This is a genomic window from Microbacterium sp. GXF7504 (genome assembly GCF_054798235.1).
The window spans coordinates 111992-168029 of the sequence record NZ_JBSJZI010000002.1 but is presented as its reverse complement, the minus strand read 5'-3'; the positions used below and the strand labels follow the sequence as shown (position 1 = coordinate 168029).

At 72.2% G+C, this 56038-nt stretch carries 53 protein-coding genes and 4 tRNA genes (2 of these 57 cut by a window edge); 22 read left to right on the top strand and 35 right to left on the bottom strand.

Annotated features, from left to right (window positions below; translation table 11 throughout):
• A protein-coding gene (locus ACWAUO_RS04895; protein ID WP_460773559.1) for an endonuclease domain-containing protein crosses the window boundary here: on the bottom strand, positions 1–360 show its beginning. Its footprint begins 483 nt before the window's first position; the window shows 360 of its 843 coding nt (coding positions 1–360); it begins with the start codon at positions 358–360; the stop codon falls past the left edge of the window.
• Positions 361–700: 340 nt separating this feature from the next.
• Here ACWAUO_RS04895 and valS point away from each other — a divergent pair, with 340 nt between their 5' ends.
• The 3 genes from valS to ACWAUO_RS04880 all read left to right on the top strand — a co-directional run bounded on the left by valS (position 701) and on the right by ACWAUO_RS04880 (position 5657).
• Positions 701–3271, top strand: coding sequence for a valine--tRNA ligase (valS, locus tag ACWAUO_RS04890; RefSeq protein WP_460773557.1), 2571 nt, complete (start codon positions 701–703; stop codon positions 3269–3271).
• Position 3272: 1 nt separating this feature from the next.
• Positions 3273–3524: a hypothetical protein gene (locus ACWAUO_RS04885; RefSeq protein WP_460773556.1), complete on the top strand. Its 252-nt coding sequence runs from the start codon at positions 3273–3275 to the stop codon at positions 3522–3524.
• 78 nt (positions 3525–3602) lie between these two features.
• Positions 3603–5657, top strand: a complete 2055-nt coding sequence (locus ACWAUO_RS04880) for a M3 family metallopeptidase (protein WP_460773553.1) — start codon at positions 3603–3605, stop codon at positions 5655–5657.
• Positions 5658–5661: 4 nt separating this feature from the next.
• Here the strand turns inward: ACWAUO_RS04880 and ACWAUO_RS04875 are convergent, their stop codons facing one another.
• The 7 genes from ACWAUO_RS04875 to ACWAUO_RS04845 form a co-directional block, all read right to left on the bottom strand.
• Positions 5662–6222, bottom strand: coding sequence for a dihydrofolate reductase family protein (locus ACWAUO_RS04875; protein WP_460773551.1), 561 nt, complete (start codon positions 6220–6222; stop codon positions 5662–5664).
• Positions 6223–6256: 34 nt separating this feature from the next.
• Positions 6257–7366 carry an epoxide hydrolase family protein gene (locus tag ACWAUO_RS04870; protein WP_460773549.1) on the bottom strand — a complete coding sequence of 370 codons (1110 nt, stop codon included), beginning with the start codon at positions 7364–7366 and terminating at the stop codon, positions 6257–6259.
• A gap of 51 nt (positions 7367–7417) precedes the next feature.
• The gene (gene clpX / locus ACWAUO_RS04865) at positions 7418–8686 is read right to left on the bottom strand and encodes an ATP-dependent Clp protease ATP-binding subunit ClpX (RefSeq protein WP_460773547.1); all 1269 of its coding nucleotides are present in this window, start codon (positions 8684–8686) and stop codon (positions 7418–7420) included.
• 147 nt (positions 8687–8833) lie between these two features.
• Positions 8834–9499: an ATP-dependent Clp protease proteolytic subunit gene (locus ACWAUO_RS04860; protein ID WP_460773545.1), complete on the bottom strand. Its 666-nt coding sequence runs from the start codon at positions 9497–9499 to the stop codon at positions 8834–8836.
• A gap of 26 nt (positions 9500–9525) precedes the next feature.
• Positions 9526–10116, bottom strand: a complete 591-nt coding sequence (locus ACWAUO_RS04855) for an ATP-dependent Clp protease proteolytic subunit (RefSeq protein ID WP_460773543.1) — start codon at positions 10114–10116, stop codon at positions 9526–9528.
• 157 nt (positions 10117–10273) lie between these two features.
• Positions 10274–11779 carry a trigger factor gene (gene tig, locus ACWAUO_RS04850; RefSeq protein ID WP_460773542.1) on the bottom strand — a complete coding sequence of 502 codons (1506 nt, stop codon included), beginning with the start codon at positions 11777–11779 and terminating at the stop codon, positions 10274–10276.
• A 430-nt stretch (positions 11780–12209) separates the two neighbouring features.
• Entirely contained in the window at positions 12210–12662 is a 453-nt protein-coding gene (locus ACWAUO_RS04845) for a hypothetical protein (RefSeq protein ID WP_460773540.1), read from the bottom strand.
• Here ACWAUO_RS04845 and ACWAUO_RS04840 point away from each other — a divergent pair.
• Positions 12652–14040 (top strand): hypothetical protein, encoded by a 1389-nt coding sequence (locus ACWAUO_RS04840; protein ID WP_460773538.1) that lies wholly within the window; start codon positions 12652–12654, stop codon positions 14038–14040. The genes ACWAUO_RS04845 and ACWAUO_RS04840 overlap by 11 nt on opposite strands.
• A 30-nt stretch (positions 14041–14070) precedes the next feature.
• On the opposite strand, the gene ACWAUO_RS04835 is transcribed toward ACWAUO_RS04840, so the two are convergent.
• A tRNA-Pro gene (locus ACWAUO_RS04835) sits at positions 14071–14144 on the bottom strand.
• 208 nt (positions 14145–14352) lie between these two features.
• Between ACWAUO_RS04835 and ACWAUO_RS04830 the strand changes: the two genes are divergently transcribed.
• Positions 14353–14426: transfer RNA gene (locus ACWAUO_RS04830), tRNA-Gly, on the top strand.
• A gap of 179 nt (positions 14427–14605) precedes the next feature.
• Here the strand turns inward: ACWAUO_RS04830 and ACWAUO_RS04825 are convergent.
• Positions 14606–15142 (bottom strand): gamma carbonic anhydrase family protein, encoded by a 537-nt coding sequence (locus ACWAUO_RS04825; protein ID WP_460773537.1) that lies wholly within the window; start codon positions 15140–15142, stop codon positions 14606–14608.
• Positions 15143–15152: 10 nt separating this feature from the next.
• Positions 15153–17288, bottom strand: a complete 2136-nt coding sequence (locus ACWAUO_RS04820; protein ID WP_460773535.1) for an acyltransferase family protein — start codon at positions 17286–17288, stop codon at positions 15153–15155.
• 183 nt (positions 17289–17471) lie between these two features.
• Here ACWAUO_RS04820 and ACWAUO_RS04815 point away from each other — a divergent pair, with 183 nt between their 5' ends.
• The gene (locus ACWAUO_RS04815) at positions 17472–17957 is read left to right on the top strand and encodes a Dps family protein (protein ID WP_460773534.1); all 486 of its coding nucleotides are present in this window, start codon (positions 17472–17474) and stop codon (positions 17955–17957) included.
• Positions 17958–18228: 271 nt separating this feature from the next.
• Here the strand turns inward: ACWAUO_RS04815 and ACWAUO_RS04810 are convergent, their stop codons facing one another.
• From ACWAUO_RS04810 to ACWAUO_RS04790, 5 genes are read right to left on the bottom strand one after another with little or no spacing between them, the layout of a single operon-like run.
• Positions 18229–19731 (bottom strand): amidohydrolase, encoded by a 1503-nt coding sequence (locus tag ACWAUO_RS04810; protein WP_460773532.1) that lies wholly within the window; start codon positions 19729–19731, stop codon positions 18229–18231.
• Positions 19728–20363, bottom strand: a complete 636-nt coding sequence (locus ACWAUO_RS04805) for an FMN-binding negative transcriptional regulator (RefSeq protein WP_460773531.1) — start codon at positions 20361–20363, stop codon at positions 19728–19730. The genes ACWAUO_RS04810 and ACWAUO_RS04805 overlap by 4 nt, the downstream gene beginning before the upstream one ends.
• A gap of 29 nt (positions 20364–20392) precedes the next feature.
• Positions 20393–21400, bottom strand: coding sequence for an Fpg/Nei family DNA glycosylase (locus ACWAUO_RS04800; protein ID WP_460773530.1), 1008 nt, complete (start codon positions 21398–21400; stop codon positions 20393–20395).
• A complete protein-coding gene (locus ACWAUO_RS04795) occupies positions 21400–21936 on the bottom strand; it encodes a ribose-5-phosphate isomerase (protein ID WP_460773528.1) in 537 nt (178 codons plus the stop codon). Before ACWAUO_RS04795 ends, ACWAUO_RS04800 begins: the two co-directional genes overlap by 1 nt.
• Positions 21937–21975: 39 nt before the next feature.
• Complete coding sequence (locus tag ACWAUO_RS04790; protein ID WP_460773527.1) at positions 21976–23184, bottom strand: ferrochelatase; 1209 nt, start codon at positions 23182–23184, stop codon at positions 21976–21978.
• 144 nt (positions 23185–23328) lie between these two features.
• Here ACWAUO_RS04790 and pepN point away from each other — a divergent pair, with 144 nt between their 5' ends.
• The 4 genes from pepN (at position 23329) to ACWAUO_RS04770 (ending at position 29252) form a co-directional block, all read left to right on the top strand.
• The gene (gene pepN / locus ACWAUO_RS04785) at positions 23329–25875 is read left to right on the top strand and encodes an aminopeptidase N (RefSeq protein WP_460773525.1); all 2547 of its coding nucleotides are present in this window, start codon (positions 23329–23331) and stop codon (positions 25873–25875) included.
• A gap of 68 nt (positions 25876–25943) precedes the next feature.
• Complete coding sequence (locus ACWAUO_RS04780) at positions 25944–27089, top strand: mechanosensitive ion channel family protein (protein WP_460773523.1); 1146 nt, start codon at positions 25944–25946, stop codon at positions 27087–27089.
• Positions 27086–27550 carry a globin gene (locus tag ACWAUO_RS04775; protein ID WP_460773521.1) on the top strand — a complete coding sequence of 155 codons (465 nt, stop codon included), beginning with the start codon at positions 27086–27088 and terminating at the stop codon, positions 27548–27550. Before ACWAUO_RS04780 ends, ACWAUO_RS04775 begins: the two co-directional genes overlap by 4 nt.
• Positions 27551–27587: 37 nt before the next feature.
• Complete coding sequence (locus ACWAUO_RS04770) at positions 27588–29252, top strand: FAD-binding dehydrogenase (protein WP_460773519.1); 1665 nt, start codon at positions 27588–27590, stop codon at positions 29250–29252.
• Between the two features lie 2 nt (positions 29253–29254).
• Here ACWAUO_RS04770 and ACWAUO_RS04765 read toward each other — a convergent pair whose 3' ends face one another.
• Positions 29255–29929, bottom strand: a complete 675-nt coding sequence (locus ACWAUO_RS04765) for a hypothetical protein (protein ID WP_460773517.1) — start codon at positions 29927–29929, stop codon at positions 29255–29257.
• 44 nt (positions 29930–29973) lie between these two features.
• Between ACWAUO_RS04765 and ACWAUO_RS04760 the strand changes: the two genes are divergently transcribed.
• A complete protein-coding gene (locus tag ACWAUO_RS04760) occupies positions 29974–30885 on the top strand; it encodes an acyl-CoA thioesterase (RefSeq protein ID WP_460773516.1) in 912 nt (303 codons plus the stop codon).
• Here the strand turns inward: ACWAUO_RS04760 and ACWAUO_RS04755 are convergent.
• The 5 genes from ACWAUO_RS04755 to yczR all read right to left on the bottom strand — a co-directional run bounded on the left by ACWAUO_RS04755 (position 30870) and on the right by yczR (position 35760).
• On the bottom strand, positions 30870–31367 hold the full coding sequence (locus ACWAUO_RS04755) for an acyl-CoA thioesterase (RefSeq protein ID WP_460773513.1): 498 nt from the start codon (positions 31365–31367) through the stop codon (positions 30870–30872). The two genes, ACWAUO_RS04760 and ACWAUO_RS04755, sit on opposite strands and share 16 nt — an antisense overlap.
• Positions 31360–33039, bottom strand: a complete 1680-nt coding sequence (gene ettA, locus ACWAUO_RS04750) for an energy-dependent translational throttle protein EttA (protein WP_460773511.1) — start codon at positions 33037–33039, stop codon at positions 31360–31362. Before ettA ends, ACWAUO_RS04755 begins: the two co-directional genes overlap by 8 nt.
• Before the next feature lie 44 nt (positions 33040–33083).
• Positions 33084–33572, bottom strand: coding sequence for a DUF6993 domain-containing protein (locus tag ACWAUO_RS04745; RefSeq protein ID WP_460773509.1), 489 nt, complete (start codon positions 33570–33572; stop codon positions 33084–33086).
• Positions 33573–33635: 63 nt separating this feature from the next.
• Entirely contained in the window at positions 33636–34178 is a 543-nt protein-coding gene (locus tag ACWAUO_RS04740) for a single-stranded DNA-binding protein (protein ID WP_460773508.1), read from the bottom strand.
• Positions 34179–34335: 157 nt separating this feature from the next.
• A complete protein-coding gene (gene yczR / locus ACWAUO_RS04735) occupies positions 34336–35760 on the bottom strand; it encodes a MocR-like transcription factor YczR (protein ID WP_460773506.1) in 1425 nt (474 codons plus the stop codon).
• Between the two features lie 61 nt (positions 35761–35821).
• Between yczR and yczE the strand changes: the two genes are divergently transcribed.
• The 7 genes from yczE (at position 35822) to ACWAUO_RS04700 (ending at position 38505) form a co-directional block, all read left to right on the top strand.
• On the top strand, positions 35822–36469 hold the full coding sequence (gene yczE / locus ACWAUO_RS04730) for a membrane protein YczE (RefSeq protein ID WP_460773505.1): 648 nt from the start codon (positions 35822–35824) through the stop codon (positions 36467–36469).
• Positions 36460–36532: transfer RNA gene (locus ACWAUO_RS04725), tRNA-Arg, on the top strand. Before yczE ends, ACWAUO_RS04725 begins: the two co-directional genes overlap by 10 nt.
• 48 nt (positions 36533–36580) lie before the next feature.
• Positions 36581–37204 carry an oligoribonuclease gene (orn, locus tag ACWAUO_RS04720; protein WP_460773503.1) on the top strand — a complete coding sequence of 208 codons (624 nt, stop codon included), beginning with the start codon at positions 36581–36583 and terminating at the stop codon, positions 37202–37204.
• Between the two features lie 32 nt (positions 37205–37236).
• A tRNA-His gene (locus tag ACWAUO_RS04715) sits at positions 37237–37312 on the top strand.
• A 58-nt stretch (positions 37313–37370) separates the two neighbouring features.
• Complete coding sequence (locus ACWAUO_RS04710; protein ID WP_460773500.1) at positions 37371–37721, top strand: metallopeptidase family protein; 351 nt, start codon at positions 37371–37373, stop codon at positions 37719–37721.
• Positions 37718–38011 carry an ATP-dependent Clp protease adapter ClpS gene (clpS, locus tag ACWAUO_RS04705; RefSeq protein ID WP_460773499.1) on the top strand — a complete coding sequence of 98 codons (294 nt, stop codon included), beginning with the start codon at positions 37718–37720 and terminating at the stop codon, positions 38009–38011. Before ACWAUO_RS04710 ends, clpS begins: the two co-directional genes overlap by 4 nt.
• The gene (locus ACWAUO_RS04700; RefSeq protein ID WP_460773496.1) at positions 38008–38505 is read left to right on the top strand and encodes a DUF2017 family protein; all 498 of its coding nucleotides are present in this window, start codon (positions 38008–38010) and stop codon (positions 38503–38505) included. Before clpS ends, ACWAUO_RS04700 begins: the two co-directional genes overlap by 4 nt.
• A gap of 16 nt (positions 38506–38521) precedes the next feature.
• On the opposite strand, the gene ACWAUO_RS04695 is transcribed toward ACWAUO_RS04700, so the two are convergent.
• The 3 genes from ACWAUO_RS04695 to ACWAUO_RS04685 form a co-directional block, all read right to left on the bottom strand.
• Positions 38522–39088 carry a nucleoside/nucleotide kinase family protein gene (locus tag ACWAUO_RS04695; RefSeq protein ID WP_460773495.1) on the bottom strand — a complete coding sequence of 189 codons (567 nt, stop codon included), beginning with the start codon at positions 39086–39088 and terminating at the stop codon, positions 38522–38524.
• Positions 39085–39405, bottom strand: a complete 321-nt coding sequence (locus ACWAUO_RS04690; RefSeq protein ID WP_460773493.1) for a hypothetical protein — start codon at positions 39403–39405, stop codon at positions 39085–39087. Before ACWAUO_RS04690 ends, ACWAUO_RS04695 begins: the two co-directional genes overlap by 4 nt.
• A 76-nt stretch (positions 39406–39481) precedes the next feature.
• Entirely contained in the window at positions 39482–39715 is a 234-nt protein-coding gene (locus tag ACWAUO_RS04685) for a hypothetical protein (protein ID WP_460773491.1), read from the bottom strand.
• A gap of 65 nt (positions 39716–39780) precedes the next feature.
• Here ACWAUO_RS04685 and ACWAUO_RS04680 point away from each other — a divergent pair, with 65 nt between their 5' ends.
• Together ACWAUO_RS04680 and ACWAUO_RS04675 are read left to right on the top strand one after the other, a co-directional pair.
• Entirely contained in the window at positions 39781–40563 is a 783-nt protein-coding gene (locus tag ACWAUO_RS04680) for an alpha/beta fold hydrolase (protein WP_460773490.1), read from the top strand.
• The gene (locus ACWAUO_RS04675; RefSeq protein ID WP_460773488.1) at positions 40560–41231 is read left to right on the top strand and encodes an alpha/beta hydrolase; all 672 of its coding nucleotides are present in this window, start codon (positions 40560–40562) and stop codon (positions 41229–41231) included. Before ACWAUO_RS04680 ends, ACWAUO_RS04675 begins: the two co-directional genes overlap by 4 nt.
• Positions 41232–41237: 6 nt before the next feature.
• Here ACWAUO_RS04675 and ACWAUO_RS04670 read toward each other — a convergent pair whose 3' ends face one another.
• The 4 genes from ACWAUO_RS04670 to gatC all read right to left on the bottom strand — a co-directional run bounded on the left by ACWAUO_RS04670 (position 41238) and on the right by gatC (position 45948).
• A complete protein-coding gene (locus tag ACWAUO_RS04670) occupies positions 41238–42497 on the bottom strand; it encodes a DNA polymerase IV (protein WP_460773487.1) in 1260 nt (419 codons plus the stop codon).
• A gap of 129 nt (positions 42498–42626) precedes the next feature.
• Complete coding sequence (gene gatB / locus ACWAUO_RS04665) at positions 42627–44141, bottom strand: Asp-tRNA(Asn)/Glu-tRNA(Gln) amidotransferase subunit GatB (RefSeq protein WP_460773485.1); 1515 nt, start codon at positions 44139–44141, stop codon at positions 42627–42629.
• Complete coding sequence (gene gatA, locus ACWAUO_RS04660; protein ID WP_460773484.1) at positions 44141–45649, bottom strand: Asp-tRNA(Asn)/Glu-tRNA(Gln) amidotransferase subunit GatA; 1509 nt, start codon at positions 45647–45649, stop codon at positions 44141–44143. The genes gatB and gatA overlap by 1 nt, the downstream gene beginning before the upstream one ends.
• The gene (gene gatC / locus ACWAUO_RS04655; RefSeq protein WP_460773482.1) at positions 45649–45948 is read right to left on the bottom strand and encodes an Asp-tRNA(Asn)/Glu-tRNA(Gln) amidotransferase subunit GatC; all 300 of its coding nucleotides are present in this window, start codon (positions 45946–45948) and stop codon (positions 45649–45651) included. Before gatC ends, gatA begins: the two co-directional genes overlap by 1 nt.
• 78 nt (positions 45949–46026) lie before the next feature.
• On the opposite strand from gatC, the gene ACWAUO_RS04650 reads away from it, so the two are divergent.
• Positions 46027–47715 carry a long-chain-fatty-acid--CoA ligase gene (locus ACWAUO_RS04650; protein WP_460773481.1) on the top strand — a complete coding sequence of 563 codons (1689 nt, stop codon included), beginning with the start codon at positions 46027–46029 and terminating at the stop codon, positions 47713–47715.
• Here the strand turns inward: ACWAUO_RS04650 and ACWAUO_RS04645 are convergent.
• Complete coding sequence (locus ACWAUO_RS04645) at positions 47685–48209, bottom strand: GNAT family N-acetyltransferase (protein ID WP_460773479.1); 525 nt, start codon at positions 48207–48209, stop codon at positions 47685–47687. The genes ACWAUO_RS04650 and ACWAUO_RS04645 overlap by 31 nt on opposite strands.
• A 213-nt stretch (positions 48210–48422) precedes the next feature.
• On the opposite strand from ACWAUO_RS04645, the gene ACWAUO_RS04640 reads away from it, so the two are divergent.
• On the top strand, positions 48423–49997 hold the full coding sequence (locus tag ACWAUO_RS04640; protein WP_460773478.1) for an HNH endonuclease signature motif containing protein: 1575 nt from the start codon (positions 48423–48425) through the stop codon (positions 49995–49997).
• 151 nt (positions 49998–50148) lie between these two features.
• Here the strand turns inward: ACWAUO_RS04640 and ligA are convergent, their stop codons facing one another.
• The 5 genes from ligA to ACWAUO_RS04615 form a co-directional block, all read right to left on the bottom strand.
• Entirely contained in the window at positions 50149–52332 is a 2184-nt protein-coding gene (gene ligA / locus ACWAUO_RS04635; RefSeq protein WP_460774353.1) for an NAD-dependent DNA ligase LigA, read from the bottom strand.
• A 201-nt stretch (positions 52333–52533) separates the two neighbouring features.
• Positions 52534–53199, bottom strand: a complete 666-nt coding sequence (locus tag ACWAUO_RS04630; RefSeq protein WP_460773476.1) for a hypothetical protein — start codon at positions 53197–53199, stop codon at positions 52534–52536.
• A gap of 196 nt (positions 53200–53395) precedes the next feature.
• The gene (gene mnmA, locus ACWAUO_RS04625) at positions 53396–54490 is read right to left on the bottom strand and encodes a tRNA 2-thiouridine(34) synthase MnmA (RefSeq protein WP_460773474.1); all 1095 of its coding nucleotides are present in this window, start codon (positions 54488–54490) and stop codon (positions 53396–53398) included.
• Between the two features lie 9 nt (positions 54491–54499).
• Entirely contained in the window at positions 54500–55669 is a 1170-nt protein-coding gene (locus tag ACWAUO_RS04620) for a cysteine desulfurase family protein (protein ID WP_460773472.1), read from the bottom strand.
• 72 nt (positions 55670–55741) lie between these two features.
• Positions 55742–56038 carry the 3' portion of a nucleoside deaminase gene (locus ACWAUO_RS04615; RefSeq protein WP_460773470.1) on the bottom strand. Its footprint extends 294 nt past the window's final position, so only the last 297 of its 591 coding nucleotides appear in the window; the start codon falls outside the window, past its right edge; its stop codon occupies positions 55742–55744.

Below are 56038 nucleotides of genomic sequence, written 5' to 3'. Positions count from 1 at the left end.
CGAACGCGGGCGCGGCAGCAGCGGACGCGCCCAGTGCACGACGGCGCCGGGCGCCGTCACCGACGCGCCGTGCGGATCGGCCGCGACGTGCGGCGGCCCGTCGTCGAGCACCCACAGGCCGAGCCGGCGGGCCTGGGTCACGCACGAGACCACCACTCCCTCCCGCGCCGCGGCGAGCGCGAGCGGGTCCGCCCCCGGGAGCGCGAGCCACACGCGCCGCACCCGCAGCAGGAGTCCCGCCGAGACGAGCGCGGCGATCGTCCGATGCCGATGCCCCTGCGCCACGATCTCGGTCCCACGCGCCACACCGCCCGCCGCGCCCACCGCCGCCAGCACCGCCGCCGCATCCGTGTCCACCATGACGGCAGCGTGCCCGAGCGGTGACGCTCGCCCACCGGCATCCACCGTCGCAGCGCGTCCCGCCCACCCGGCCCGGGTTGGGGAGGAACGATGCCCGGTCACCGGAATCGGGAGAACCACCGGATTCGGATGCTTCCGCCGCATCCGCCCCGAATCCCGTGAGATGCCCGAATCCCGTCACGGCTCCGAAACCCGTCACCGCTCCGAATCCCGTCACCGCTCCGGATCCGGTGCCGTCCGTGCACCCGCCGGCGCGCGACGGACGCGGCGGTAGACTCGTCACCGCATCCCACACTCAGGCACGTACACACGGTGCCGCACATATCGCAAGGAGATCCGCATGGCCGTACCCGACAAGCCCGCCCTCGAGGGTCTCGAAGCGAAGTGGGACACCGCATGGGCCGAGCAGGGCACGTACCTGTTCGCGCGTGACGCCGCGAAGGCCTCGGGCCGCGCCGGCGTGTACTCGATCGACACGCCCCCGCCGACCGCATCCGGGTCGCTGCACATCGGGCACGTCTTCTCGTTCACCCACACCGACCTCAAGGCCCGCTTCGAGCGGATGCGGGGCAAGACCGTGTTCTACCCGATGGGCTGGGACGACAACGGCCTGCCGACCGAGCGCCGCGTGCAGAACTACTACGGCGTGCGCTGCGACCCGTCGCTGCCCTACGACCCCGACTTCACGCCCCCGTTCGAGGGCGGCGACAACAAGTCGAGCCGTGCCGCCGACCAGGTGCCGATCAGCCGCCGCAACTTCATCGAGCTGTGCGAGAAGCTGACCGTCGAGGACGAGAAGCAGTTCGAGGACCTCTTCCGCAAGCTCGGCCTCTCGGTCGACTGGACGCAGACCTACCGCACCATCTCGGACGACACGATCCGCACCAGCCAGCTCGCCTTCCTGCGCAACCTCGAGCGCGGCGAGGCCTACCAGGCGCTCGCGCCCACCCTCTGGGACGTGGACTTCCGCTCCGCGATCGCGCAGGCCGAGCTCGAGGACCGCGAGCAGCAGGCCTCGTACCACCGCCTGGCGTTCCACAAGACCGACGGCTCCGGCGACGTGCACATCCAGACCACCCGCCCCGAGCTGCTCGCGGCCTGTGTCGCCCTCGTGGCGCACCCGGATGACGAGCGTTACCAGCCCCTGTTCGGCTCGACCGTGACGACGCCGCTGTTCGGTGTCGAGGTGCCGGTGCTCCCCCACCCGCTCGCCCAGCCCGACAAGGGGTCGGGCATCGCCATGATCTGCACGTTCGGCGACGTGACCGACATCATCTGGTGGCGCGAGCTCGACCTGCCCAACCGCACCATCATCGGCAAGGACGGCCGCATCGTGGCCGAGGCCCCCGACGTGCTGGTCACGGATGCGGCCAAGGCGGCCTACGCGGAGATCGCGGGCAAGACGGTCTTCAGCGCCAAGAAGCGCATGGTGGAGCTGCTCCAGGAGTCGGGCGAGCTCGACGAGGTCTCCAAGCCCTTCACCCACCCGGTGAAGTTCTTCGAGAAGGGCGACCGGCCGCTGGAGATCGTCTCCACCCGCCAGTGGTACATCCGCAACGGCGCCCGCGACGCCGAGCTCCGCGACAAGCTCATCTCGCTCGGCCAGGGCCTGGACTGGCACCCCGACTTCATGCGGGTGCGGTACGAGAACTGGACGAACGGCCTCACCGGCGACTGGCTCGTCAGCCGTCAGCGCTTCTTCGGCGTGCCGATCCCGGTCTGGTACGCGCTCGACGAGCACGGCGAGCGCGACTACGACCGGGTGCTCACACCGGACGCCGCGCAGCTGCCGGTCGACCCGACGAGCGACGTGCCCCCGGGGTACACCGAGGACCAGCGCGGCGTGCCCGGCGGGTTCGAGGCGGAGAAGGACATCTTCGACACCTGGGCGACCTCCTCCCTCACCCCGCAGCTGGCCGGCGGCTGGCAGCGCGACGAGGAGCTCTGGAACCTCGTGGCGCCGTTCGACCTGCGCCCGCAGGGGCAGGACATCATCCGCACCTGGCTCTTCTCGACCATGCTGCGCAGCGCCCTGGAGGACGACCGCGCACCGTGGACGAACGCCGCGATCTCCGGCTTCATCGTCGACCCCGACCGCAAGAAGATGTCGAAGTCGAAGGGCAACGTCGTCACCCCGGCGGCGATCCTCGACCAGCACGGCTCGGATGCGGTCCGCTACTGGGCGGCCTCCAGCCGCCTCGGCACGGACGCGGCCTTCGACCCGCAGAACCCGACGCAGATCAAGATCGGCCGCCGCCTCGCGATCAAGCTGCTGAACGCGGCGAAGTTCGTGCTCTCGTTCCCGGTGCCCGAGGGCGCCGAGATCACGCACGCGCTGGACGCGTCGATGCTCGCCACCCTCGACCAGGTGGTCCGGGATGCGACGAAGGCGTTCGAGTCGTACGACCACGCCCGCGCGCTGGAGCTCACCGAGTCGTTCTTCTGGACGTTCTGCGACGACTACCTCGAGCTCGTCAAGGAGCGCGCGTACGACCAGACCGACGTGGGCCAGGCGTCCGCGGCGCTCGCGCTGCGCATGGCGCTGGAGACCCTCATCCGTCTGTTCGCCCCGGTGCTCGCGTTCGCCGCGGAGGAGGCCTGGTCGTGGTTCCAGGACGGCTCGGTGCACACCGCCGCCTGGCCGGAGCCCCTCGGCATCGACGGCGACCCGTCGGTGCTCAGCACGGTCGGCGAGGCGCTCATCATCGTCCGGCGCGCGAAGACCGAGGCGAAGGTCTCGCAGAAGACCCCCGTCGCCCGCCTCGTGCTCGCCGCACCGGCGGACGCGGCGGATGCGCTGCGGCTCGCCGAGGGCGACCTGAAGGCCGTCGGCCGCATCCAGGAGCTCCGGATCGCCGAGGCCGAGTCCATCACCGTGACCGAGATCGAACTGGCACCGCAGGAGGCCTGACATGCAGCTCGGAACCCGCTGGGACGCCCGCACGGAGCCGCCGGCCGCCGTGCCCGCCGCCCTCCGCGACCAGATCGCAGCCGTCGAACGGCTGATCCCGGAGGCGCAGTGGGCCGCGCAGCCGGTCCCCCGCTGGACGCTCACCTGGCTCGAGGGGCGCCCGATCGCCGAGCTCGACACCGGGGTCATCGTCACTATCGACCGGGACGGCCAGGTCGTCGTCCGCCACGACGAGGACGACGAGTTCGCCTGAACCGACCGACGTCCCGTCCGACGCCCCCGCGGCCCTGCGCCTGCGGGGGCGTCGTCGTCGGGCGGTTAGCCTGAACGGATGACGGACGCCGAGAACCCGCTCCTGACCGCATCCCCCCTGCCGTACGGACTCCCGCCGTACCCCGCGATCCGCCCGGAGCACTACCTGCCGGCGTTCGAGGCGGCCTTCGCGGCGCACCGCGGCGAGGTCGCGGCGATCACGCGGGTGCGGTCGATGCCGACGTTCGAGAACACGATGGTCGCGCTCGAGGCCTCCGGTGCGCTGCTCGACCGTGTGAGCCGCACGTTCTTCACGGTCGCCTCCGCCGACGCCACCCCGGAGATCCAGCGGATCGAGGAGGAGCTCGCGCCGCGGCTGAGCGCGCACGCCGACGCCATCACGCTGGATGCGGCGCTGTTCGCGCGCGTCCGGATGCTGCACGAGCGACTGGACGACCTGCCGCTCACCGCGGAGCAGCGGTACCTCGTGGAGCGACGCTTCACCGTGATGTCACGCGCCGGGGCCGGCCTCGACGCCAACGCGAAGCGGCGCCTCTCGGAGCTCAACACGCGGCTGTCCGAGCTCACCACCCGGTTCGAGCAGCTTCTGCTCGCCGACACGAACGACCTGGCGGTCGTCATCACCGACCCGGCCGAGCTGGCGGGCCTCGGCGACGGTGAGGTCTCCGCGGCCGCCCGGGCCGCCGCCGACCGGGGCATGGCGGACGCGTGGCTCATCACGCTCCCCCTGTTCACCGGGCACCCCTGGCTCGCCGCGCTCACCGACCGCGATGTCCGGGACCGGATCATGACGGCGTCCCGCAGTCGCGGACGGCGCGGCGACGCGAACGACACCCGCGACACCATCCGCGAGATCGTGCGACTGCGGGCGGAGCGGGCGCGCATCCTCGGCTTCGACAGCCACGCCGACTTCGTCACCGCCGACCAGACCGCGGGGTCGGCGGCGGCCGTCCGCGACCTGCTCCGCCGGCTGGCGCCCGCGGCCGCGACGAACGCGGCACGCGAGAAGGCGGCGCTCCAGGGCCGGGCGGATGCCGCCGACGCGCCGTTCGAGGTCGCCGCGCACGACTGGCGGTTCCTCACCGAGCAGGAGCGCGCAGAGCGATACGACATCGACCGTTCGGCGCTGCGACCGTGGTTCGAGGCCGAGCGGGTGCTGCGAGACGGCGTGTTCTTCGCGGCGGAGCGGCTCTACGGCATCCGCTTCACCGAGCGCCCCGACCTGCCCGCGTACCACCCGGATGCGCGCGTGTTCGAGGTGTCCGAGGAGGACGGCACGCCGCTCGGCCTGTACGTCCTCGACCTGTACACGCGGGACACCAAGCGCGGCGGCGCATGGATGAACTCCCTCGTCGCCCAGTCCGCGCTCCTCGGCACGAAGCCGGTCGTGGTGAACAACCTCAACGTGTCCAAGCCCGCACCGGGGCTGCCCACCCTGCTCACCCTGGACGAGGTCACGACCCTCTTCCACGAGTTCGGGCACGCCCTGCACGGCCTGTTCGCGACCGTGACGTACCCCAGCTTCGCCGGCACCGCCGTGCGACGGGACTTCGTCGAGTTCCCGAGCCAGGTGAACGAGATGTGGATCCTCTGGCCGGAGGTGCTCGCCAACTACGCCCGCCACATCGACACCGGCGAACCGCTGCCGCAGGCCGTCGTCGACCGCCTCCGCGACACTGAGACGTTCGACCAGGGCTTCGCCACCAGCGAATACCTGGCCGCATCCTGGCTCGACTTCGCCTGGCACTCCCTCGACGCCGACGCCGCCGCGGCGGTCGACGACGTCGAAGCGTTCGAGGCGGCGGCCCTCGCCGACATCGGCCTCGACGATCCCGCCGTGCCGCCCCGGTACGCCTCGTCGTACTTCGCGCACGTGTTCTCCGGCGGATACAGCGCGGGCTACTACTCGTACATCTGGAGCGAGGTGCTCGACGCCGACACCGTGGAGTGGTTCCGTGCGCACGGCGGGCTCACCCGCCAGAACGGGGAACGGTTCCGGCAGCGGCTCCTCGGGGTCGGCGGCTCGAAGGATCCGCTCGCGGCGTACCGCGACTTCCGGGGCCGGGATGCGGACATCGCCCCGCTGCTCGCCCGCCGCGGTCTCACGGGGTGACCTGTCACCCCGTGACCGGACGCACGACCTCGTAACGCAGCCGCGCGAACTGCCCCGCGGCGCGCGCCTCGACGAGCCGCAACCGGGCGGACTCGATGCGGCGGGGCAGGAGCGGCGCGCCGCCGGCGAGCGTCACCGGCGCGATCGACACCGCGATCTCGTCGAGCGCGTCGACGTCGAGGAACTGCCCGGCGAGATCCCCGCCGCCGACGACCCACACGAGACCGTCACCGGCAGCATCCCGGATGGCGGGCAGCGCGTCGGCGACGGAGCCCGACACGAACCGGATGTCCGCGCCCTGCGGCACCGGGAGCGCCCGCGTGGTGAAGACGAACGTCGGCCGGTCGCCGTGGAACTCCTGCCAGCGCTCCGGGTGCGCCAGCAGGTCGGTCTCGCGCAGGAGCCACTCGTACGTCGACGAGCCCTCCACCAGCACGGCGGCGTCCGGCACGAGGTCCTTCGCGGTGCCGTCGTCGGGCACGTCGAAGAGCCACTGCAGCGAGTGCGTCTCGTCGGCGATCCAGCCGTTCAGGGTCGTGGCGGTGTCGAAGATGATGCGTCCCATGCCCGCACCGTACCCGCCCCGTCCGACACCGGGTTCACGGCAGCACGGCCGCGAACCGCCGGAGCTCGTCCGCCAGCAGGTCGGGGACCTCCGCCGCGGTGAAGTGTCCGCCCTCCGCGAGGCGATCGAACGACCGCAGATCGCGATAGAACCGCCGGGCGTGCGCCTCCGGGTAGTCGTGCTCGTGGCGTTGGATGCGGACCACCGCGGGCACCTCCACGGGCGGGATGCGGCCCGGCTGATCGGCGCCCTCGTAGTACGGACGGAACGAGGTGCCGATGCTCTGGGTCACCCAGTAGATCATCGCCTCGGTGAGGATGCGCTCGCGCGAGATCCGCCGCTCGACCGCACGCGGCTCCCCCACCGGGGTGTCCGACCATTCCACGAGCTTCTCCGCCAGCCACGCCAGCAGGCCCGCGGGCGAATCGTTCAGTGCCGCGGCGAGCGTGTCGGGTCGCGTGGCCTGCACGTGGCCGTAGGCACCGTCCGGCTCGTGCTTCGCCGCGAGCCGTGCGAACCAGGCGCGCACCTCCGGCTCGGGCGCCTCCGCCCGCTCCTCGGCCGTGCCGAAGTGGGCGTGCGTCACGAAGATCCCTCGGACGGCTGCCGGATACGACGCGGCGATGAGATCGCTCACGTTCGCGGTGACGTCCTCGCCGTAGGTGAGGTACCGGTCGTACCCGAGCACCTCGGTCATCAACCGGTGGAACGTGGCGGCCAGGCGCGTCTCCGTCATCGGCCCGGCGTACACACCGGAGAAGCCGAAGCCCGGCAAACTCGGGACCACCACGTGCATGTCGGGCAGCCGATCGGCGAGGGCCAGCTGCAGCGCGAACGTGTGCGGCCACCCGTGCATCACCAGGAGGGCCGGTGCGTCCTCGCGGGCCGACCGCAGATGGGCGAAATGGATCGAGGCGCCGTCGATGTCGGCGAGGAACTGCGGGTGGTCGTTCAGCCACGTCTCCCGGGCGCGCCAGTCGAGCGCCAGCCATGAGGCCACGAGGTCGCGGAGGTAGTCGACGGGCATGCCCGTCGGCGGCCGGTGCGGCGAATCGGCGAGGAACCGGGTGGCGCGCAGCCGTGCGCCGAGATCGGCCAGCGTGTCATCGGGGACGGCGATGCGGAACGGCGAGACGGCGGTCATGGCGCCACCGTAGACCGGGCGGCACCGGAGCGGGACCCCCGTCGCGGTCGGTCAGGCGCTCTTGCGCTTCTGCGCGAGCACGAGGGTCGGCTCGGCGCCCTCCTCGACGGCCGCGCGGGTGACGACGACCTTCGCGACGTCGGCGTTCGAGGGGATGTCGAACATGATCGGGCCGAGGACGTCCTCGAGGATGGCCCGCAGGCCTCGGGCACCGGTCTTCCGCTCCACCGCGAGATCGGCGATCGCACGCAGCGCGTCGTCCTCGAAGTCGAGCTCCACGCCGTCCAGCTCGAACATGCGCTGGTACTGCTTGACCAGCGCGTTCTTCGGCGCGGTGAGGATCTCCATGAGCGCCTCCTGGTCGAGCGGCGACACGGAGGCCACCACCGGGAGACGGCCGATGAACTCGGGGATGAGCCCGAACTTGTGGAGGTCTTCGGGCAGCACCTCGGCGAACAGGTCGGGCGCCTCGTCCTTGCGCTGCAGCGGGGCACCGAAGCCCACGCCGTGCTTGCCGACGCGGGAGGAGATGATGTCCTCGAGTCCGGCGAAGGCGCCCGCGACGATGAACAGCACGTTCGTCGTGTCGATCTGGATGAACTCCTGGTGCGGATGCTTGCGCCCGCCCTGCGGCGGCACGGACGCGACCGTGCCCTCGAGGATCTTCAGCAGCGCCTGCTGCACGCCCTCACCGGAGACGTCTCGGGTGATCGACGGGTTCTCGGCCTTCCGCGCGATCTTGTCGACCTCGTCGATGTAGATGATGCCGGTCTCGGCGCGCTTCGTGTCGAAGTCCGCGGCCTGCAGGAGCTTCAGCAGGATGTTCTCGACGTCCTCGCCGACGTAGCCGGCCTCCGTGAGGGCGGTGGCGTCCGCGACCGCGAACGGGACGTTCAGGCGCTTCGCGAGCGTCTGCGCGAGATAGGTCTTGCCGCATCCGGTCGGACCGAGCATGAGGATGTTGCTCTTGGCGATCTCGATCTCGTCGGCGCGCTGCTCGGCCGCGGTGATCGTGGACTGCGCCCGGACGCGCTTGTAGTGGTTGTACACGGCGACGGAGAGGGCGCGCTTGGCCTGCTCCTGCCCGACCACGTACTCCTCGAGGAAGGCGAAGATCTCACGCGGCTTCGGCAGGTCGAACTCGGCGACCTCGCCGCTGCCCTGCTCGGCCATGCGCTCTTCGATGATCTCGTTGCACAGCTCGACGCACTCGTCGCAGATGTACACCCCGGGGCCGGCGATCAGCTGCTGCACCTGCTTCTGGCTCTTGCCGCAGAAGGAACACTTGAACAGGTCGGCACTCTCACCGATGCGAGCCATGACGCCCCTCTCTTCCCACGGACCTTCGCCCCCGTGTCGTCGAGCCTAACCGGTGGCGCCGACAACATGGCGCATTGCCGCCCACGATGTCGGCAGGACGCACGGATGCCCCGGTCCACGAGGATCGGGGCATCCGGGTCATGACCGTCAGGCGCCGATGGCCGCCTGGCCGCGCTTGCGGGTGGTGAGCACCTGATCGACCAGGCCGTACTCGACCGCCTCCGCCGCGGAGAGGATCTTGTCGCGGTCGATGTCGCGGTTGACCTCCTCCACCGTGCGGTTGGTGTGCTTGGCGAGCGTCGACTCGAGCCAGGTGCGCATGCGCATGATCTCCGCGGCCTGGATCTCGATGTCGGAGGCCTGACCGTGACCCGCCTCGCCCATCGCGGGCTGGTGGATGAGGATGCGCGCGTTCGGCAGCGCCAGGCGCTTGCCGGGGGCGCCGCCGGCGAGCAGCACCGCCGCGGCGGACGCGGCCTGGCCGAGCACGACCGTCTGGATCTGCGGCGACACGTACTGCATGGTGTCGTAGATCGCGGTCATGGCCGTGAACGAGCCGCCCGGCGAGTTGATGTACATGATGATGTCGCGGTCGGGGTCCTGGGACTCCAGGACCAGCAGCTGCGCCATCACGTCGTCGGCGGACGCGTCGTCGACCTGCACGCCGAGGAAGATCACGCGGTCCTCGAAGAGCTTGTTGTACGGGTCCTGCCGCTTGAAGCCGTAGGCCGTGCGCTCCTCGAACTGCGGGAGCACGTAGCGGCTCGACGGCATCTGGAGGCCCTGAGGCAGACCGTAGGTGGGGGTGTTCATCGGAGGTTCTCCCTTTCGCGCATGCCTCAGTTGTTGTTCCCGGTGCCGCCGCCGCCGACGACGTCGGACGCGGAGTCGCGGATGTGGTCGACGAAGCCGTACTCGAGCGCCTCCTGGGCGGTGAACCAGCGGTCGCGGTCGCCGTCCTCGTTGATCTGCTCGACCGACTTGCCGGTCTGCGCGGCGGTGATCTCGGCGAGGCGCTGCTTCATCGACAGGATGAGCTGCGCCTGCGTCTGGATGTCGCTCGCGGTGCCGCCGAAGCCGCCGTGGGGCTGGTGGAGCAGCACGCGCGCGTTCGGGGTGATGTAGCGCTTCCCCTTGGTGCCGGCGGTGAGCAGGAGCTGACCCATGGAGGCCGCCATGCCGATGCCGACCGTGACGATGTCGTTGGGCACGAACTGCATGGTGTCGTAGATCGCCATGCCTGCTGTGATCGAGCCACCGGGCGAGTTGATGTAGAGGTAGATGTCCTTTTCCGAGTCCTCCGCCGCCAACAGCAGGATCTTGGCGCAGATCTCGTTGGCGTTGTCGTCGCGCACCTCGGACCCGAGCCAGATGATGCGGTCCCTCAGCAGCCTGTCGAAGACGCTCGTCGCGACAAGGGGTTCAGCCATGTTCACTCCTGTTTCGGTGATGTGGCTTCGAATCTACCGGCGGGACCCGAACGCCTCGCCCGTGTTCGCCGTCGGCATACCCGACGGTGTATACGGGCCGGGACACGACGACGGGCGGATGCCGCAGCATCCGCCCGTCGTGTGGAACCGTGTCGCCTTACTCGGCGGCGTCGGCCTTCTTGGCCGGGGCCTTCTTGGCTGCCGGCTTCTTGGCCGGGGCCTTCTTCTCCGCCTTCTCGGCGGGGGCCTCGGCGTCGTCGGCCTTCTTGGCGGGCGCCTTCTTCTTTGCGGGCGCCTTCTTCTTCGGCGCCTCCTCGGCGTCGGCGGCGGCGTCGGCGATCTCCTGCGCCTCCTCGACGACCTCCTCCTCGGCGGCCTCCTCGTCCTCGACGGCGACGAAGCCGGTCAGGTCGACCGCCTTGCCGTTGCTGTCGACGACGTTGACCTTGCCGAGCGCGATCGCGAGGGCCTTGTTGCGGCCGACCTCACCGACGAGCGCGGGCAGCTGGTTGCCCTGCTGCAGCGCGTTGACGAAGTCCTGCGGCGCCATGCCGTACTGGGCGGCGGACTGCAGGAGGTACTGGGTGAGCTCGTCCTGCGAGACCTGCACCTTGGTGTCCTCGGCGATCTTGTCGAGGATCATCTGGGTGCGGAACTGCTTCTCGCTGGCCTCGGTGACCTCCGCGCGGTGCACGTCGTCGTCCAGGCGGCCCTCGCCCTCGAGGTGCGCGTGCACCTCGTCCTCGACGAGCTTGGCCGGGACGGGGATGTCGGTGAGCTCGATGAGCTGCTCGACGAGCTTGTCGCGCGCGGCGGAGCCCTGCCCGAACGCGGCCTGCTGGGCGACGCGCTCGACGAGCGACTCGCGGAGCTCGGCGATGGTGTCGAACTCGCTGGCCATCTGCGCGAAGTCGTCGTCGGCCTCGGGCAGCTCGCGCTCCTTGACGGCCTTGACGGTCACGGAGACCTCGGCTTCCTCGCCGGCGTGGTCGCCGCCGACGAGCTTCGAGCGGAAGGTGGTCTCCTCACCGGCGGTGAGCGACTCGACGGCCTCGTCGATGCCCTCGAGGAGCTCGCCGGAGCCGACCTCGTAGGACACGCCCTCGGCGCGGTCGATCTCGGTGCCGTCGATCGCGGCGACGAGGTCGAGCTCGACGAAGTCGCCGGAGGCCGCCGGACGGTCGACCGTGATGAGCGTGCCGAAGCGGGCGCGGAGCTTGTCGAGCTCGGCGTCGATCGCGGCGTCGTCGGTCTCGACGGCGTCGACGGTGACGGTGATGCCGTCGAGGGCGGGCAGCTCGAACTCGGGGCGCACGTCGACCTCGACGGTCACCTTGAGGTCGCCGGAGAAGTCCTTGAGTTCGGGGATCTCGACGATCTCCGCCTCGGGACGACCGATCACGCGCACCTCGTTGGCGGCGACGGCCTCGCGGTAGAACCCGTCGAGGCCCTCGTTGATCGCGTGCTCGATGACGGCGCCGCGACCGACGCGCGAGTCGATGATCGGCGCGGGCACCTTGCCCTTGCGGAAGCCGGGGACCTGGACGTCCTGCGCGATGTGCTCGTAGGCGTGCGCGATGGAGGGCTTGAGCTCCTCCGGCGTGACCGTGATGTGGAGCTTGACCCGGGTGGGGCTCAGCTGCTCGACGGTGCTGGTGACCATGCCTGTTGTTCTCCTCTTACTTCCCGCGAACGCGCGCGGTGGCTGAAGCCATGGGTCTTGGGGAGGGGCGTTCGTCGGGCGGCAGGATTCTCAACCTGCAGCTTCGCGCACCCACCGAGCCGTCGCCGGCTGACTCCGGAATGCCCGGATCAGTCCAGGCATCCCTCCGTGGAAGGGAACGCGCCGACGGCAGAGCAACAAGTCTATCGGATCGGCGCCCACCGCCACACCGGGCACATTTGCGGCGCGGCCGGGCCGTTCGCGCACGGCGCGGCACCCGGGACTGCTAGTTTGCTGATCACCCGGGATCGCGCCCACCCGATCGCGCGCCGGGTGTCGACGACGCTCGAGGAGCGGTGCGCGGGGACAGGCACCGACTTGTTCGGACGCGCGCGACGTGGGGCGACGTGATCCGTCGTGTCCGTCGCCGTCACCCCGCTCCGCCCCGGTCCCCGCCGCGGTGCCGTCCGGCGTGACGGGACCGGCCCCGACCCGCGACCACATCGAAGGCCTCCATGCGCACACCGTCCGCGAAGCATCCCGCCCGCCGCTCCCTCCCCGTCCTCCTCCTCGGTGCGGTGACGGCGCTGGCGCTCACCGCCTGCGTGGGAGGCGTCCCGGCCGCGGCGCCCGGCAGCGCGTCGACGCCGGCGGCGTCCCCGAGCCCGACGTCGACCACCCGCCCCACCGCGACGCCGACGCCGACGCCCGCCGCGACCGCGGATGCGGCTCCCGACGCCGACGGCGGGGAGGCGGGCGGCACGACGCCGTCGAACCCGCGACCGAAGCCGAACCCGGCGCCGACGCCGACTCCCACCCCCGCGCCGAACCCGCCCGCACCGAACCCGACGCCGACGCCGAGCCCGACGCCGGTGCGATGCATCACGTCGCCGACCGACCCCGGCATCGCGGCCGCGGCGTTCGGGTCGATCGCGGAGTACTCCAAGATCGCGCGGCCGCAGGGCGAGGACTGCACCGGGTTCCGCGCCTATCTGTCCACCGGCCTGCCGCAGTACGACTCGCAGTCGTTCGAGTTCTTCGGGCACCTCGTCGACACGGCGGGCAACGTCAACTCGCTCGCCCTCATGTCGCAGGGCAACACGATCGTCTGGGGCGGCCAGACCTGGCAGCCGACCGAGGAGACGGGCGCCCTCATCTTCAACCGGCTCGACCAGAAGGACGGCCCGAACCTGGGCGCCATCGTGGGCGTCGCCGAGCTCACCGTGCCGGTGTCGATCGCGTACGAACCGTGGCGCATCCAGGTCGGCCCGCAGGAGGCGAACGGGGTGTCGCAGACGATCGACATGCGCGTCGTCTCCGGCGTGATCGGCGAGCCGGGGGCGGTGTACCGATTGGACACCACCATGGACACGTGGTTGCCGGACGGCACGAAGGCCGCGGTCACCCTGTCGGTGACCGCCGAGGACACCACCGGCGTCATCCAGTGGGGCTACGGCCCGAACGGCTTCTTCCCGCTGTGGATGTTCGACGGGCGCACGCTCGACACGAAGAAGAACGGCTGCCCCACCGCGACGAGCGCCGGCTGCATCCCGACCCAGGACCAGCGCAGCGTCATCATGGACGACTTCGGCGGCGACATCGGCGCCTACCTCGCCGCGACCGACACGCCGATGACCGGGCAGGGCTCGCAGTACTACACGATGCCGCTCCTCGAGGTGTCGTCGTGGCAGGTCGACCTCGGCGGCGTGTACGTCGCCGGCGGCACCGAGGGCCGGCTCATCCTCGACAACCTCACGCAGACGTACGACGAGGCGGCGGAGTACATCGTGAAGAACGGGTACGAGTGGACCGAGTTCACCACGCAGCTCCCGGAGACCGGCCAGGGGCTGCTCGTCGCGAAGACGTCGCAGCCCGACGTGGGCGACCTGTATTACGCGATGCTCGGCGGCACCGGCTCGGCGGTGTCGGCGAACGGCACCCTGCAGCCCACGGCGAACTGGCCGCAGGGCGCGATCAGCGTGACCGAGATCCCGGACAGCCGGTGGGTCTCGCCCACGAGCTGCTACGTGTACCACCTCGGGTACCACGTGCAGCTCGCCGGGTCCGCGACGCGTCCGTCCGCCGACCTCGTCTACCACGCGACGGTGAAGGAGCAGGAGGCCACCGGCGGTGGGCGTTCGGCCTACGAAGGCCTGTTCAGCTACACCGGCACGCTCGACGGCAAGGCCGTGAGCGGGTACGCGTGGGGCGAGATCCAGGGCGTGCCGCCCGCCGACGGGGTCACGCCGCCGGGGTGCTGAGACCGTGCGGTCGACGGCGGCGTGTGTGTGTCGGGGCGACAGGATTTGAACCTGCGGCCTCCCGCTCCCAAAGCGGGCGCTCTACCAAGCTGAGCTACGCCCCGGGCGGGCAGCGCGAGCGCTGAAAGCCCAGGGAAGTCTAGCCGACCGGCCCCCGCCGCCGGGAAACCCGCTTCCCCGGCGCCGAGACCACATGAAACGCGCGAGACCACATCCAACTGGATGTGGTCTCGCGCGCAAGATGTGGTCTCGCGGTCGGAGGGTGGGCGCCGCGTCCGATAGACTCTCGGATGCAGCGACCCCGGTCGCCGCGGGGATGTAGCTCAATGGTAGAGCCTCAGTCTTCCAAACTGATGGTGCGGGTTCGATTCCCGTCATCCCCTCCACACGCACGAGGCCCGGTCATACCGGGCCTTCGTCGTATCCGGGCACGATCACCGTGACCCTCTCCGACCCGTCCTCGATCGGCGAGACTGCATCGGGCCGCCGAGACAGCGGGGTCACCCCGCAGTCTCGGCGCGCAGATGCAGTCTCGCGGTCCGCAGAGGCGAACGGCCGCGGCGGGTCAGGCAGGCGCGGCGGCGGCGTGGGTGTCGATGTGGGCGAGGTAGGCGGCGGCGTTGCGGATGAGGCCGGCCCGCTCCTCCTCCGTGAGCTCGCGGCGCACCTTGGCGGGCACGCCCGCGACGAGCGAGCCGTCCGGGATCTCGGCGCCCTCGAGCACGACGGCACCCCCGGCGATGAGGCAGGCGGAGCCGATCCGGGCGCCGTTCAGCACGACCGCGCCCATGCCGATGAGCGAACCGTCGCCGATCGTGCAGCCGTGGACGACGGCGTTGTGCCCGACCGACACGTCCTCGCCGATGACGACGGGCGAGCCACGGTCGACGTGCACCGACACGCTGTCCTGCAGGTTGCTGCGGGCACCGATCGTGATGGTGTCGCCGTCTGCGCGCAGGACGGCGTTGTACCAGACGCTCGCGCGCGGGCCGAGGTGCACGTCACCGATGATGCGGGCACCGGCCGCGACGAACGCGGTCTCGTCGATCCGGGGCACGGCGTCCCCGATGGACAGGATGGAGGCGTCGGCTGCGACGGTCATGCCACCGAGGTTACCGGCGTGCGAGCGCCTCCCCGATCGCTGCCTCGTATTGCGGACGCAGGGTGTCGACGAAGGTCACCGTCAGGTGGTCCTGGTCGCGGTAGAGGTTCGCACCCCCCACGACCGGGAAGCAGGTGTCGTCGTCGCAGAACACGTCGGTGAAATCAAGCAGTGTGACGCCCGCCATGCCGGTCGCAGCCTCGCGGAGCGGGTCGTCGGCGACGAGCACGTCGGCGCGGGCCCCGGTGCAGTCGGCCATGTCGCGCGTGCGCAGGCACTTGTTCGGGTCGGTCTCCCACACGGGGTTGTCGACGACCGTGATCACCGGCACGCCGATCGAGGTCATCGCGCTCCAGGCGTCGCGGTAGCCGGCGACGGCGGCGTCATACGAGGAGTCGTACCCGGCCGAGGCGTACGGCGTCGTCGCGATGGCGGCGGTGAACACGGCGTCCGGCGGAGTCTCGTCGAGGGCCGCGATGACGCCCTCGCGCCAGTCGGCGCACGCGGCGCCGAACGCCCCGCCGGTCGACAGCGGCGTCGTGTTCCAGGGGCAGGCGCCCTTGAAGTAGGTGACGAGCCGCCAGCCGTTGTCCTGCGCCATCCGCTCGAACGTCGACAGCAGTTGGAAGGCGTGGCTGTCGCCGACGAGCGCGACGACGGGCGCGTCGGGGTCGTCGGATCCGAACTCGCACGAGACAGGCGTGCTGTTGTTGAGCTGCACGAAGCAGCGCTCGTCCTCGGGACGGTCGGCGCCCGCGAATCCCGGCGAGGGCAGGATCGTGTCGCCGAAGTCGGTGCCGGCGCAGGCCTCCTCGAGCACGGATGCGGCACCGAAGCACGCCGGCGGGTCCTCGCGCAGTTCCGCGATCTTCGCCACCCCCTCGCGGTAGGCGGGGGCGTTCAGCGCCCAGCCGGCGCCGGCGACGAGCGCCACGGCGACCATGGCGGCGAGGGCCGACCACAGCGTCACCCGCGGGCGGCGGCCGGTCAGGCCCTTCCAGCGGCGCATCGGGTCCTCCACCCAGCGCTTGGTGAGCCAGGCCAGCACGAAGCAGATCGCGAGCAGGGCGACGCGGTGGTAGATCGTGAGACCCCAGAACGGCACGGAGGGGGCGATGACGATGAGCGGCCAGTGCCACAGGTACAGCGAGTACGAGATGTCGCCCACGAACCGGGCGGGCCGGACGGCGAGCACTCGCGTGGGCTGCCACCAGCGCCCGGAGTCGGATGCGGCGATGATCGCGGCCGCGCCGAGCGCCGGGAGGAGCGCGGTGTAGCCGGGGAAGGGCGTGTTCTGGTCGAACCGGAACGCCGTGTACACGAGCGCCAGCACGCCCGCCCAGCCCAGCACGAAGCTCAGCCACGGGTTCGTGACGCGCAGTGTCGGCACGAGCGCGATCATGGCGCCGAGCCCGAACTCCCACATCCGTCCGAACGTGACGAAGTACGCGGGGGCAGGCTGCAGCAGGGTGAAGACGATGCAGAAGACGAGCGAGGCGACGCTGACGACGCCGAGCGTGACGAGGATCGCCGTCCGACTGCGTCCGCGGAGCAGCTTCACGCCGATCCATGCCGCGAGCAGCATGAGCAGCGGCCACATGACGTAGAACTGCTCCTCGAGCGACAGCGACCAGTAGTGCTGCACCGTCGTGGGGTCGCCGCCGTGGTTCAGGTAGTCGGCGGACGAGAACGCGAGGTACCAGTTCTCCACGTAGAACGTCGAGGCGAAGATCTCGCTGATCTCGCGCTGCAGCCCCGACACCGGGAAGAGGTAGGGCGTCGAGACGGCCAGTGCGCAGAACAGGAGCACGAGCAGGGATGCGGGCAGCAGCCGTCGTGCGCGGCGGGCCCAGAACTGGCCGAGGCGGACGGTGCCGGTCGCGGTGAGCTCCCGCATGAGGTGCCCGGTGATGAGGAACCCGGAGATGACGAAGAAGACGTCGACGCCCACGTAGCCGCCGGGGAGACGGCCGGGCCAGAAGTGGTAGAGCACCACCAGGAGGACGGCGATGGCGCGCAGGCCCTGCACGTGCGGCAGGAAGTGCGACGGCTCCGCATGCTCGGGCGAACGGCGCTCGGGTTCGCGGCGCACCGTCCGGGCAGGGGTGTCGAGGTCCTGCGGGGTCCGGGGTTCTGGCGCGGTCACCCCACGACGCTAGTACGTCCGCATCCGCTCCCCCGCCCACGACGCGCGCGCGGCCCGCGGCGGCCCGACCGCACCCGTGGAAACGCCTGATTAGCACAGCCTCAACTTGCTTGCGGAATGCGTGGGGGTGGCTAGCGTTGACTCCATCAGGCAGAGGATTCTGCACGAGACGGAGGCACGAAGATGACGAACACCCACACGATCCCCGCCAGCGCGGCCGACCCGACCGTCGCCGCCGCGGCCGCCCAGTTCCTCACCCCGGTCACGATCGGCCTGCAGGCGCTCGAGGTCAACGGCAAGCAGGCGCACTGGAACGTGCGCGGCGCCAACTTCATCGCCATCCACGAACTGCTCGACACGGTCGTGGAGCACGCCCGTGACTGGGCCGACTCGACCGCCGAGCGCATCGTCGCCCTGGGGCTGCCGATCGACGCCCGCCTGTCGACCGTCGCCTCGAAGGCCAAGCCGTCGCAGGTGCCCGCCGGGTTCACCCAGTGGGAGGACATGATCCGCGCGATCGTCGCCGACATCGACGCCGTGCTCGTCGACGTGCAGGCCGCCATCGACGGCCTGGACGAGGTCGACCTCACCAGCCAGGACGTCGTCATCGGCATCCGCGAGGGCCTGGAGAAGGACCGCTGGTTCCTCTCGGCCCACCTCGCCGAGTAATCCCCCGCTTCCGCGAAGAGGCCTCCGCTCCGGCGGGGGCCTCTTCGCGTTCGGGATGCTGCGTGCTCCCGCGCCGCCCGCACGTTCACGTGGCGGTTGCCGCTGCATCCCGGGCGCTGAGACCGCAGGAACCGCCACCCGAGCGCTGAGTGCCCGCGCCGCGTCCGCGTTCAGGTGGCGGGTGCCGCGGCATCCGCCTCACTGAAACCGCACGAACTGCCACGTGAGCGCTGTGTGCAGCGCGCCGCGCGCGTGTTCGGCGCATCGGGGCTCAGGCGAGGTGCAGGATGCGGCCGCCACGCAGCGTGGCGCGCACCGCCATGCCGCGAAGGCCCGCCTCGTCCACCGCGAACGGGTCGGCCGCGCACAGGACGAGGTCGGCCGGCTCCCCCACGGCGACCGTCGCGGGCCGCTGCGAGCCGCCCGCGGTGGAGGCGGCCAGCGCGACCTCGAGCGGCAGCGCCTCGTCGGCCTGCCACGGCTCGCGGCCGTCCCGGGTGCGGAACACCGCACCTGCCATCGCCGCCCACGGGTCCAGGCGCGACACCGGGGCGTCGGAGCCGAACCGCAGGGAGGCGCCGGCGGCGTGAAGCGAACGCAGCGGGTAGGGCATGGCCGTCTGCCCGGCCCACACGGTGTCGGTGAGGTCGCGGTCGTCGAGCGCGTGCTCCGGCTGCACGCTCGCCGCCACGTCCAGCCGCGCGAACCGCGGCAGGTCGGCGTGCGCGACGAGTTGCGCGTGCTCGATCGTGCCCCAGGCGCCGGTGGCGGCGAACGTGTCGAGCGCCTGCGTGTTGGCGACGTCGCCGATCGCGTGGATCGCGCTCGCGATGCCCGCGCCGGTCGCGCGCGTCATGAGGTCGAGGAGTTCCTCGGCCCCGACCGTCAGGAGCCCCCGATCGTCGTGCGTCCCCGGGTACGGGTGACTGCAGGCGGCGGTCCTGGTGCCGAGGGATCCGTCCGTGATGACCTTCAGCGCCCCGACCCGCACGAGGTCGTCGGGTGCGCCGCCGAGGGCGTCACCGGTGCGCAGACCCGCGGCGATCGCGCGGTCGAGGTGCTGCGGGTAGATGCCGTACCGCACGGCGAGCAGGTCGAAGCCGGCGGCGACCCGGCGCTGCCAGGCGTCCTCGTTCCAGGTCATGTCGAGGTCGACGATCCCGACGACGCCGCGCGCGGCGGCCCGCTCCGCCATCCGCTGCACGAGCGGGTCGACGAGCGTCGGGTCGAGCGCGTTCAGCCGTCGGGAGACCTCGAACGCGGGCTCCTCCCGCAGCATCCCGTCGGCGCCTGCTGTGAAGCCCTCGCGGCGCAGTGCCGCCGAGTTCAGCCACACGCTGTGCACGTCGGCGTTCACGAGGTACGTCGGCACCTCGCCGGTCGCGGCGTCCAGGAGCTCAAGGCTCGGGGCGTCCGGCCAGAACGCGTCGCGGAACCCGGTGCCGACGCGGCGACCGTCGGTGAGGACCGGCGCGGTGGACATGACGGATGCGGCCTCGGCGGCCGACGCGACGTCGCCGACCGGTACGCGCTCGCTCGCGAGGGCCCACGGGGTGACGTGCACGTGGTGGTCCCAGAGCCCGGGCAGCAGCCACGCCCCGTCGCCGGTGAGCACCGGGCCGAGAGGGCGGAGCGCACCGGCCGGTGCGATGTCGGCGATCCGCCCGTCGCGGACGAAGACGTCGAAGGGACCGTCGCCGGGCAGGAGCTCCGCGCCCGGCCCGACGATCCGCACGCCGGTGACGGTCTGCGCCGTCTCGCCGCGGGCGATCACGGACGAACCCGGGCGTCGAGTGCGCGGCGCATCTCGGCGGCGAGGGCGGGGTTGGCGTCGCGGCCGGACGCCTCGAGCCGTTCGATGATGTGCTCGACGGTCTCGGCCGGGCGGTTCTGGCTGAGCTTGCGCTTGGCGACCACCCTGGTCGGGGTCAGGCGGAAGCCGACCGTGCCCCGCTCGAGCCGCTCCACGAAGGCAGCGTCGTTCGGGGCGCGCCACAGCATCCGCGGGTCGTCGCGCCCCTCCTCGAACCGGGCGACGAGCCGGTCGAGCACCTGGAGGTTCTCCTCCGCGCTCAGCAGCTCCGGGACGCCGGTGAGGTGGGCGGACACGAAGTTCCAGGTGGGCACGGCGGGGCCGTCGCCGTACCAGCCCGGGGAGATGTACCCGTGCGGGCCCTGCACGACGACGAGGAGCTCGCGCTCGCCCAGCCCGTGGATGAGGTCGTCGGGCTTGCCGACGTGCCCGACGATCGTGAGGTCGTCGCGGTCCGCATCAAGCAGCACGGCGTAGTGCGAGGCGACGAGGCCGTCCGGGGTGCTGCTGACGAGTGTGGCCCACGGGTTGCGTTCGACGAGGCGGCGGAGTTCCGCCACGTCGGTGAGCGCGAAGCTCGGGTTCTGTCGCATGCGCCCAGCCTAGGACGGGGCGCGGCCGCTCATGCCTGGCAGCGCGGGCACCAGTAGAGCTTGCGGGCGCCCATCTCCTCGAGCACGATGTGCGTGCCGCACACCCGGCACGGCTCTCCCGCGCGGTGGTAGACCCAGTGCCGGTCGTCACGGCTGGCCATCGCGGCGCGCCACTGCTCCGGGGTGAGGTCGTCCATCGTCATCATCTGGCCGGTCTCGACGCCGATCTTCAGCAGCCGCACCCAGTCGCGCCACAGTTCGCGGGCGACGTCCTCCGGCACCTGTTTCCCGGGCGTGTGCGGGTTCAGCCGGGCGCGGAACAGCATCTCGGCGCGGTAGACGTTGCCGATGCCGCTCACCACGTTCTGGTCCATGAGGAGCAGCCCGATGGGCGTGCCCTTCTTGCGGACCGCCGTGACGAACCGCTCCTCCCCCTCTGCGGGGTCGCCAACGAGCGGGTCGGGCCCCAGCTTCGCGATCGTCGCGAGCATCTCGTCGGGGGTCTGCAGCACGCACGCGGTCGGGCCGCGGAGGTCCGCGCAGGTCGCGTCGGTGAGCAGCCGGAGCCGGACCTGCCCGATGACGGGCGGAGGCCAGTCGATCGCGCCGTCGTCGCCCGGCAGCCCGGTCGTCTGCTCTGACATCCGCACGTGCACCCGCGTCTTCCGGGGTGCACCGATGGACGTGAGGGAGTTCTCCCCCGCGTCGTCGAGAATCACCTCGTCGGGGAGCACGGTGCCGCGCTGGTTGGTCTGGCCCATCCGGCCATTGGCCGAGGCGATCGTGGGATCGGCCTGGATCTCGCCCGCGAAGTCCCACGCGCCGTAGAGTCCGAGGTGCACGCGCAGCCAGAGGTCGCCCTCGAACCCGAGGAACATCTGCTTGCCGACCGCGCGCGCCTCGAGCGCCTCGCGGCCGCTGAGGAGCGCCGCGCCCTCGGCGAACCGGCCCTGCGGGCTGGATGCGGTGACCGCACGCCCGACGAAGTTCCGCTGGAACTGCCGGGCGATGCGGTGGACGGAGTGCCCTTCGGGCATCAGCCCGCTTCCGGGTCGAAGTCGCTGTCGTCGGCGGCGAGGACGTCCACGCCCGCACGCGGGTCGGGCAGCAGCGAGCCGTCGCGCTCGTAGTCGGCGATCTGCCCGATGCGACGGACGTGCCGCTCCTCGTTCGAGAACGGGGTCTCGATGAAGCGGTCGATGAAGCTCGCCGCCTCCTCGAAGGTGTGCTGGCGGGCGCCGATCGCGATCACGTTCGCGTCGTTGTGCTCGCGGGCGAGCTCGGCGGTCGCGAGATTCCACACCAGCGCGGCACGGATGCCCGCCACCTTGTTCGCGGCGATCTGCTCGCCATTGCCGGAGCCGCCGAACACCACGCCGAGCGCCCCGACGCCGGCCTGCTGGTCGCGGACGACGGCCTGGGCGGCGCGGATGCAGAACGCCGGGTAGTCGTCGAGCGCGTCGTACTCGAGCGGACCGTGGTCGACGACCTCGTGTCCGGCAGCCGCGAGGTGGTGCTGCAGGCGGGTGGAGAACTCGAGTCCGGCGTGGTCGGTGGCGATGTGGATGCGCATGGATCCATCATCCCATTCCGGCGTCGCCGGCGAGCGCGGTCAGGGGGCGATGCCGGCGGCCGCGGGCTTGAAGCCGGCGCGCACGTTCTCGCAGCACGCCGGACGGCACACGTCGAACCACGGCCCGAGCGAGGTCTCGTGCGGACGGGCCGATGCCGGCGTGCCCTGCAGGCGCTCCTCGACGAGGTCGACGAGACCGGCCACGTACGCCGGGTCGACGCCGGGGGTCGGGGTGCGGACGGCCTTCAGCCCGGCCTCCTCGGCGGCCTCGAGCGCCTCGGTGTCGAGGTCCCAGAGCACCTCCATGTGATCGCTCACGAACCCGAGCGGCACGATCGCGACGGCCTCGACCCCCCGGCCGGGGAGCTCGGCGATGACGTCGCAGACGTCCGGCTCGAGCCACGGCTGCGACGCGGGGCCGGAGCGGGACTGGTACACGAGCTCCCAGCCCACCTCGGCGGCCGCCGGGATCTCCTCGGCGACGCCGACCATGACGACCGCGCCGACGGCCTCGTGCTGCGCCGCGTACGCGCCGCCCGGTCCGAAGTCCACGTCGCGGGGGCCCGAGCGCAGGGCGTCGGCGGTGGGGATGCTGTGGGTGGAGAAGAGCACCCGGATGCGGCCGGGGGCGACGCCCGCGTCGAGGAAGCCGCGGACCGCGTCGCGGACGCCGTCGCGGAAGACCGAGACGAACCCGGGGTGGTCGAAGAACTGCCGCACCTTGTCGATCGTCACGGTCTCGCCCAGGCCGGTCTCGGTGAGCACACGGGCGAAGTCCTCGCGGTACTGGCGGCAGCTCGAGAAGGAGCTGTAGGCGCTGGTGGCGATGGCGAGCAGGCGCGTGTCGCCGGCGGACGCCGCATCCTGCACCGCCTCCTCCAGGTAGGGCGCCCAGTTCCGGTTGCCCCAGTACACGGGAAGGTCGATGCCGCGTCGGGCGAGCTCGGTCTCGAGCGCCGCCTTGAGCGCACGGTTCTGCGCGTTGATGGGGCTGACGCCGCCGAAGTGCCGGTAGTGGTGGGCCACCTCCTCGAGTCGCTCGTCCGGGATGCCGCGACCGCGGGTCACGTTCCGCAGGAACGGGATGACGTCGTCCTGACCCTCGGGGCCGCCGAACCCGGCGAGCAGGATGCCGTCGTACGCGACCGGTTCCTCCACGTGGGGGGCGCCGGATGCCGCGGCGGGTGAGGCGAACGGGACGGGGGCGCCGGCGTCGGGGGCCGCGGGCGTGGTTTCAGCGGAGCTCACCCGTCCATCCTCGCACCGGAACGCCGGCGCCGGCGCTCTGGGAATCCCCCGCCCGCGGGCGGCGGCGGCATAGGCTGGTCCTCACGCCGTCGAGCCCTGTGCCCCGGCGCAGCACATCCCCGATCACCCCTTGGGAGCGAAGCAGTGCCTGGAGAGAACCTCACCCGCCTGGAAGCGCAGGAACGCCGTGCCGTCGTCGACACGCAGTCCTACGACGTCGTCCTCGACCTCACCCGCGGTGCGGAGGTGTTCGGCTCGACGACGACCGTGCGCTTCACCGCGACCGAGGGCGCCTCGACGTTCATCGACCTCATCGCCCGCGAGGTGCGCTCGATCCGCCTGAACGGGCGGGAGATCGACCCGGCGACCGCGTTCGCCGAGTCCCGCATCGCGCTGGACGGCCTCGCCGCCGAGAACGAGCTCGTCGTCGACGCCGACTGCCTGTACACGAACACCGGCGAGGGCCTGCACCGCTTCGTCGACCCGGTCGACGGCGAGGTCTACCTGTACTCGCAGTTCGAGGTGCCCGACTCCCGCCGCATGTTCACGGTGTTCGAGCAGCCCGACCTGAAGGCCGAGTTCCGCTTCACCGTCACCGCACCCGAGGCGTGGCGGGTCGTGTCGAACTCCCCCACCCCCGAGCCCGAGCGCCACGGCGACGGCACCGCGACGTGGGCGTTCGAGCCGACCCCACGCATCTCCTCGTACATCACCGCCCTCGTCGCGGGCCCGTACGAGGCGACCTACTCCGAGCTGACCAGCGCCTCCGGCCGGGTCATCCCGCTCGGCGTCTTCGGCCGCAAGAGCCTCTGGCAGTACCTCGACGCCGACTACATCTTCGAGAAGACCCGCCAGGGCTTCGCGTACTTCGAGGAGAAGTTCGGCGTCCCCTACCCGTTCGCGAAGTACGACCAGCTCTTCGTGCCGGAGTTCAACGCGGGCGCCATGGAGAACGCGGGCGCGGTCACCTTCACGGAGTCCTACGTCTTCCGCAGCAAGGTGACGGATGCGGTCAAGGAGCGCCGCGTCGTCACGATCCTGCACGAGCTCGCCCACATGTGGTTCGGCGACCTGGTGACCATGAAGTGGTGGAACGACCTGTGGCTGAACGAGTCGTTCGCCGAGTGGGCCTCGACCATCGCCACCGCCGAGGCCACCGAGTGGACCGAGGCGTGGACGACCTTCAACGCCATGGAGAAGACCTGGGCGTACCGCCAGGACCAGCTCCCGTCCACGCACCCCGTCGTCGCCGAGATCAACGACCTCGAGGACGTCCAGGTGAACTTCGACGGCATCACCTACGCCAAGGGCGGTTCGGTGCTGAAGCAGCTCGCCGCGTGGGTCGGGATCGACGCGTTCTTCGCCGGCGTGGGCCGGTACTTCCGCAAGCACCAGTGGGGCAACACCGAGCTGCGCGATCTGCTCGTCGAGCTCGAGGCGACCAGCGGCCGCGACCTGGGCGCCTGGGCGAGGAAGTGGCTCGAGACGGCCGGCGTGAACACGCTGACCCCGTCGATCGACACCGCCGCGGACGGCACGATCACGAAGTTCTCCATCATCCAGACGGCACCGGCGGACTACCCGACCATCCGCCCGCACCGCCTGGGCGTCGGCTTCTACGACCTCCAGGGCGACGCGCTCGTGCGCACGCACCACCTGGAGCTCGACGTCGACGGCGACCGCACCGACGTCGCCGAGCTCGTCGGCCGGAGGCAGCCCGACCTCGTGCTGCTGAACGACGACGACCTCGCCTACACGAAGATCCGCCTCGACGACCGGTCGCTCGCGACGGCGGGCGCGCACCTGTCGAAGATCAGCGACCCCCTCGCCCGCTCGCTCGTGTGGGGCGCGGCGTGGGACCAGACCCGGGATGCGGAGGCGTCGCCGTCCGCGTACATCGACCTGGTGCTCGGCAACATCGGCGCCGAGACCGAGTCGACGACCGTGCGCACCACGCTCGGCCAGCTGCAGCTCACGGCGAACGCCTACGTCACGCCCGAGCGTCGTGACGAGGCACGGCGGAAGGTCGCCGACGGCCTGTGGGCACTCGCCCAGGGGGCGGAGGCCGGCAGCGACAGCCAGCTGCAGTTCGTCACCGCCTTCGCGTCCGCCGCGACCACCCCGGCCCACTGGGAGACCGTCCGGGCGCTCCGCGACGGCGACACGGTGCTCTCGGGTCTCGAGATCGACGCCGACCTGTCGTGGGCGCTGCTCGTGTCGCTCGCCGCCGGCGGCGCGGTGACCGCGGCCGACATCGACGCGGCGCTGGCCGCCGACAACACCGCGAAGGGCGGCGAGTTCGCCGCACAGGCCAAGGCCGCCCTCCCGACCGTCGAGGCCAAGCGCGAAGCGTGGGCGAGCCTCGTCGAGCGCGACGACCTCCCCAACACGGTGCTCCGCTCGGCGGCCGCCGGGTTCGTGCACCCGGCGGGTCGCGACCTCCTGGAGGAGTTCGTGCCGCGGTACTTCGACATGCTGCTGCCGGTCTGGGAGGGGCGCACCTACCAGATCGCCAGCTACCTCATCGTGGGGCTCTTCCCGGCACCGCTCGCGAGCGTCGCCCTCCGCGACGCCACGCGCGGGTGGCTCGCCGCCAACTTCAACGCACCGCCGGCCCTGCGCCGCCTCGTCGCCGAGAACCTCGCCGGTGTCGAGCGGGCGCTGGACGCGCAGTCGCGCGACGCGGAGTAGCCCCGCCGCACCGCCACGGATGCCTCGGACTCAGCAGGGTCCGAGGCATCCGTCGTTAGGCTGAGGCGATGAACGTCCTCGCCCGCGCCCTGGAGGTCACCGATCCCGCGGAACCGCCGGCCATCGTGAACCCGGACTGGTGGGCCGAGGTCGGGCAGTTCTTCCTCCGGTTCGGCGGGAAGGCGCTGGGCGTCGTCGCGATCATCGTGGGCGCGTTCCTCGCCGTCTGGGTGCTGCGCCGCGTCATCGACCGCGTCGTCGAACGCATCGTGAACGGCGCGAAGAGCAAGGCGCGCGTCGACGACACGCAGGCGCTGGACCGCTCCCCGCTCGCCGGCGTCCGGCTCGTGCAGCGCACCCGCACCCTCGGGTCGATCCTGCGCAACATCATGAACGTCACGATCGTGATCATCGCGATCATCCTCATCGTGAACGTCATCGACTCCAGCATCCTCGGGTCGTTCGCGCTGCTCACCGCGGCGATCGGCGCCGGCCTCGGCTTCGGCGCCCAGAACATCGTCAAGGACGTCCTCAACGGCATCTTCATCGTCGCCGAGGACCAGATCGGCATCGGCGACGTCGTGGACCTCGGGCTCGCGACCGGCGTCGTCGAATACGTGAGCGTGCGCGTCACGCACGTGCGCGACGTGAACGGCACCCTCTGGTACGTGCGCAACGGCGAGATCACCCGCATCGGCAACATGTCGCAGGGGTGGTCGCGCGTGATCATCGACCTCGCGGTGCCGGTCGACGCCTCGATCGACGACGTCGAGAAGGCCATGCTCGGTGCGGCGAAGTCGCTCGCGAAGGACCCGAAGTGGCGCACGCGGGTGCTGGAGCAGCCGGAGATCTGGGGGCTCGAGTCGATCTCCGGCGACGCCCTCGTCATCCGGCTCGTGATGAAGACCCGCGCCAACGCCAAGGACGACGTGGCGCGCGAACTGCGGATGCGGCTCAAGCGCGCCATCGACGACCTCGGCGTCAACCTGCCCCAGCTGAACTCCATCATCCTCAGCGGCTACGAAGGCGCCCAGAGCGTCCGCGGCGCCAACCCGCCCCGGACGCGCCCGACCCCGGTCGCGGTGCCGGAGAAGCCGGTGTGGAAGCCGAAGCGCTCCGGCAAGTCGAAGACGAAGTCGCCGAAGCCGGCCGAGACACCGAAGCCGGCTGACGGCGACGGCGCAGCCGGGAACACCGAAGGGACCGAGGGATGAGCGACGAGCGCCCGATCAGCTTCTACGAGGAGGTCGGCGGCCGCCCCGTCTTCGAGCGACTCGTCGAGGTGTTCTACGACGGGGTCGCCACCGATCCGGTACTGCAGCCGATGTACCCGGAGGCGGACCTCGGCCCGGCGAAGGAGCGGCTGCTGCTCTTCCTGGAGCAGTACTGGGGCGGCCCGGGCACGTACAGCGAGCGGCGCGGGCACCCCCGGTTGCGGATGCGGCACGCGCCCTTCCACATCGACCCCGACGCACGCGACCGGTGGTTGCGTCACATGCGGACCGCCGTGGACGCGCTGTCGTTGTCGCCCATGCACGAAGCCACCCTCTGGGACTACCTGCAGCGGGCGGCCTATGCCATGGTGAACACGTTCGAACCCGCCGGCATCGGCCCCGCGGCGACGGGCCGCGACACCGGCACACTGCCGCTGCGGGCCGCGGACCGGCCGGACTGAGCCCCGACGCGGGCCCCCGACGACGAAGGAGTCGCCCATGACCGATGCCCACCACGCCGCCGACGTCCTCGTGATCGGCTGGGGCCTGGCCGGCCTCGTCGCAGCGACCGAGGCGGCCGCGCACGGCAAGCGGGTGGTCGTCGTCGACCAGGAGCCGCGCACGAACCTCGGCGGGCAGGCATGGTGGTCGTTCGGCGGCCTGTTCCTCGTCGACTCCCCCGAGCAGCGTCGCATGGGCATCCGCGACAGCGCGGACCTCGCCCGGCAGGACTGGTTCGCGACCGCCGGGTTCGACCGCGCCGAGGACGCCTGGCCGAGACGCTGGGCCGAGGCGTACCTCGATTTCGCACACCACGAGAAGCGCAGCTGGCTGTGGCAGAAGGGTGTGCGGTTCTTCCCCGTCGTCGGCTGGGCGGAGCGCGGCGGATACACCGCGCTCGGCCCCGGCAACTCGGTCCCGCGGTTCCACATCACTTGGGGCACCGGCCCCGGGGTGGTGGCGCCGTTCCAGGCGGCGCTGGAGGCCGCCGAGGCCGAGGGTACCCTGACGATCCTGCCGCGACACCGCGTGAGGGAGCTCACGACCGCCGACGGCACCGTCACCGGCGCCGTCGGCGACGTGCTCGCGCCATCCGGCGCGGTCCGCGGCGCCCCGTCGTCGCGGGAGGTGGTCGGCTCGTTCACGGTGCGCGCGGGCGCGACGGTCGTGACCTCGGGCGGCATCGGCGGCAATCACGACCTGGTCCGGCGCAACTGGCCGGAGCGCCTCGGGACACCGCCGCGGACGATGGTGACGGGCGTCCCGGCCTACGTCGACGGCGCGATGCTCGCGACGGCCGCCACCGCGGGCGCCCGCATCGTGAACGCCGACCGCATGTGGCACTACGTCGAGGGCATCCGCAACTGGAACCCGGTGTGGCCCGGGCACGGCATCCGCATCCTGCCCGGCCCCTCCTCGGTGTGGCTGGACGCGACCGGCGCGCGGCTCCCGGTGCCGCTGTTCCCCGGCTTCGACACGCTCGGCACGCTCGCCCACCTGCGCCGGACCGGCCACGACCACTCCTGGTTCGTGCTCTCCCAGAAGATCGTGGAGAAGGAGTTCACCCTCTCCGGCAGCGAGCAGAACCCCGACCTCACCGGCAAGGACGTGCCGCTGCTGGTGAAGTCGCGGCTGGGCAAGGGGGCCGCGGGCCCCGTCCAGGCGTTCCTGGACCACGGCGAGGACTTCGTCGTCCGCGACGACCTCGACGCACTCATCGCCGGGATGCGGGAGCTCCCGGGCGGCGACGCGCTGGATCCGGCCCGGGTGCGCGCCGAGGTCGAGGCGCGCGACCGGGAGGTGGACAACGAGTTCACCAAGGACGCCCAGATCGCGATGCTGCGATCCGCGCGGGCGTACCGCGGTGACCGGCTCGTGCGCACCGCCGTGCCGCACCGCATCCTCGATCCCTCGTCCGGTCCGCTCATCGCGGTGAAGCTGCACGTGCTGACGCGCAAGACCCTCGGCGGCATCGAGACGGACCTCGACGGCCGCGCACTCGGCGCCGACGGCTCCCCCGTACCCGGCCTCTACGCGGCCGGGGAGGCGAGCGGCTTCGGCGGCGGCGGCGTGCACGGGTACCGGGCGCTGGAGGGCACGTTCCTCGGGGGGTGCCTGTTCTCGGGCCGGGCGGCGGGCCGGGCCGGGGGCCGCGACGCCTGAGGTCAGCCCGACGCGCCGGTGCGGCGCACCGGGGTGAGCCCGGCGCGCACCGCCCGGCGGACGAGCACGTGCCCGCGCCGCATCGTGAGGCGGGTCCAGCCGGGGGCCGTGCGCACCGTCGCGGTCTCCTCGCCGTGGACGAACCCGAGCGCAGTGCCGGCGAACGCCACACCGCGGGGCAGACCGAGCAGGTCCGGATCGGCCTCGCCCCACACCTGCGCGCGGACGGCGCGGACGATGTCCTCGCCCGGATCGGCGGGCAGGTCGTGCGCGACGGCGGCCATGCCCCACTGCGAGCGGGCGGCGAGCACGGATGCGGCGACCTCGCCCGCCGGTTCCCAGCCGCCGCGCGGCGGCGAGATGCCCGCCCACGGTGCGGTGACCGCGGTCTCCGGCAGGGCGAGCGCGCGAGGGTCCTCCGTGCCGACGAGCCCGGGCGCGGCGACCACGAGGTCGCACTCCAGCTCCGGGTCGACCGGGAGGGCCCGCATCGCGAGGACCGTCGGCGTCTCCTCGGTGAGGGTCCGGGGCCACAGCACCGCGGTCGTCATGACCAGTGTGCCGCCCTGCGCGCGCAGACGGACGGCGGTCTCGCCCCCGATCGTGCCGGCGCGGCCGCAGAAGGTGAGGGCGTCGGCTGCCGCCTCGGGGTCGGGGAACAGGAGGCGGCTGGGCATCGAACTAAACTACCAAGCGCACCCGACCGTACGGAGGAGACAGCGTGGAAGCACCAGGAGCCGCGTCCGAGACCCGCGGTGCGGCCGATCCGGTCTCCATCCTCCTCGAGGTGCTGACGCTGACCAGCTCGGGCGCCCGGACCACCGAGGACATCTTCACCGGCATCTCCCACCCCATGCCGCGCGGCCGGGTGTACGGCGGTCAGGTGCTGGCGCAGGCGGTCGTCGCCGCATCCCGCACGGTGCCGGAGGACCGTCCGATCCACTCGATGCACGGCTACTTCCTGCGGCCCGGCGACGCGTCGGCGGGCATCACGTTCTCCGTCGACCGGCTCCGCGACGGCCGCTCGTTCACGGCCCGCCGCACGCAGGCGTACCAGGAGGGCGTGCCGATCTTCTCCATGATCGCCTCGTTCCAGGCGGCCGACGACGGTCTCGAGCACCAGGAGCCGATGCCCGCGGTCCCCGGCCCCGACGAGCTCCCGGCCTTCGGCGCCGACGCCGAGCGCAACCCGATGTCGGGTCGGAGCTTCGACCAGATGCCGATGGAGGTGCGGCACGTGGAGGGGTCGCTGTACGCGGACTTCCACGGCGAGCCGCAGCACCGGCAGCACGTCTGGATGCGCACCCGCCGCGCGCTGCCGGACGATCCGCTCGTGCATCGGGCAGCGCTCGCCTACCTGTCGGACATGACGATCCAGGAGCCGATCCTGCGCGCGCACGGGATGACGTGGCGCACCCCCGGGCTCAACGTCGCGAGCCTCGACCACGCGATGTGGTGGCACCGCCCGGCCCGGGTCGACGAGTGGCTGCTGTACGTGCAGGAGGCGGACAACGCCCGGGGCGGCCGCGGCCTGTCGACCGGCCGGATCTACGCGCAGGACGGCACGCTCGTGGCCTCCACCGCGCAGGAGGTCATGGTGCGGATCCCGATGCCGGATCAGCGCCGGGTGTAACGGATGGGCTCGCCCCGGTAGGGCTCCCACGCCTCCCGCATCCGCTCGGTGAGCCGGACGGGTCGCATCGTCTCGGCCGACACGTACACGATCGTCGCCGAGGAACGCGCGTAGTGCACCTGCTCCCCCGCGCCCCGAGGGCTGCACACGTCGTAGCAGACCTCGATGCTCGAGCCGCCGATGCGGCCGAACCACAGCTGCACGTCGAGCGGCTCCCGCCCGTACGGCACCGGCAGGAGGTATTCGATCTCCTGCCGTGCCACGAGCGTGAGGGTGCCGCCGTCCCGTGGGACGACCGCGGTGGGCAACCCCTCCTCGCCGCCCTCCGGCTCCCAGAAGGCGCGCACGCGCGCCTCCTCCAGGAGCTTCAACATCGAGGTGTTGTTGACGTGGTTGAACGCGTCGAGGTCGCCCCACCGCAGGTGGACGGGGACGTGCAGCCGGCGGGCCGGCGAGGAGGGCGTGCCCGCCTCGTCAGTCACGCGTGAGCTTCCGGTGGGTCGAGCGGTGCGGCTTCGCTGCGTCGGGGCCGAGCCGCTGGACCTTGTTCTCCTCGTAGGCCTCGAAGTTGCCCTCGAACCAGTACCACTGGTCGGGCTTCTCGTCGGTGCCCTCGTAGGCGAGGATGTGCGTCGCGATGCGGTCGAGGAACCACCGGTCGTGGGTGATGACCACGGCGCAGCCGGGGAACTCCAGCAGCGCGTTCTCGAGGCTCGACAGGGTCTCGACGTCGAGGTCGTTCGTCGGCTCGTCGAGGAGCAGCAGGTTGCCGCCCTCCTTGAGCGTCAGCGCGAGGTTCAGCCGGTTGCGCTCACCGCCGGAGAGCACGCCGGCCTTCTTCTGCTGGTCCGGGCCCTTGAACCCGAACTTCGACACGTAGGCGCGCGAGGGGATCTCGGTCTTGCCGACGGTGATGATGTCGAGCCCGTCGGAGACAACCTCCCAGAGGCTCTTCTCCGGGTCGATGTTCGAGCGGTTCTGGTCGACGTAGCTGATCTTGACCGTCTCGCCGACCTTCAGGTCGCCGCCGTCGAGCGGCTCGAGGCCGACGATGGTCTTGAACAGCGTGGTCTTGCCGACGCCGTTGGGGCCGATGACGCCCACGATGCCGTTCGGCGGCAGGCTGAAGCTGAGCCCGTCGATGAGGGAACGGTCGCCGAAGCCCTTCTTGAGGTTCTTCGCCTCGATGACGACGTTGCCCAGGCGCGGCCCCGGCGGGATCTGGATCTCCTCGAAGTCGAGCTTCCGCGTCCGCTCCGCCTCGGCGGCCATCTCCTCGTAGCGGGCCAGACGCGCCTTCGACTTCGTCTGCCGCCCCTTGGCGCTGGAGCGGACCCACTCGAGTTCGTCCTTCAGGCGCTTGGCGAGCTTGGCGTCCTTCTTGCCCTGGATGTCGAGCCGCTCGGCCTTCTTCTCGAGGTAGGTCGAGTAGTTGCCCTCGTAGCCGATGAGGCGGCCGCGGTCGACCTCGGCGATCCACTCGGCCACGTGGTCGAGGAAGTACCGGTCGTGGGTGATCGCGATGACCGCGCCCTTGTAGGCCTGCAGGTGCTGCTCGAGCCAGAGCACGCTCTCGGCGTCGAGGTGGTTCGTGGGCTCGTCGAGGAGCAGGAGGTCGGGCTTCTGGAGCAGGAGCTTCGCCAGCGCGACGCGGCGGCGCTCACCACCCGAGAGCGGGCCGATCGCGGCGTCGCCGGGGGGCGTGCGCAGCGCGTCCATGGCCTGCTCGAGCTGCGAGTCGAGGTCCCAGCCGTCGGCGGCGTCGATCTCCTCCTGCAGCGTGCCCATCTCGGCCAGCAGCGCGTCGAAGTCGGCGTCCGGGTCGGCCATGAGGGCGGAGATCTCGTTGAAGCGGTCGAGCTTCGCCTTGATGGCGACGCCGGCCTGGATGTTCTCCAGCACGGTCTTCGACTCGTCGAGCTCCGGCTCCTGCATGAGGATGCCGACGGTGTAGCCCGGCGAGAGCTTGGCCTCCCCGTTGGAGGGCTGGTCGAGCCCCGCCATGATCTTGAGGATGGTCGACTTCCCCGCGCCGTTGGGACCGACCATGCCGATCTTCGCGCCGGGGAGGAACGCCATCGTGACGTCGTCGAGAATGAGCTTCTCGCCGACCGCCTTGCGGGCACGGACCATCTGGTAGATGTACTCAGCCATATCCGCTCCAGTCTAGACGTGCGGTGCCCGTGCGCCGCCTCCGCTCACCAGTCGATCGGACGCGTGTTGCCGAACAGGCACGCCGTGCCGCCGAGCACCGGCTCCGCGACCGCGGTCACGACGCCGCCGGTGGCGGGGCCGAACTGTCCGAGCAGGCACTGTCCCGCCCACAGCACGGACACCTGGATCGTCTCGGCGGGGTTCCCCACGGTCGACTCGTCGTAGGTGACCTGCATCGCGGTCTTGTCGAAGCCGGCGGCGGCGAGCGCGTCGACGTAGGCGCGTCCGCTGACCTGGTCCGGCGAGTTCCACACCTGCTCCACCACCTGCCTGAAGAACGGCAGGTTGTCCTCGGCCGTGCCGCCTGGGACGAGCGCCGGACCGGTCGGTTCCGTCACCTCCGGCGTCGGTGTCGCGGTCACGGTCGCGGTGGGGGTCGGCGCCGCATCCGTCCCGCCGGAACAGGCGGTGAGACCGAAGGACAGGGCCACGGCGGCGGCGATGAGGGCCGGTCTGGTTCGCGAGGCTGGCACGGTCCGAGTGTACGTGTCACGCGTGTGCGCGCCGTGACGCGGGCACCCGGCCCGCACCGGTGCTCAGAACGGCGTCTCGGCGGGCTCCCTCGCCGCTGCGGACTGCTCGGTCGCGGCGGTCCCGTCCGGGATCGTCGCCGTCGCCCACGCGTCGGCGCCGGTCGTCGCGGGTGCGCCCCAGTCGCCGGCGGTCGCGGTGGCCGGCGCGGCCTCGGCCGGCGCCTCCGCCCGACCGCCACCGGACCGGTCCCGCGTGAACTCCGTGGTGCCCCACAGCAGGTCGTGCCCGAGCGCGGACGCGTCGATCTCCAGGGACACGCCGCGCTTCGCGTCGGTCTCCCACTCACGGGCGCGCAGGCGTCCGGTCACCAGCACCCGGTCGCCCTTCCGCAGCGACGCGAACGCATGCTGGCCGAGCGCCCGCCAGACGTTCACGCTGAACCAGTTCGTGTAGTCGTCGACCCACTCACCGCTCTGCCGGTCGAGCCTGCGGTGCGTGCTCCCCAGCCGGAACGAGGTGACCGGCCCCGCGGGGGTCTGCCGCCGCTCCGGCGTCCCTCCCACGTTGCCGACCACCGTCACGGTCTCGTGCTGCCCTGTGCTCATGTCGTGCTCCTCACTCGTGTCGGATGCCGCGGTGCCCGGGTGCCCGCCGGGCACCGCGGCCCGATCAGCATCCGTCCGACGGCATGGCCGGCGCGGAGGCGGGTGCGCCGCGGTGGACGGCGGGAGCGGCCGCCCGCCCTGGGGAGGAGAGGCCGGGTCAGACGACCGCGTCGAACCGGTCGAGGAGGGCGGGCGCCGCACTGGTCCGGACGGCCGGCCACACCCGGGCGAGCGCACCGATCGCGCGGCGCAGGTCGCCGGGCGTCGCGGTGAACGGGATGCGGAGGTTCCGCTCGAATCCGCCGTCCACCGAGAACCTGGGGCCGGCCGAGAGCAGCACCCCCTCGTCGCGGACGGCCATGACGAGCGATCCGGACAGCGGCGCGTCGAGCTCGACCCAGAGCGACACGCCGCCGTGCACGGTGGGCACCCGCCACTCCGGCAGGAGCCTCGCGAGCTCCGCCACCGCGGTGTCTCGGCCCTCCCGCAGGGCCTGGGCGCGCTGCGCGACGATCTCCGGCATCCGCGGCAGGAGTGCCGCGGCGACCGCCTGCTCCCATTCGGGTGTGCCCAGCTCGTGCGCGAAGCGGGCGGCGGTGAGCCGGCGCACGAGGTCGGCGCGGGCGCGGATCCAGCCGAGCCGCATGCCGCCCCACACCGTCTTCCCGAGCGACCCGATGCGCACGACGTCGCCGGCACCGACCCCGAACGGCCCCGGCGCGACCGGACGGTCGATGTCGAGGTCGGAGGTGGTGTCGTCGACGATCACGGTCGTGTGCGCCCGCATCGCGGCATCCGCGACGACCGATCGCTCGGTCGCGCTCATGGACCGCCCCGTGGGGTTCTGGAAGTCGGGCATGAGGTAGGCGACGGTGGGCAGCACCCGCGCGAAGGCCTGTTCGGCGCGGTCGAGGTCCCAGCCGTCGTCGGTCGTGACCGGCACGCCCACGAGCCGCGCGCCGGCGCGCCGGAACGCCTCGGCGGCGTGCGGGTACGTGGGCGATTCGATGAGGACGCGGTCGCCGCGGCGGACGAGGAGGCTCGCCAGGAGGTGGATGGCGCTCTGCGCGCCGTTGGTGACCATCACCTCGGCGGGGTCGGTGGGGACACCCGCGGCGGTGTAGCGGTCGGCGATCGCCGATCGCAGCCCGTGACCGCCCACCACGTCGTAGCCCGGCCGCGCGATGAGGGACGCGGCACCGGCGGCGACCTCCGCCATGACGCCCGCGAGCCCGGGCCACGCCGCGGGGCTCGCCTGCTGCAGGTCGATCGCACCGGGATCGCTCACGGTGGTCCGGGACGCGGCCCCGGCACCGAGCGGTCGCGTGACGCTGCCCGACCCGCGGAGGCTCTCGATGTGTCCGCTCTCGCGCAGGCTCCGGTACGACGCGCTGACCGTGGTGCGACTGAGGCCCAGCGCGTGGGCGAGTTCGCGCTCGGCCGGCAGCGCCGTGCCGGGGACGATGCGGTTGTCGAGCATGAGGAGGCGGACGGCGTCCGCGAGCGCCTCGTACGCGGGCTCGCTGGTGCGCCACCCGCCGAGGAGGGTGACCAGGGCGCGGGCCGAGAGCCGGGAGTCCATACGGCCACCCTAGGCGAATTGGCCTCTGGCGAGGAGGCCACTTCTGCGATGGGATGAGGCCATGACCCGCCGCATCCTCCAACTCGCCCTCGGCCTGCCGCTGTACGGCTTCGGCTGTGCGCTCACCGTCCTGGCGAGCCTGGGCGTCGACCCGTGGACCGTGCTCGCGCAGGGGGTGTCGCGACAGACCGGGATCGGCATCGGCTGGGTCGTGAACGGGATCGGCCTCCTCGTGATGCTGCTGTGGATCCCGCTGCGCCAGCGACCCGGGGTCGGCACGCTCGCCAACATCCTCGTGGTGGGCTCCGCGATGCAGGTCGCGCTGTGGCTGCTGCCCGCGGTGGACGGGTTCGTCCCGCGCCTGCTCGTGCTCCTGGCGGGGATCGTGTGCGTCGCGGTCGCGAGCGGACTGTACATCGGCGCCCACTTCGGCGCGGGTCCCCGCGACGGACTCATGACGGGGCTCACCGGGCGCTTCGGGTGGCCGACCTGGCTGGCGCGCGGCTCGGTCGAGCTGAGCGTCCTCCTCGGCGGCTGGCTCCTGGGCGGCGACGTCGGGCTCGGCACGGTGCTCTTCGCGGTGCTGATCGGGCCGCTCGTGCACCTCACGCTCCCCGTCCTCGACACCCGCCGGGAACGCGCCCCGCAGGCGGCGCCGCGGCATGCCCGCACGGCCCCCGGTACGCTGGGAGGACACCTCCCCTCGTAGCTCAGTGGATAGAGCAGGAGCCTTCTAATCTCTTGGTCGGGCGTTCGAATCGCCCCGAGGGGGCAGCATCCGCCCGGCGGCCACGTCGGACGCCGCGACTAAGCTGGCGGCATGAGTGGCACTGAAGGCGACCGCCTCGTCTGGATCGACTGCGAGATGACCGGCCTCGACCTGGAGGTCGACCAGCTGGTCGAGATCGCGGTGGTCGTGACCGATTTCGAGCTCAACGTGCTCGACGAGGGCTTCCAGGTCGTCATCAAGCCCGACCAGTCGGCGCTCGAGCACATGAACGACTTCGTGACCGACATGCACCGCACGTCGGGACTGCTCGACGAGATCCCCTCGGGGGTCTCCGTTGCCGAGGCGGAGTTCCAGACGCTCGAGTACATCCAGCGCTTCGTGCCGGTCGAGGGCAAGGCGCCGCTCGCCGGCAACACGATCGGCACCGACCGGATGTTCCTGGCCCGGTACATGCCGCGCGTGGACCGGTGGCTGCACTACCGGAACGTCGACGTCTCCAGCATCAAGGAGCTGTCGCGTCGCTGGTACCCGCGGGTGTACTTCAACGCGCCCGCGAAGAACGGCGGACACCGTGCGCTGGCCGACATCCGCGAGTCGATCCGTGAGCTCGCGTACTACCGCGAAGCGGTGTTCGTCGCGGCTCCGGGACCCTCCACGGACGACGCGCGGGCGACCGCTTCGGCCGTCGTGTCATCGTTCGGTCAAAGTATGTGACAGAATTGTCTGGTTGCCCGCGAGGGCACATGGTGGGTATAGCTCAGTTGGTAGAGCACCTGGTTGTGGTCCAGGGGGTCGCGGGTTCAAGTCCCGTTACTCACCCCAAGCGCGTGGCGCCTCCTCAGGCGCCACGCGCATCCCTGACAGTCGGCACGGGTACGCGATGATCGAGATGGATGCGGATGCGTTCGAGTCGCTCGTGCTGACCGAGCTCGACGCTCTGCCCGACGACATGGTCGACGGGCTCGACAACGTCGTGTTCGTGGTCGAGGACCGTCCAGAGGACGGGAGTCTCGACCTGTTCGGCGTGTACGACGGCTGGGCGCTCACGGAGCGCGACCGCTACGGCATGGGCGAGTTGCCCGACCGCATCGTCGTCTACCGCGACCCGCACCTGCACGCCTGCGACGACGAGGCGGCGCTCCGTGCCGAGGTGCACACGACCCTCGTCCACGAGATCGCGCACTTCTACGGCATCGACGACGCGCGTCTGCACGAGCTGGGGTGGGCATGACCCCCGTCGCCGCGCCCCGCGAGGATCTGGGTCTCGACGAGGCGACCGCGATCGGCGCGCCGTGGCAGACCGTCGTCTGGAACGACCCGGTCAACCTCATGAGCTACGTCGTCCACGTCTTCCGCACGTACTTCGGCTACCCGCAGGACGTCGCCACGCGGCTGATGCTGGCCGTGCACGAGCAGGGGCACGCCGTGGTCGCCGAGGGCGCGCGGGAGCAGATGGAGCTGCACGCCCAGGCGATGCACGACTACGGTCTGTGGGCCACCGTGCGGCGGGTGCCGGCATGAGCGGTCCGGTGATCATGGACATCACGCGCGTCGAGGCGCTGCACCTGCGCGAACTCGTCGCGCAGTTCGTCGACCTGCTCTCCGATCCGCGGTCGGACGACCCGGCCGTGGCCCGCCTCACCCCGTCCGCGTACCCGGACGACCCGGACGCCGCGAGGGAGTTCCGTTCGGTCACCGAGCGCGAGCTCCTGCGACGCCGGACGGACGACGCAGGCGCGGTGCTCGCCGACCTCGCAGTCGCGGGAGACGTGTCCGAGATCGCGGACCTCCCCATGGCGGAGGCCGTCACCGAGCTGGAAGTGCCCCTCGACGCCGAGCGGGCGGCATCCTGGATGCGGACCCTGAACGCGGTGCGACTCGTGCTCGCCGAGCGCCTCGGCATCCAGACCGAGGACGACGTGGACGCCACCGACCCCCGCTTCGCGGTCTACGAGTGGCTGGGGTACCGGCTCGACACGCTGGTGCGGGCGCTGGACGACGCGCCCGCCGGCTGAGCACGACCGGAGCCGCTCACGCCCCGGTCACGTCGAAGACGTGCGTTGCGAGCGAGCGGGGGTCGTCGCTGGCGAGGTGGATCTCCTCCTGCGCCGCCCAACGGTCCCAGAACGGCGCGTAGGCCTCCCCGTCGCGGTCGAGCGCGCGGCGGCGGCGGAGTGCCGTCGGGGCGTCCAGCCACACCGCGACGTCCGCGTACGGGGCGGTCTCGCGGGTGAGCGACCCCACGCCCTCCACGACGAGCGGGGTGCCCGGCGCCACGACGTGCACCTCGGCGGGCGCGTCGGCGGTCCAGTCCCAGCGGCGCCAGTTGCCGGCCCGCCCGGCCGCCCGCGGTGCGAGCACGTCGCGCGCGAGCACCTCGGATGCGGCGTGCAGCCCGTCCCACCCGGGATAGACGAGTTCCAGGTCGAGCCGGGCCTCGCCGGGGCGGACGAGGAGCCCCGCGAGCGTGGACTTGCCCGCCCCGCTGCGCCCGTCGATGAGCACGAGCGGGTCGGGCCGGTCGACGGCGTCGACGGCACGGCGGACGGCCGCGGCGATGCGGACGAGGACCTCGGGTGCGTCCCCGCCTGCGGTCACTTCTTCAGCGCGCGGATGATCCGGGCGAAGGCCTTGCCGGCGACCCACACGAACGGGATGCCGACGGCGAGGAGTGCGACGAGGTTCGGTTCGAACCGCAGGTCGTCGCCGCGGCGCACGTACGCGCCCACCGGGACGACGTAGCCGCCCCCGCCGCCGGCGGAGCGGTCGGCGTCCTCGGCGGCACCGCCGAAGCCGCTCCAGGCGAGCGCGACGGGGACGAAGCGCACCCCGTCGACGTCCTGCTGCTCGCCGTACGCCGTGGTCACGCCGACGGATGCGGCCTGCTTACCGAGATCGAGGACGAAGTTCGACATGGTGACCACGCTATCGGGCGGCGGCGCGGCGCGGACACCGTCTTGCGCGTCGCGGTTCGAGCGCGTAGACCCCGCCTCAGAGTCGGCGCGCGCCCTCGCCGACGACGGCCAGCCGGGCGAGCATGAACCCGGCGACGATGCCGAGGAGGCATCCGACGGCGCCGCCGATGAGGATGGGGTGGCCGTCGTGGAGCATCCCGATGAGGCAGGCGACGAACCCGAAGCCGGAGGCGACGATGACGATCGCGGCCCAGACCGCGACGATCACGCGCTTGATGACGATGTCGGGGTCGCGATTCGGCGTGGACATGCGCACAGCATAGGCCGCGTCGCCGAGCCGCTCGGTGGAATCACCGGGACGGGTACGGTTGCCGCATGTCCACGCCGCCGACGCCAGGGACCTCCGAGGTCGTCCGACCGGTCCCCGTCCGCGACCTCGTGTTCGAGGTCCGGTCACGCACGCCGGCGCGTGAGCGGTCGGCGCCGGTCGTCCTCGTGCACGGCATCGGCATGTCGCACCGGTACCTCGCGCGGCTCGCCCGCGAGCTCGCCCGCGACCGGGTCGTGCACACGGTCGACCTCCCCGGGTTCGGTCGCACCCCGAAACCCCGCCGCGACGTCGGCGTCTCGGAGATGTCGGCCGGGCTCGGCGAGGTCCTCGATGCGCTGACGGATCGACCGGTGGTGCTGGTCGGGCAGTCCATGGGGGCGCAGTGGGCGGTCGAGCTGGCGGCGCAGCGTCCCGGACTCGTCGCCCACGTCGTCCTGCTCGGCCCGGTGGTCGACGACCGAAGGCGGACGGCAGCGGCGCAGGGGCTCGCCCTGGCGCTGGACGCGCTGCGCGAACCGCCCGCGACGAACGCGATCCTCCTCACCGACTACCTGCGCTGCGGGCCCCGCTGGTACCTCGCACAACTGCGGCACATGCTCCGCTACCGCACCGAGGACGCGGTCGCCGCGCTGACGGTGCCCCTCCTCCTCGTCCGTGGCGGCCGCGACCCGATCGCGGGCCGGGACTGGTGCCGCCGGCTCCGTGACCGCGCGCTCGACGCGGTCCTGGTGACGGTGCCCGGCGGGCCGCACAACGTGCAGCGCTCCCGGCCGCGCGCGGTCGCCGCCGCGGTCCGCGCCTTCGTCGACCACGGCGGCACGGCGTGACGGGGCTGCTGCGGCGCGGCCGGTGGTGGGCGGAGGACTACGTCTACGCCGGGTTCCGGCAGGTGGCCGCGACCCTCGACCGGACGGATGCGGCGGCGCTCCGCTCCGGGACGGGCTCCCCCGTCGTGCTGCTTCCCGGCGTCTACGAGTCCTGGCGCTTCCTCGCCCCGCTGGCGCGGTGGCTGCACGCGCAGGGGCACCCGGTGCACGTCGTCGAGCCGCTGCGACACAACCGCCGGCCGGTGACCGACAGCGCCCGGCACGTGGCCGACGTGCTGCAGGCCCGCGACCTCACCGGGGTGACGATCGTCGCCCACAGCAAGGGCGGGCTGATCGGCAAGGAGGTCATGCTCGGGACGGCGGGCGGCCGCATCCGGAACATGGTGGCGATCGCGACCCCGTTCGGCGGTTCGCGCTACGCCGCGTACCTGCGGGGACCGTCGCTGCGGATCTTCTCACCGCGCGACCCGACCATCGTCCGGCTCGCGCTGGAGACCGCCGTCAACACACGGATCACGTCGGTCGCCGCGACCTTCGATCCGCACATCCCCGAGGGCAGTTCGCTCGTCGACGCCAGGAACGTCCTGGTGCCCACCGGCGGACACTTCCGCATCCTCGCCCGCCCCGAGGTGCGGCACGAGATCCTGCGGGCGCTCGCGGCGTCCTGAGCCGGGTCAGTGGTCGAGGCGCGGCGGTCTCGGGTGCGAGGGCAGCGAGCTCGCCGTCCGCACGCCGCCCAGGAGCGCGGCCCGTGTCACGGCGCCTCGGCCGAAGCGTTCGGCGGCACCGTCGAGCGCCTCCTCCACCCGGCGCCATTCCGCGTCGTCGTCCCACAGCGTGGCGACGCCCGCGGCGGGGCGGAGCGCCTCCGCCCGGACGCCGACGAGCCGCACCGGCAGCGGACGCTCGAGCGCGTCGAAGAGGTCGATCGCGGCGTCGCCGATGCGCTGCCCGACCGAGGTGGGCTCGGGGAGGGTCGTACTGCGGTTCACGGTGCGGAAGTCGGCGAACCGGATCTTGATGGCGACGGTGGCGCTCTCGGCGCCGTGTGCGCGCAGGCGTGCGCCCACCCGGTCTGCGAGCCGGCGCAGTTCCACCCGCAGGGCGGTCGCGTCGTCGACGTCGGTGTCGAACGTCTCCTCGTGCCCGATGCTCTTCTCGGTGCGTTCGGTGACGACCTCCCGCGCGTCGATGCCGCGGGCGAGCTGCCACACGCGCTCCCCCATCGCGGGCCCGAGCGCCCGGTCGAGCGAGGCGCGCGGCGTCTGCAGGATGTCGCCGACGGTGCGGATGCCGCGGGACTCCAGCGCCTCCGCCGACTTCGGACCGACGCCCCAGAGTGCCCGCACCGAGCGCGGCGCCAGGAAGGCCTGCGTCTGCGCCTCGGGGACGATGAGGAGGCCGTCGGGTTTGCTGAGCGTGGACGCCATCTTCGCGACGTGCTTCGTCGCGGCCGCACCCACGCTGCAGGTGAGGCCGGTGCGCTCGCGGACGCGGGCGCGCAGCATCCGGGCGATCTCCCCCGGCGACCCCCAGAGCCGCCGGACGCCGCGGACGTCGAGGAACGCCTCGTCGATCGAGAGGGGTTCGACGAGGGGCGTGATGTCGTTGAAGACGCCCATCACCTGCCGGGACAGCTCGACGTACCGGTCGAAGTGGGGTCGCACCACGATCGCCGTGGGGCACAGGCGCAGGGCCTGCGACACGGGCATGGCGGAGCGCACCCCGAACCGGCGGGCCTCGTAGGAGGCGCTGGAGACGACGCTTCGTCCCTCGGGCGCGCCGACGATGATCGGCTTGCCGGCGAGCGAGGGGTCGTCGAGCACCTCGACCGAGGCGTAGAACGCGTCCATGTCGACGTGCAGGATGCCCGCGCCGGTGTCGTCGGCACCCGGCGGCGACACGATGCGACCGCGGCCGTCCGTCCTTCCCACGTCTCCATCCTCCCCCGCCCCGCCGACATCCGGGCCGTCGTGGACGCCGAGACTGCATCTGGGCGCCGAGACTGCGGGGTTACCCCGCTGCTTCGGCGCCCAGATGCAGTTTCGCGGACCGCGCGTCTGTTACTGCGCGGCGCGCTCCAGGATGAGCTCGCGCACGCGGGCGGCGTCCGCCTGGCCCTTCATCGCCTTCATGACGGCGCCGATGACGGCACCGGCGGCCTGCACCTTGCCGTCCTTGATCTTCGCGAGCACGTCGGGCTGGGCCGCGAGCGCCTCGTCGATCGCGGCGATGAGCGCACCGTCGTCGGACACGACCGCGAGCCCGCGGGCGTCCACGACCTCCTGCGGGGTGCCCTCGCCGGCGATGACGCCCTCGAGCACCTGACGGGCGAGCTTGTCGGTGAGCGTGCCGGCGTCGACGAGCTGCTGCAGCGCGGCGACCTGCTCGGGGGTGACGAGCTCGGCCGGCTCCTTGCCCTCGGCGTTCGCGATGCGGCTGATCTCGCTCATCCACCACTTCCGGGCGGCGGTGGGCGACGCGCCGGCGGCGACCGTGGCCTCGACCTCGGCCAGCAGCCCCGCGTTCACGACACCCTGGAAGTCGATGTCGTTGAAGCCCCAGTCGGCCTTCAGCCGGCGGCGGCGGGCCGCGGGCGGCTCGGGGAGCGCCGTGCGCAGCTGCTCGATGAGCTCGGGCGCGGGGACGACCGGCAGCAGGTCGGGCTCGGGGAAGTAGCGGTAGTCGTCCGCATCCGACTTCGGGCGTCCGGGCGAGGTCACGCCGGTGTCCTCGTGCCAGTGGCGCGTCTCCTGCGTGATGGTGCCGCCGGCGGCGAGGATCGCGGCCTGCCGCTGGATCTCGTACCGCACGGCCCGCTCGACCGACCGCATCGAGTTGACGTTCTTCGTCTCGGTGCGGGTGCCCAGCTTCTCCTGCCCGCGGGGGCGCAGCGACACGTTGGCGTCGCAGCGGAGGTTGCCGCGCTCCATGCGCGCCTCGGAGATGCCGAGCGAGCGGACGATGTCGCGGATGGTGGCGACGTACGCCTTCGCGATCTCGGGGGCGCGGTGCTCCGCGCCGAAGATCGGCTTCGTGACGATCTCGACGAGCGGCACGCCCGCGCGGTTGTAGTCGACGAGGGAGTACTCGGCGCCCTGGATGCGGCCGGTGGAGCCGCCCATGTGGGTGAGCTTGCCCGCGTCCTCCTCCATGTGCGCGCGCTCGATCGGCACCTCGACGATCGTGCCGTCCTCGAGCTCGACCTCGACGGCGCCCTCGAACGCGATCGGTTCGTCGTACTGCGAGATCTGGTAGTTCTTGCCGAGGTCGGGGTAGAAGTAGTTCTTCCGCGCGAAGCGGCTCGACGGCGCGATCGAGCAGCCGAGGGCGAGGCCCAGGCTGATCGAGAACTTCACGGCCTCCTGGTTCACGACCGGGAGCGAGCCGGGCAGGCCCATGTCGACCGGGGCGACGAGCGTGTTCGGCGTGGCACCGTGGTTCGCCTCGTTGGCGGGGTTCGGCGCGGCGGAGAACATCTTCGTCGCGGTGTTCAGCTCGACGTGCACCTCGAAGCCGAGCACGGGCTCGAACAGTTCGAGGGCCTCGTCGAAGTCCATCAGCTTGTCCTTGGCCATCAGCGGGCCCCTCCCAGGATCGGTGCGCGGTCCAGCAGCGGGCCGCCCCAGCCGTCGACGAGCAGTGCCTCGAGCGCCGCGCCCACGCGGTACAGGCGGGCGTCCTCACGCACCGGCGCGAGGAACTGGATGCCGACGGGCAGCCCGTCCTCCTCCGCGAGCCCGGTCGGGATCGAGATGCCGGGGACGCCGGCGAGGTTCGCCGGGATCGTCGTGACGTCGTTGAGGTACATCTGCAGCGGGTCGTCGATCCGCTCCCCCAGCTTGAACGCCGTGGTGGGCGCGGTGGGCGTGGCGATCACGTCGACCTGCCCGAACGCGGCGTCGAAGTCGCGCTGGATGAGCGTGCGCACCTTCTGCGCCGAGCCGTAGTACGCGTCGTAGTACCCGGCCGAGAGGGCGTAGGTGCCGAGGATGATGCGGCGCTTCACCTCGTCGCCGAAGCCGGCGTCGCGGGATGCGGCCATGACGTCCTCGACGGTGCCGCCGGGCACGTCGACGCGCAGGCCGAAGCGCACGGAGTCGAACTTCGCCAGGTTGCTCGAGGCCTCCGCGGGGAGGATGAGGTAGTAGGCGGCGACGCCGTACTCGAAGTGCGGTGCGCTGATCTCGACGATCTCGGCGCCCTGCGCCTCCATCTTCGCGAGGGCGGCGCGGAAGGATGCGGACACACCGGGCTGGAAGCCGGAGTCGGGCAGTTCGGTGATGACGCCGACCTTCAGCCCCTTCAGCACGTCACCGCGGGCGCCCTCGCGGGCGGCCGCCGCGAACGAAGGCCAGTCCTGCGCGAGCGAGGTGGAGTCGTTCGCGTCGTGACCGCCGATGACGTCGTGCAGAAGCCCCGCGTCGAGCACGGTGCGGGTCACCGGACCCACCTGGTCGAGCGAGGAGGCGAGGGCGATCGCGCCGTAGCGGCTGACACCGCCGTAGGTGGGCTTGATGCCGACGGTGCCGGTGACGTGCGCGGGCTGGCGGATCGAGCCGCCGGTGTCCGACCCGAGCGCGAGCGGCGCCTCGAACGCGGCGACGGCCGCAGCCGATCCACCGCCGGAGCCGCCGGGGATGCGGTCGAGGTCCCACGGGTTGCGCGTGGGCCCGTACGCGGAGTGCTCGGTGGAGGAGCCCATCGCGAACTCGTCCATGTTCGTCTTGCCGAGCGGCACGAGGCCGGCGGCGCGCGAGCGCGCGACGACGGTCGCATCGTAGGGCGACATGTAGCCCTCGAGGATCTTCGATCCGCTCGTGGAGGGCATGTCGGTCGTGACGAGCACGTCCTTGATCGCGAGGGGCACGCCGGCGACGGGGCCGAGGTCCTCGCCGGCGGCGCGGCGACGGTCGATGTCGGCCGCGACCTCGAGGGCGTGGTCGCTCACGTGCAGGTAGGCGTGGACGTCGCCGTCCACTGCCGCGATGCGGTCGAGGTGCGCCTGGGTGGCCTCGACGCTCGAGACCTCGCCGGAGGCGAGCTTGTCGGCGAGGTCCGCCGCGGTGAGACGGGTGAGGTCCATCACTGCTCCTCCCCCAGGATCGCGGTCACGCGGAACCGGTCGTCCGCCGCATCCGGTGCGTTCTGCAGCACCTGCTCGGTGGTCAGCGTGAAGCCGACCTCGTCGGGACGGAAGACGTTCTCCAGCGGGACCGGGTGGCTCGTGGCCGGGACCTCGGGGGTCGCGACCTCGGAGACCTTGGCGATGTTGTCGACGATGGCGTCGAGCTGGCCGGTGAGGCGCTCGACCTCGTCGTCGCTCAGCTGGATCCGGGCGAGCACGCCGAGATGGCGCACGAGATCAGGGGTGATTTCAGACACCCCCCAAGTCTACGGTTCGCCGGATGCGCTCCCGGGCGCCCGGTGTGGGACGGCCCGCACCCTCGTTAGGCTGGCGCGGTGACGACGTACGACCCGCCCCGTCCCTGGATCCGCAGCTACGCCGAGGGGGTTCCGGCCGAGCTGGGCCCGGTCACCGGCTGCCTCACCGACATCGTCGCCGCATCCGCCCGCGACTACCCGGACGCCCCGGCGCTCGAGTTCTTCGGGCGCGAGACGACGTACCGCGACCTGCAGGCGCAGATCGACCGCGTCGCGGGTGCGCTGCACGAGCTCGGGGTGCGCAAGGGCGACACCGTCGCGATCGTGCTGCCGAACTGCCCGCAGCACATCGTCGCGTTCTACGCGGTGCTGCGCCTGGGCGCCGTGGCGATCGAGCACAACCCGCTCTACACGCCGCGGGAGCTCCGCAAGCAGTTCGAGGACCACGGCGCGAAGACCGCCATCGTGTGGAACAACGTCGTCTCGACCGTCCAGGAGTTCCCGCGGGACATGGCGGTGACGACGCTCATCTCGGTCGACGTCGTCCGCGCGATGCCGGGTGCGATGCGGGTCGCCCTCCGCCTCCCCGTGCCGAAGCTGCGCGAGTCCCGCGCCGCGCTCACCACGCGCGTGTCGGGGACGATCCCGTGGGAGAAGGTCGTCGCACACGCGCCGCTGCCCGCACCCCACCCGGTGCCGACCACCGACGACCTGGCGATCATCCAGTACACGAGCGGCACCACCGGAAGCCCGAAGGGCGCCGCGCTCACCCACCGGAACCTGCTCGCGAACGCGCTGCAGGCGCAGGCGTGGGTGCCCTCGATCACGCGCGGGAACGGATGCGTCGTCTACGCCGTGCTGCCGATGTTCCACGCGTACGGCCTCACCCTCTGCCTCACGTTCGCGATGTCGATGGGCGCCCGGCTCGTGCTGTTCCCGAAGTTCGACCCGGACATGGTGCTGAAGGTCACGAAGAAGCACCCGGCGACGTTCCTGCCGCTCGTGCCCCCGATCGCGGCGCGGCTGCTCGCCCGCTCCGAGGAGACCGGGATCCCGATCGCCGGCACCGGCATCGCGATCTCCGGTGCGATGGCACTCGATCACGGCCTCGTCGTGCCGTTCGAGGAGGCGTCCGGCGGATACCTCGTCGAGGGCTACGGGCTCAGCGAGTGCTCCCCCGTGCTCATGGCGAACCCGGTCGCCGAGCACCGCGTGCCCGGCACGGTGGGACTCCCCCTGCCGGACACCGAGTGCATCGTCGTCGACCCTGAGGACCCGGCCCGCGTGCTCAGGCCGAACGAGCCCGGCGAGCTGCTCGTGCGCGGGCCGCAGGTGTTCTCCGGTTACTACGGCAAGCCGGAGGAGACGGATGCGGTCTTCCATGGGGACTGGTTCCGCACCGGTGACATCGTCACGATCGACGACGACGGGTTCGTCCGGATCGTGGACCGCATCAAGGAGCTCATCATCACGGGCGGGTTCAACGTGGCGCCCACCGAGGTCGAGAACGCGCTGCGGCAGCATCCGGACGTCGCGGACGTCGCCGTGGTCGGGCTGCCGAGTTCCCACTCGGGTGAGGACGTGGTCGCCGCCGTCGTGGCGCGCGAGGGGGCGACGGTCGACCCGGAGCAGGTGCGGGAGTACGCGCGCGGTGTGCTCACTCCGTACAAGGTGCCGCGCAGGGTGGTCGTCATCGACGACCTGCCGCGTTCGCTCATCGGCAAGGTGCTGCGCCGTCAGGTGAAGGCGCAGTTGCTCGCCGAGTGACCGCCGGGGTCGGGGTCTGGCGGCGCCGCGTCGGTGCCGGCGGTCGTGAGCGGTCGCGACCAGGCGACCTCACGCTCGAGCTGTCCGGTCTCGCGGAACAGGCGCACCTGGTGGGTGTCGGCCAGCGCGGCGGCGAGGCTGTCGCGGTCCGCCGGCGCGAACCCGAGTCGCTGCCAGAAGGGCCCGGACCGGCGGCTGAAGAGCCACGCGGTGCCGGCTCCCTCCTCGGCTGCACGTGCGAGCGCGAACCGCGCGAGTTCGGCGCCGGTGCCGCGTGAACGGCACGAGGGATCGACGGCGACGCTGCGGATGAGCGCGTGGCGGCCGTCGGCGTTGCGTTCGTACCCCGTGCTGCCGGTGATCGCGCCGGCGTCGTCGACGAGCAGCCAGAGGCGCACCCCCGGTGCATCGAGGCCGCTGAGGGTGAGATCGACCCGGCGGAGGAACGCGGTGAGCGCCGCGACGTCGCGCGCTTCACACCGCCGCAGTCTCATGGACGCCAGTCAACCACTGCGCGGTGCTGGTTCGGTCGCGTCGTGCTGCGGGTGCGATGGGCGCTCGGTGCGATCGAACCCGCGTGTGTGCTGCGGTCTCGGGTGGATGTCGGTGGCCCGGCGTAGTGTTTCGGGTATCAGGAACCGCCGCACACGTGCCCATTTCGTGCGACCCCGATGCCACCCGGATGGGTGGTGGGATGAGGAGCGATCATGGGCACGGGCACCGGGCATCTCGACCGGCTGAAGGCGCTGGTGCGGGATGCTGCGGCAGCGCATCGTGCGGTCGCGGTCGCGCAGGCCGCGGAAGCGCGGGTGTTCGCGGATGCGGTGGAGCTGGTGCTGGAGCGGCAGGCGGCGCTGCGTGCGGAGGGCCGGCTCGGTGAGGGTGACATCCCGTTGCGGGAGGTGTGCGCGGAGCTTGCGACCGCGTTGCGACTGTCGGATGCGGCGGTGCAACGCCGCCTCGGGGATGCGGCGTCGCTGCGGTCCGGGTTTCCCGCCACAACGGCGGCGTGGGAGCGGGGCGAGGTCGATGCCGGGCAGGTGTCCGCAATCCTCGGCGCCGGGATCCCGCTGACCCCGGAGCACCGGGACCGGTACGAGCAGATCGTGCTCGACGCGGCGCGGACGGAGGCCGCCGGGCGGATGCGGCACATCACCCGGGTCGTCGCCGCCCGCATCGACCCGGACGGCGCGGCCGAGCGGGTCGCGGAACGGCACGCGGAACGCCGGGTGCGGGTGATCGACCTGGACGACGGGTTCGCCCGGCTGCTCGCGGACCTTCCCGCGACCCTCGCCTACGCGATCCACGACCGGCTCACCCGCATGGCCACCACCGTCCGCGACGGCGAGGGCAGTCACGGGGACGGTGACGCTGTCGCCCAGGCGCAGGGCGACGCGGATGCTGAGGCCCCGACCACCGGTGCCCCACACGCCGCAGACTGCAATCCCGGTTCCGCCACGATCGGCGACACCGGTCCTGCGACCGCCACGACCGGGGCCAAACGTCCCGCCCGCCAACACGGGCAGGAGCCAGCGCACAACCACTCGCACGACGACGCCCCGACGTTCGTCACGGACGCCACCCGTCCCGCCCGGCACGGGCAGCTGGGAACCCCACCGGCGGCCGGTGCCGGCGACCCGCGGACGCTGGATCAGCTCCGGGCGGACGTGCTCGCCGACCTCCTCCTCGCCGGCGGCACCGTCGCCCACGGCGACGGCCTGACCGCGGTCACCGGGCACGTGCAGGTCACCGTCCCCGTCCTCACCGCCGCCGGCCAAGGCAACGCACCCGCGCTGCTGGCCGGGCACGGACCCATCGACCCCGACACCGCGAAACGCCTCGTCGGGGCAGCATCCGGGTGGGACCGGGTCCTCACCCACCCGTACACCGGCACCGTCCTCGACGTCGACCGGTACCGGCCACCCGAAGCGCTCAAACGCCTCCTCCGCGCGAGGGATGAACACTGCCGGTTCCCCGGCTGCCGACGCCTCGCCCGCGGCGCCGACCTCGACCACACCATCGACGCCGCCCTCGGCGGGGACACCAGCCTCCACAACCTCGCCCACCTGTGCCGACGCCACCACACCCTCAAACACCACACCGCCTGGACCGTGCGACAACGCACAGGCGGCGTCATCGAATGGCGAAGCCCCACCGGACGCACCCACCACGACCGACCACCCGCCACCATCACCTTCACCCCCGACACCCACACCGGTACCCACACAGGCACCGGCACGGGCACAGGCACCGGCACCGGCACCGAGCCACCACCGTTCTGAGTCCGGTGCCCGCACGTCGCCCCAGGTCGCCCACGCCCGGCGAACCACGGCACGACCGCGGGGTGGGCGGTGTCACACCCACCCGGCCGCGCCGACAGCCGGGATCCATGTCGGCGGGGTGCTGCCGTGGCGTTGTGCGGGCTCCCCCGGGTCAGCCCAGCGCGTCCGGCCCCTGTTCGACGAGGATCTTGAACTGCGCGGCATCGAGGATCCGGATGCCGAGCTCCTCCGCCTTCGCCAGCTTCGACCCCGCGCCCGGTCCCGCCGCGACGAAATCGGTCTTCTTCGAGACGCTGGACGCGGCCTTGCCGCCGGCGGCGATGATCGCCTCCTGTGCGCCCTCACGGGTGTACCCCTCGAGGGAACCGGTCGCCACGACCGTGTAGCCGCTGAGCACGCCGCCCTCTGCATCCGCGGCGCCCGGGCCGGGATGTCCCGGCGTCGCCCAGCGCACGCCTGCCGCCGCCCACCGGTCGACGATCTCGCGGTGCCAGTCGACCTCGAACCAGTCGAGCACCGCGTCGGCGATGATCCCGCCGACGCCCTCGACCGCCGCCAGCTCCTCGCGGGATGCGGCCCGGATGGCGTCCAGCGAACCGAACCACTGCGCGAGCGCACGGGCGGCGACCGGCCCGACGTGCCGGATGTTCAGCGACACGAGCAGCCGCCACAGGTCCTTCGTCTTCGCCTTCTCGAGCTCCTCCAGGAGCTTCACCGCCTGCCCGGACGGCTGCGGCCCGGTGAGCCCCGCCTTCTTCTCATCGGCGGTCGGGTTCCGCCGGAACGGGCTGCGGGTCTTCACGACGCCCGCCTCGTTCTCCTTGGGCAGCCCGGTCTCGGCGTCGCGGACGACGACCTCGATCGGCACGAGCTGCTCGAGCGTCAGGTCGAACAGCCCGGCCTCGGTGTCGAGCGGCGGCGCCTCGGGCACCTGCGGCTGCGTGAGCGCGGCCGCCGTCACCTCGCCGAGCGCCTCGATGTCGAGCGCGCCGCGCGAACCGATGTGCTCCACCCGACCGCGCACCTGGGCGGGGCAGGACCGGGAATTCGGGCACCGCAGGTCGATGTCGCCCTCCTTCGCGGGGGCGAGCGGCGTGCCGCACTCCGGGCACTCGGCGGGCATCACGAACGCACGCTCGCTGCCGTCGCGGAGTTCCGCCACCGGACCCAGCACCTCGGGGATGACGTCGCCCGCCTTGCGGAGCACCACGGTGTCGCCGATGAGCACGCCCTTCGCCTTCACGACGTCCTGATTGTGCAGCGTCGCCTGCCGCACCACGGACCCCGCGACCCGCACCGGCTCCATGACGGCGTACGGCGTCGCACGCCCGGTGCGCCCCACCGACACGACGATGTCGAGGAGGCGGGTGTTCACCTGCTCGGGCGGGTACTTGTACGCGATCGCCCAGCGCGGCGCGCGACTGGTCGCCCCGAGCTCGTCATGCAGCGCCAGCTCGTCGACCTTCACCACGATGCCGTCGAGCTCGTGCTCCACGTCGTGCCGGTGCTCGCCGTAGTACGCGACGAACTCCAACACGCCGTCGATGTCGGCGTTCACCCGGTTGTGCCCGCTGACCGGGAGCCCCCAGCCGGCGAGCAGCCCGTACACCTCGCTCTGCGCGGCGACCGGCGGGTCCTGCCACGCCCCGATGCCGTGCACGTACAACCGCAGCGACGAGATCCGCTCCAGCGCCGACTCCCGCTCGAGCCCCGTCTTCTTCTCCAGCTGCTGGCGGAGCCCGCCGCTCGCGGCGTTGCGCGGATTGGCGAAGGCGGGGAACCGGCGCTGCGCGGCCGCGCGGGCCTTCTCCTCGTCGAACTCGCCGGACGCACCGCGTCGCGACTCCCAGCGCTCACGCGCCTCGGCGACCGCGCGTTCGCGCAGCTCCGCCTGCAGGGCGTTCAGCCGCTCGAACGCCTCGACAGGGATGAACACCTCGCCGCGCACCTCGACGAGCGCGGGGTGCCCGGTGCCCGAGAGCCGCTCCGGGATGTCGGCGAGCCGCAGCGCGTTCTCGGTGACGATCTCGCCTATCCGCCCGTCGCCGCGGGTCGCGGCGGACGTCAGCACGCCGTGCTCGTAGCGAAGGCTGATCGCGAGCCCGTCGATCTTCAGCTCGGTCAGCCAGTGCACGCCGCGGCCGGCGGACGCCGCCGTCTTCGTGCACCAGTCGCGCAGCTCCTCCGGCGAGAAGACGTTGTCGAGACTGAGCATGCGCTCGGCGTGCTCGATCGTCGCCAGGTCGGTGCCCTGCGCCGCCCCGACCGACTGGGTCGGGGAATCCTGTCCCTGCAGCTCGGGGAACGACCGCTCGAGCTGTTCGAGCCGCCGCATCCACCCGTCGTACGTGGCGTCGTCGACGACCTCCGCGTCGGCGCCGTAGTACGCGTCGCGCGCGGCGATGATCCGCTCCGTGAGCTCCGCCGCCTCCGCCTTCGCCGCCTCGAAGGTCAGCGTCGTGTCGATCGATTCCTCCGCCGCATCCGTCACCCCGCAAGTCTACGGAGCGGGTGCGACACGGCGACGGGGTTGCCCTCAGATCGGCGAGCCGTCGGGCCGCACGAGCGACGCCACGATCCGCTCCACGAAGCCGTCGAACGCGGCACCGGATGCGGCGGACACGACGATCGCGGTGAGGGGATCGCCGCCGCCGGTGAGCCCCGGATCGGGGTAGGCGATGACGACGGACGCGACCGGCACGGCACCGGCCCCGGTGGACGAGACCGCCCGGACGGCGTCGTGTCCGCCGACGGTGACGGGTTCGACGGTCGCACCCGGATCGCCCTGGACCGTGCGGGCCGCGAGCTCGTCGAGCGTGCCGACGGCGGTCACGGCGTGCACCTGCACGACCGAGAGCATGTCGTCACCGAACGCGACCCCCGTGCTGCAGCCTGCGGAGCCGGGCACGAGCGTCCACGACGGGTCGGGCGCGCGGTACCGGTAGCAGGGGGTGCGCACCTCGCCGGCGGCGTAGGCGACGGGTGCGTCGCGGTCCACCTCGACCGGCACGCGGGCGGCGCCGCCCCCGGGCGCACTCGCTCCGGGCGCACTCGCTCCCGGCGCACTCGTCGAGGGTGCGGCCGCGGCGGGCGGGGACACCGCGTCGACAGGCTGCGCGTCCCCTCCGGGCGCGCAGCCGAACAGCAGGGCGGGCACCGCCAGCAGTGCCAGGACGCGGGCGGGACGGGACGGACGGGACATGGTCGCTCCTCGGGGGTCGGGAGCCCCGACGGTACGGATCCGCAGCCCCTCCACCCGTGGTCCCCGCCCCGGCTGTGGACCGGCGCGTGGGCGCACGCGCTGGGGAGGAGCGGACGCGGTCGTCCGGCAGCGGTCACCGTCCGACCGAACCGGGCTTCGCGACGAACCGGGCTTCGCGAACGTGCCCCGGACGGCGCTACGCGGCGGGGACCGCGGAGACGGTGCGGTCGATCGTGAACTGTCCGAGCACGCGCGTGCCGCGATAGAGCACGGCGGTCTGCCCCGGCGCGACGCCGTCGAGCGGCTCGACCGGCCGGACGGTGACCGTGCCGTCGCGCACCTCGGCGCGAGCCGGCACCGGATCGGCGTGGGCACGGATCTGCACGTCGCAGTCGAAGGCGCCCTCCGCGGGCGCCGCTCCGGCCCAGCTGTGCCGCTCCCCCGCGATCTCGGCGGTCGCGAGCGCCTCCTTCGGCCCCACCACGACCGTGTTCGACACGGGTCGCACCTCGAGGACGAACCGGGGCTTGCCGTCGGGCGCGGGCACCCCGAGCCGGAGCCCGCGGCGCTGTCCGACGGTGTAGGCGTGCGCGCCCTCGTGCTCGCCGACGACCGCGCCGGCCCGGTCGACGATCGGCCCGGACTCGGCGCCGACGCGCTCGGCCAGCCAGCCGCGGGTGTCGCCGTCGGGGATGAAGCAGATGTCGTGGCTGTCCGGCTTGTGCGCGACGCTCAGCCCCCGGGCCTCGGCCTCGGCACGGACGAGTGCCTTCGACGGGGTGTCGCCGAGCGGGAAGTAGGTGTGGGCGAGCTGCTCGGCGGTGAGGACCCCGAGCACGTACGACTGGTCCTTCGCCTGATCGCTCGCCCGGTGCAGTTCACGCCCGTCGGGCCCGTCCACGAGCGCGGCGTAGTGGCCGGTGCAGACCGCGTCGAAGCCGAGCTCGAGCGCACGCTCCAGCAGCGCGGCGAACTTGATCTTCTCGTTGCAGCGCATGCAGGGGTTCGGGGTGCGCCCGGCGCGGTACTCGGAGACGAAGTCCTCGATCACGTCGTCGCGGAACCGCTCGGAGAAGTCCCACACGTAGAACGGGATGCCGAGCCGGTCGGCGGCGCGACGGGCGTCCATCGCGTCCTCGATCGTGCAGCACCCGCGGCTGCCGGCGCGCAGGGTGCCGCCCGCCCGGGACAGGGCGAGGTGCACCCCGACCACGTCGTGGCCCGCGTCGACCGCGCGCGCCGCGGCCACCGCGGAGTCCACGCCTCCGCTCATCGCCGCCAGGATCCGCATCCGTCCAGTCTACGAGCGGACGGATGCGGCGGCTCTGGCCCGGGCGAGTGCGTCGGGCAGCACGCGCAGCAGCGCGTCGACGTCGTCCCGCGTGCTGGTGCGGCCGAGGGTGAACCGGAGGACGGACCGGGCGGCGACCTCGTCGAGCCCCAGCGCGAGCACGACATGGGAGGGCTCCGCGACCCCCGCCTGGCACGCGGACCCGGTCGAGGCCTGGATGCCCGCCTGATCGAGCAGGAACAGCAGGGTCTCCCCCGCTGCGCCGTCGAAGAGCACGTGCGCGTTCCCGGGGAGGCGCCGCACCGGGTCGCCGAGCAGGCGCGTGCCGGGGAGGGCGAGCACGCCGGCGATGAGCCGCTCGCGGAGCGCCGTGAGCCGCGCCGCCTCGCGGTCCCGCTCGGCCACGGTCGCGACCGCCGCGGCGGCGAAGGCGACCGCACCGGCGACGTCCTGGGTCCCGGGGCGCAGGCCCCGCTGCTGCGCGCCGCCGTGCAGCAGCGGCTGGATGCGGGCGGTGCGTGCGACCACGAGGGCGCCGACGCCGACCGGACCGCCGACCTTGTGCGCGGAGACGCTCAGCGCGCACAGCCCGACACCGGCGTCCGCGTCGCCGCGGAGCGCGGCGAAGGAGAACGGGAGGTGCCCGAGCGCGGCGACGGCGTCCAGGTGCAGCGGGACACCCGCATCCGCTGCGGCCGCCGCGAGGCCCGCGGCGTCGTTGACCGTGCCGACCTCGTTGTTCGCGATCATCGCGGTCGCGAGGGCGGCGTCGGCGAGCGCGGCGCGGAACCGCGGCACCGGGATCGCCCCGTGCGCGTCGAGTCCGACATGGCGCAGCTGCGCGCCGCGGTCGGCCCACAGCCGCTGGGCGGTGTCCATGGTCGCGTGGTGCTCGCCGTCGGGCAGCACGAGCGTCGGTCGTCCGGGGTCCCGGGCGCCCCACAGGCCCTGCAGGGCGAGGTTGACGGACTCGGTGCCGCCGGAGGTGAACACGACCTCGACCGGGTCACAGCCCAGGACCGCCGCGACCTGTTCGCGGGACTCCTCCAGCAGACGTCGCGCGTCCTGCCCGCCGCGGTGGATCGACGACGCGTTCCCCACCACCTCGCTCGCCGCGAGCCAAGCCGCCCGCGCCTCGGGACGGAGGGGGCTGGTGGCCGCGTGGTCGAGGTACGTCACCCTTCCACTCTCTCACCACCGCGGCACCGTCGGGCCGGGCCGCCCCCAGCCCGGTCCGGTCCGACGGCGGGTTCAGGCGACGGCGCCGCGGGCGTTGTAGACGAGCGGGTCGCTCTCGCCGTAGGCGCGGTACACCGCGACGGCCTCGTCGTGGCGCACGCCGATCGTGACGCGGATGCCGCGGGCCTCGAACTGCTCGGCCCAGTCCGAGACGACGGGACCCTCGTCGAAGCCGGTGAGCTCCTCCAGCAGCGGCCCCTCACCGGCGACCACCAGCGAGCGCACGCCGCTCCACATGGTGGCGCCGTAGCACATGACGCAGGGCCGCCAGTTGACGACGAGCTGCAGGTCGGCACCGTCGGCGCCGAG

Excerpts from the sequence above, each read along its gene's own strand:
- valS (WP_460773557.1), top strand. The coding sequence starts at position 701 with ATGGCCGTACCCGACAAGCCCGCCCTCGAGGGTCTCGAAGCGAAGTGG.
- ACWAUO_RS04885 (WP_460773556.1), top strand. The coding sequence starts at position 3,273 with ATGCAGCTCGGAACCCGCTGGGACGCCCGCACGGAGCCGCCGGCCGCC.
- ACWAUO_RS04880 (WP_460773553.1), top strand. The coding sequence starts at position 3,603 with ATGACGGACGCCGAGAACCCGCTCCTGACCGCATCCCCCCTGCCGTAC.
- ACWAUO_RS04875 (WP_460773551.1), bottom strand. The coding sequence starts at position 6,222 with ATGGGACGCATCATCTTCGACACCGCCACGACCCTGAACGGCTGGATC.
- ACWAUO_RS04870 (WP_460773549.1), bottom strand. The coding sequence starts at position 7,366 with ATGACCGCCGTCTCGCCGTTCCGCATCGCCGTCCCCGATGACACGCTG.
- clpX (WP_460773547.1), bottom strand. The coding sequence starts at position 8,686 with ATGGCTCGCATCGGTGAGAGTGCCGACCTGTTCAAGTGTTCCTTCTGC.
- ACWAUO_RS04860 (WP_460773545.1), bottom strand. The coding sequence starts at position 9,499 with ATGAACACCCCCACCTACGGTCTGCCTCAGGGCCTCCAGATGCCGTCG.
- ACWAUO_RS04855 (WP_460773543.1), bottom strand. The coding sequence starts at position 10,116 with ATGGCTGAACCCCTTGTCGCGACGAGCGTCTTCGACAGGCTGCTGAGG.
- tig (WP_460773542.1), bottom strand. The coding sequence starts at position 11,779 with ATGGTCACCAGCACCGTCGAGCAGCTGAGCCCCACCCGGGTCAAGCTC.
- ACWAUO_RS04845 (WP_460773540.1), bottom strand. The coding sequence starts at position 12,662 with ATGCATCGCACCGGCGTCGGGCTCGGCGTCGGCGTCGGGTTCGGTGCG.
- ACWAUO_RS04825 (WP_460773537.1), bottom strand. The coding sequence starts at position 15,142 with ATGACCGTCGCAGCCGACGCCTCCATCCTGTCCATCGGGGACGCCGTG.
- ACWAUO_RS04815 (WP_460773534.1), top strand. The coding sequence starts at position 17,472 with ATGACGAACACCCACACGATCCCCGCCAGCGCGGCCGACCCGACCGTC.
- ACWAUO_RS04805 (WP_460773531.1), bottom strand. The coding sequence starts at position 20,363 with ATGCGACAGAACCCGAGCTTCGCGCTCACCGACGTGGCGGAACTCCGC.
- ACWAUO_RS04800 (WP_460773530.1), bottom strand. The coding sequence starts at position 21,400 with ATGCCCGAAGGGCACTCCGTCCACCGCATCGCCCGGCAGTTCCAGCGG.
- ACWAUO_RS04795 (WP_460773528.1), bottom strand. The coding sequence starts at position 21,936 with ATGCGCATCCACATCGCCACCGACCACGCCGGACTCGAGTTCTCCACC.
- ACWAUO_RS04780 (WP_460773523.1), top strand. The coding sequence starts at position 25,944 with ATGAACGTCCTCGCCCGCGCCCTGGAGGTCACCGATCCCGCGGAACCG.
- ACWAUO_RS04775 (WP_460773521.1), top strand. The coding sequence starts at position 27,086 with ATGAGCGACGAGCGCCCGATCAGCTTCTACGAGGAGGTCGGCGGCCGC.
- ACWAUO_RS04770 (WP_460773519.1), top strand. The coding sequence starts at position 27,588 with ATGACCGATGCCCACCACGCCGCCGACGTCCTCGTGATCGGCTGGGGC.
- ACWAUO_RS04765 (WP_460773517.1), bottom strand. The coding sequence starts at position 29,929 with ATGCCCAGCCGCCTCCTGTTCCCCGACCCCGAGGCGGCAGCCGACGCC.
- ettA (WP_460773511.1), bottom strand. The coding sequence starts at position 33,039 with ATGGCTGAGTACATCTACCAGATGGTCCGTGCCCGCAAGGCGGTCGGC.
- ACWAUO_RS04740 (WP_460773508.1), bottom strand. The coding sequence starts at position 34,178 with ATGAGCACAGGGCAGCACGAGACCGTGACGGTGGTCGGCAACGTGGGA.
- yczR (WP_460773506.1), bottom strand. The coding sequence starts at position 35,760 with ATGGACTCCCGGCTCTCGGCCCGCGCCCTGGTCACCCTCCTCGGCGGG.
- yczE (WP_460773505.1), top strand. The coding sequence starts at position 35,822 with ATGACCCGCCGCATCCTCCAACTCGCCCTCGGCCTGCCGCTGTACGGC.
- orn (WP_460773503.1), top strand. The coding sequence starts at position 36,581 with ATGAGTGGCACTGAAGGCGACCGCCTCGTCTGGATCGACTGCGAGATG.
- ACWAUO_RS04710 (WP_460773500.1), top strand. The coding sequence starts at position 37,371 with ATGATCGAGATGGATGCGGATGCGTTCGAGTCGCTCGTGCTGACCGAG.
- clpS (WP_460773499.1), top strand. The coding sequence starts at position 37,718 with ATGACCCCCGTCGCCGCGCCCCGCGAGGATCTGGGTCTCGACGAGGCG.
- ACWAUO_RS04700 (WP_460773496.1), top strand. The coding sequence starts at position 38,008 with ATGAGCGGTCCGGTGATCATGGACATCACGCGCGTCGAGGCGCTGCAC.
- ACWAUO_RS04690 (WP_460773493.1), bottom strand. The coding sequence starts at position 39,405 with ATGTCGAACTTCGTCCTCGATCTCGGTAAGCAGGCCGCATCCGTCGGC.
- ACWAUO_RS04685 (WP_460773491.1), bottom strand. The coding sequence starts at position 39,715 with ATGTCCACGCCGAATCGCGACCCCGACATCGTCATCAAGCGCGTGATC.
- ACWAUO_RS04680 (WP_460773490.1), top strand. The coding sequence starts at position 39,781 with ATGTCCACGCCGCCGACGCCAGGGACCTCCGAGGTCGTCCGACCGGTC.
- gatB (WP_460773485.1), bottom strand. The coding sequence starts at position 44,141 with ATGGCCAAGGACAAGCTGATGGACTTCGACGAGGCCCTCGAACTGTTC.
- gatA (WP_460773484.1), bottom strand. The coding sequence starts at position 45,649 with ATGGACCTCACCCGTCTCACCGCGGCGGACCTCGCCGACAAGCTCGCC.
- ACWAUO_RS04645 (WP_460773479.1), bottom strand. The coding sequence starts at position 48,209 with ATGAGACTGCGGCGGTGTGAAGCGCGCGACGTCGCGGCGCTCACCGCG.
- ACWAUO_RS04640 (WP_460773478.1), top strand. The coding sequence starts at position 48,423 with ATGGGCACGGGCACCGGGCATCTCGACCGGCTGAAGGCGCTGGTGCGG.
- ligA (WP_460774353.1), bottom strand. The coding sequence starts at position 52,332 with ATGCGGCGGCTCGAACAGCTCGAGCGGTCGTTCCCCGAGCTGCAGGGA.
- ACWAUO_RS04630 (WP_460773476.1), bottom strand. The coding sequence starts at position 53,199 with ATGTCCCGTCCGTCCCGTCCCGCCCGCGTCCTGGCACTGCTGGCGGTG.
- mnmA (WP_460773474.1), bottom strand. The coding sequence starts at position 54,490 with ATGCGGATCCTGGCGGCGATGAGCGGAGGCGTGGACTCCGCGGTGGCC.